The 56802-nt window shown below is 70.2% G+C and carries 50 protein-coding genes and 2 pseudogenes; 38 read left to right on the forward strand and 14 right to left on the reverse strand.

Going from position 1 to position 56802, the window contains the following annotated elements; genetic code table 11:
- Positions 1–187: 187 nt before the first annotated feature.
- Positions 188–424 (reverse strand): ricin-type beta-trefoil lectin domain protein, encoded by a 237-nt coding sequence (locus tag ACIA8E_RS30170; protein ID WP_399302678.1) that lies wholly within the window; start codon positions 422–424, stop codon positions 188–190.
- A complete protein-coding gene (locus tag ACIA8E_RS30175) occupies positions 424–639 on the reverse strand; it encodes a hypothetical protein (RefSeq protein WP_399302680.1) in 216 nt (71 codons plus the stop codon). Before ACIA8E_RS30175 ends, ACIA8E_RS30170 begins: the two co-directional genes overlap by 1 nt.
- A gap of 383 nt (positions 640–1022) precedes the next feature.
- Between ACIA8E_RS30175 and ACIA8E_RS30180 the strand changes: the two genes are divergently transcribed.
- The 5 genes from ACIA8E_RS30180 to ACIA8E_RS30200 all read left to right on the forward strand — a co-directional run bounded on the left by ACIA8E_RS30180 (position 1023) and on the right by ACIA8E_RS30200 (position 7223).
- Positions 1023–2033, forward strand: a complete 1011-nt coding sequence (locus ACIA8E_RS30180; RefSeq protein WP_399302682.1) for an ABC transporter permease — start codon at positions 1023–1025, stop codon at positions 2031–2033.
- Positions 2030–2989, forward strand: a complete 960-nt coding sequence (locus ACIA8E_RS30185; RefSeq protein ID WP_399302684.1) for a carbohydrate ABC transporter permease — start codon at positions 2030–2032, stop codon at positions 2987–2989. The genes ACIA8E_RS30180 and ACIA8E_RS30185 overlap by 4 nt, the downstream gene beginning before the upstream one ends.
- A gap of 52 nt (positions 2990–3041) precedes the next feature.
- On the forward strand, positions 3042–4682 hold the full coding sequence (locus ACIA8E_RS30190) for a hypothetical protein (protein WP_399302686.1): 1641 nt from the start codon (positions 3042–3044) through the stop codon (positions 4680–4682).
- A gap of 39 nt (positions 4683–4721) precedes the next feature.
- A complete protein-coding gene (locus ACIA8E_RS30195) occupies positions 4722–5894 on the forward strand; it encodes a Gfo/Idh/MocA family protein (protein WP_399302688.1) in 1173 nt (390 codons plus the stop codon).
- A gap of 153 nt (positions 5895–6047) precedes the next feature.
- Positions 6048–7223: a ricin-type beta-trefoil lectin domain protein gene (locus ACIA8E_RS30200; protein ID WP_399302690.1), complete on the forward strand. Its 1176-nt coding sequence runs from the start codon at positions 6048–6050 to the stop codon at positions 7221–7223.
- Between the two features lie 82 nt (positions 7224–7305).
- Here ACIA8E_RS30200 and ACIA8E_RS30205 read toward each other — a convergent pair whose 3' ends face one another.
- Entirely contained in the window at positions 7306–7572 is a 267-nt protein-coding gene (locus tag ACIA8E_RS30205; RefSeq protein WP_399302692.1) for a hypothetical protein, read from the reverse strand.
- Here ACIA8E_RS30205 and ACIA8E_RS30210 point away from each other — a divergent pair.
- From ACIA8E_RS30210 to ACIA8E_RS30290, 17 genes are all read left to right on the forward strand, one after another.
- Entirely contained in the window at positions 7562–8560 is a 999-nt protein-coding gene (locus ACIA8E_RS30210) for an MBL fold metallo-hydrolase (RefSeq protein ID WP_030979248.1), read from the forward strand. The genes ACIA8E_RS30205 and ACIA8E_RS30210 overlap by 11 nt on opposite strands.
- A 92-nt stretch (positions 8561–8652) precedes the next feature.
- Positions 8653–10041: an ATP-binding protein gene (locus ACIA8E_RS30215; protein WP_399302694.1), complete on the forward strand. Its 1389-nt coding sequence runs from the start codon at positions 8653–8655 to the stop codon at positions 10039–10041.
- Positions 10038–10463 carry a roadblock/LC7 domain-containing protein gene (locus ACIA8E_RS30220; RefSeq protein WP_399302696.1) on the forward strand — a complete coding sequence of 142 codons (426 nt, stop codon included), beginning with the start codon at positions 10038–10040 and terminating at the stop codon, positions 10461–10463. The genes ACIA8E_RS30215 and ACIA8E_RS30220 overlap by 4 nt, the downstream gene beginning before the upstream one ends.
- The gene (locus tag ACIA8E_RS30225; protein WP_030979254.1) at positions 10460–10813 is read left to right on the forward strand and encodes a DUF742 domain-containing protein; all 354 of its coding nucleotides are present in this window, start codon (positions 10460–10462) and stop codon (positions 10811–10813) included. The genes ACIA8E_RS30220 and ACIA8E_RS30225 overlap by 4 nt, the downstream gene beginning before the upstream one ends.
- Entirely contained in the window at positions 10791–11405 is a 615-nt protein-coding gene (locus ACIA8E_RS30230) for a GTP-binding protein (protein ID WP_399302698.1), read from the forward strand. Before ACIA8E_RS30225 ends, ACIA8E_RS30230 begins: the two co-directional genes overlap by 23 nt.
- The gene (locus ACIA8E_RS30235; RefSeq protein ID WP_399302700.1) at positions 11402–12670 is read left to right on the forward strand and encodes a cytochrome P450; all 1269 of its coding nucleotides are present in this window, start codon (positions 11402–11404) and stop codon (positions 12668–12670) included. The genes ACIA8E_RS30230 and ACIA8E_RS30235 overlap by 4 nt, the downstream gene beginning before the upstream one ends.
- A 104-nt stretch (positions 12671–12774) precedes the next feature.
- Positions 12775–13173, forward strand: coding sequence for a cell division protein SepF (locus ACIA8E_RS30240; protein WP_399302702.1), 399 nt, complete (start codon positions 12775–12777; stop codon positions 13171–13173).
- 55 nt (positions 13174–13228) lie between these two features.
- Positions 13229–14437: an AAA family ATPase gene (locus tag ACIA8E_RS30245; protein WP_399302704.1), complete on the forward strand. Its 1209-nt coding sequence runs from the start codon at positions 13229–13231 to the stop codon at positions 14435–14437.
- Positions 14434–14793, forward strand: a complete 360-nt coding sequence (locus ACIA8E_RS30250) for a nucleotide pyrophosphohydrolase (protein ID WP_399302706.1) — start codon at positions 14434–14436, stop codon at positions 14791–14793. Before ACIA8E_RS30245 ends, ACIA8E_RS30250 begins: the two co-directional genes overlap by 4 nt.
- Positions 14794–14917: 124 nt before the next feature.
- Positions 14918–15454: a DUF6099 family protein gene (locus ACIA8E_RS30255; protein ID WP_399302708.1), complete on the forward strand. Its 537-nt coding sequence runs from the start codon at positions 14918–14920 to the stop codon at positions 15452–15454.
- Between the two features lie 114 nt (positions 15455–15568).
- Entirely contained in the window at positions 15569–16492 is a 924-nt protein-coding gene (locus ACIA8E_RS30260; RefSeq protein WP_399302710.1) for an LLM class F420-dependent oxidoreductase, read from the forward strand.
- Between the two features lie 114 nt (positions 16493–16606).
- The gene (gene mmuM, locus ACIA8E_RS30265; protein WP_399302712.1) at positions 16607–17572 is read left to right on the forward strand and encodes a homocysteine S-methyltransferase; all 966 of its coding nucleotides are present in this window, start codon (positions 16607–16609) and stop codon (positions 17570–17572) included.
- Positions 17573–17625: 53 nt separating this feature from the next.
- Positions 17626–19104 carry a 3' terminal RNA ribose 2'-O-methyltransferase Hen1 gene (locus ACIA8E_RS30270; protein WP_399302714.1) on the forward strand — a complete coding sequence of 493 codons (1479 nt, stop codon included), beginning with the start codon at positions 17626–17628 and terminating at the stop codon, positions 19102–19104.
- A complete protein-coding gene (locus ACIA8E_RS30275; protein ID WP_399302716.1) occupies positions 19101–21668 on the forward strand; it encodes a polynucleotide kinase-phosphatase in 2568 nt (855 codons plus the stop codon). Before ACIA8E_RS30270 ends, ACIA8E_RS30275 begins: the two co-directional genes overlap by 4 nt.
- Positions 21669–21736: 68 nt before the next feature.
- Complete coding sequence (locus ACIA8E_RS30280) at positions 21737–22969, forward strand: arginine deiminase (protein ID WP_399302718.1); 1233 nt, start codon at positions 21737–21739, stop codon at positions 22967–22969.
- Between the two features lie 155 nt (positions 22970–23124).
- Positions 23125–24129: an ornithine carbamoyltransferase gene (gene argF, locus ACIA8E_RS30285; protein ID WP_399302720.1), complete on the forward strand. Its 1005-nt coding sequence runs from the start codon at positions 23125–23127 to the stop codon at positions 24127–24129.
- Positions 24130–24322: 193 nt separating this feature from the next.
- The gene (locus ACIA8E_RS30290) at positions 24323–25789 is read left to right on the forward strand and encodes an amino acid permease (RefSeq protein WP_399302722.1); all 1467 of its coding nucleotides are present in this window, start codon (positions 24323–24325) and stop codon (positions 25787–25789) included.
- 140 nt (positions 25790–25929) lie between these two features.
- Here the strand turns inward: ACIA8E_RS30290 and ACIA8E_RS30295 are convergent, their stop codons facing one another.
- Positions 25930–26361 carry an ATP-binding protein gene (locus tag ACIA8E_RS30295; protein ID WP_399302724.1) on the reverse strand — a complete coding sequence of 144 codons (432 nt, stop codon included), beginning with the start codon at positions 26359–26361 and terminating at the stop codon, positions 25930–25932.
- Between the two features lie 237 nt (positions 26362–26598).
- On the opposite strand from ACIA8E_RS30295, the gene ACIA8E_RS30300 reads away from it, so the two are divergent.
- Complete coding sequence (locus ACIA8E_RS30300) at positions 26599–27426, forward strand: enoyl-CoA hydratase family protein (protein ID WP_399302726.1); 828 nt, start codon at positions 26599–26601, stop codon at positions 27424–27426.
- Positions 27427–27430: 4 nt separating this feature from the next.
- The gene (locus ACIA8E_RS30305; RefSeq protein WP_399302728.1) at positions 27431–29713 is read left to right on the forward strand and encodes a bifunctional salicylyl-CoA 5-hydroxylase/oxidoreductase; all 2283 of its coding nucleotides are present in this window, start codon (positions 27431–27433) and stop codon (positions 29711–29713) included.
- 122 nt (positions 29714–29835) lie between these two features.
- Here the strand turns inward: ACIA8E_RS30305 and ACIA8E_RS30310 are convergent, their stop codons facing one another.
- Genes ACIA8E_RS30310 through ACIA8E_RS30325 form a run of 4 tightly spaced genes read right to left on the reverse strand, consistent with a single transcriptional unit; the run spans position 29836 to position 33469 of the window.
- Positions 29836–30150 (reverse strand): hypothetical protein, encoded by a 315-nt coding sequence (locus ACIA8E_RS30310; RefSeq protein WP_399302730.1) that lies wholly within the window; start codon positions 30148–30150, stop codon positions 29836–29838.
- Entirely contained in the window at positions 30147–30971 is an 825-nt protein-coding gene (locus ACIA8E_RS30315; protein ID WP_399302732.1) for a GNAT family N-acetyltransferase, read from the reverse strand. Before ACIA8E_RS30315 ends, ACIA8E_RS30310 begins: the two co-directional genes overlap by 4 nt.
- A gap of 40 nt (positions 30972–31011) precedes the next feature.
- Entirely contained in the window at positions 31012–31839 is an 828-nt protein-coding gene (locus ACIA8E_RS30320; protein WP_399302734.1) for a PaaX family transcriptional regulator C-terminal domain-containing protein, read from the reverse strand.
- Between the two features lie 4 nt (positions 31840–31843).
- On the reverse strand, positions 31844–33469 hold the full coding sequence (locus ACIA8E_RS30325) for an AMP-binding protein (RefSeq protein WP_399302736.1): 1626 nt from the start codon (positions 33467–33469) through the stop codon (positions 31844–31846).
- Positions 33470–33557: 88 nt separating this feature from the next.
- Here ACIA8E_RS30325 and ACIA8E_RS30330 point away from each other — a divergent pair, with 88 nt between their 5' ends.
- From ACIA8E_RS30330 to ACIA8E_RS30370, 9 genes are all read left to right on the forward strand, one after another.
- A complete protein-coding gene (locus tag ACIA8E_RS30330; RefSeq protein ID WP_399302738.1) occupies positions 33558–34724 on the forward strand; it encodes an acyl-CoA dehydrogenase family protein in 1167 nt (388 codons plus the stop codon).
- Complete coding sequence (locus ACIA8E_RS30335) at positions 34721–35122, forward strand: RidA family protein (protein ID WP_399302740.1); 402 nt, start codon at positions 34721–34723, stop codon at positions 35120–35122. The genes ACIA8E_RS30330 and ACIA8E_RS30335 overlap by 4 nt, the downstream gene beginning before the upstream one ends.
- A 335-nt stretch (positions 35123–35457) precedes the next feature.
- Positions 35458–38427: a Na+/H+ antiporter subunit A gene (locus ACIA8E_RS30340; RefSeq protein ID WP_399302742.1), complete on the forward strand. Its 2970-nt coding sequence runs from the start codon at positions 35458–35460 to the stop codon at positions 38425–38427.
- Positions 38424–39035: a Na(+)/H(+) antiporter subunit C gene (locus tag ACIA8E_RS30345; protein WP_399302744.1), complete on the forward strand. Its 612-nt coding sequence runs from the start codon at positions 38424–38426 to the stop codon at positions 39033–39035. Before ACIA8E_RS30340 ends, ACIA8E_RS30345 begins: the two co-directional genes overlap by 4 nt.
- Positions 39032–40690 (forward strand): Na+/H+ antiporter subunit D, encoded by a 1659-nt coding sequence (locus tag ACIA8E_RS30350; RefSeq protein ID WP_399302746.1) that lies wholly within the window; start codon positions 39032–39034, stop codon positions 40688–40690. Before ACIA8E_RS30345 ends, ACIA8E_RS30350 begins: the two co-directional genes overlap by 4 nt.
- Entirely contained in the window at positions 40687–41316 is a 630-nt protein-coding gene (locus ACIA8E_RS30355; RefSeq protein WP_399302748.1) for a Na+/H+ antiporter subunit E, read from the forward strand. Before ACIA8E_RS30350 ends, ACIA8E_RS30355 begins: the two co-directional genes overlap by 4 nt.
- Positions 41313–41642, forward strand: coding sequence for a monovalent cation/H+ antiporter complex subunit F (locus ACIA8E_RS30360; RefSeq protein ID WP_399302750.1), 330 nt, complete (start codon positions 41313–41315; stop codon positions 41640–41642). The genes ACIA8E_RS30355 and ACIA8E_RS30360 overlap by 4 nt, the downstream gene beginning before the upstream one ends.
- Positions 41639–41992 (forward strand): monovalent cation/H(+) antiporter subunit G, encoded by a 354-nt coding sequence (gene mnhG / locus ACIA8E_RS30365; protein ID WP_399302752.1) that lies wholly within the window; start codon positions 41639–41641, stop codon positions 41990–41992. Before ACIA8E_RS30360 ends, mnhG begins: the two co-directional genes overlap by 4 nt.
- A 74-nt stretch (positions 41993–42066) precedes the next feature.
- Positions 42067–43203 (forward strand): PP2C family protein-serine/threonine phosphatase, encoded by a 1137-nt coding sequence (locus ACIA8E_RS30370; RefSeq protein WP_399302753.1) that lies wholly within the window; start codon positions 42067–42069, stop codon positions 43201–43203.
- Here ACIA8E_RS30370 and ACIA8E_RS30375 read toward each other — a convergent pair.
- Both ACIA8E_RS30375 and ACIA8E_RS30380 read right to left on the reverse strand, forming a co-directional pair.
- A complete protein-coding gene (locus tag ACIA8E_RS30375; protein WP_399302755.1) occupies positions 43178–44458 on the reverse strand; it encodes a DUF6056 family protein in 1281 nt (426 codons plus the stop codon). The genes ACIA8E_RS30370 and ACIA8E_RS30375 overlap by 26 nt on opposite strands.
- Before the next feature lie 374 nt (positions 44459–44832).
- A complete protein-coding gene (locus tag ACIA8E_RS30380; protein WP_399302757.1) occupies positions 44833–45351 on the reverse strand; it encodes a winged helix-turn-helix transcriptional regulator in 519 nt (172 codons plus the stop codon).
- A 166-nt stretch (positions 45352–45517) separates the two neighbouring features.
- Between ACIA8E_RS30380 and ACIA8E_RS30385 the strand changes: the two genes are divergently transcribed.
- Positions 45518–45877, forward strand: a complete 360-nt coding sequence (locus ACIA8E_RS30385; RefSeq protein WP_399302759.1) for a nuclear transport factor 2 family protein — start codon at positions 45518–45520, stop codon at positions 45875–45877.
- A gap of 151 nt (positions 45878–46028) precedes the next feature.
- On the opposite strand, the gene ACIA8E_RS30390 is transcribed toward ACIA8E_RS30385, so the two are convergent.
- Complete coding sequence (locus tag ACIA8E_RS30390) at positions 46029–46442, reverse strand: organic hydroperoxide resistance protein (RefSeq protein WP_399302761.1); 414 nt, start codon at positions 46440–46442, stop codon at positions 46029–46031.
- 117 nt (positions 46443–46559) lie between these two features.
- Here ACIA8E_RS30390 and ACIA8E_RS30395 point away from each other — a divergent pair, with 117 nt between their 5' ends.
- Positions 46560–47075, forward strand: a complete 516-nt coding sequence (locus ACIA8E_RS30395) for a MarR family winged helix-turn-helix transcriptional regulator (RefSeq protein WP_399302763.1) — start codon at positions 46560–46562, stop codon at positions 47073–47075.
- Positions 47076–47342: 267 nt separating this feature from the next.
- On the opposite strand, the pseudogene ACIA8E_RS30400 reads toward ACIA8E_RS30395, so the two are convergent.
- Positions 47343–48044: pseudogene (locus tag ACIA8E_RS30400) on the reverse strand (5-methyltetrahydropteroyltriglutamate--homocysteine S-methyltransferase); the annotation flags it as partial.
- On the opposite strand from ACIA8E_RS30400, the pseudogene ACIA8E_RS30405 reads away from it, so the two are divergent.
- Both ACIA8E_RS30405 and ACIA8E_RS30410 read left to right on the forward strand, forming a co-directional pair.
- A pseudogene (locus ACIA8E_RS30405) lies at positions 48045–48746 on the forward strand (short-chain fatty acyl-CoA regulator family protein); the annotation flags it as partial.
- Between the two features lie 154 nt (positions 48747–48900).
- On the forward strand, positions 48901–50898 hold the full coding sequence (locus ACIA8E_RS30410) for a SpoIIE family protein phosphatase (RefSeq protein WP_399302765.1): 1998 nt from the start codon (positions 48901–48903) through the stop codon (positions 50896–50898).
- Between the two features lie 202 nt (positions 50899–51100).
- Here the strand turns inward: ACIA8E_RS30410 and ACIA8E_RS30415 are convergent, their stop codons facing one another.
- Positions 51101–52630: a helix-turn-helix domain-containing protein gene (locus tag ACIA8E_RS30415; protein WP_399302767.1), complete on the reverse strand. Its 1530-nt coding sequence runs from the start codon at positions 52628–52630 to the stop codon at positions 51101–51103.
- Positions 52631–53417: 787 nt separating this feature from the next.
- On the opposite strand from ACIA8E_RS30415, the gene acnA reads away from it, so the two are divergent.
- Entirely contained in the window at positions 53418–56132 is a 2715-nt protein-coding gene (gene acnA, locus ACIA8E_RS30420) for an aconitate hydratase AcnA (RefSeq protein WP_399302769.1), read from the forward strand.
- 88 nt (positions 56133–56220) lie between these two features.
- On the opposite strand, the gene ACIA8E_RS30425 is transcribed toward acnA, so the two are convergent.
- Positions 56221–56532, reverse strand: a complete 312-nt coding sequence (locus ACIA8E_RS30425; RefSeq protein WP_399302771.1) for an ArsR/SmtB family transcription factor — start codon at positions 56530–56532, stop codon at positions 56221–56223.
- Positions 56533–56802: the final 270 nt, after the last annotated feature.

A 56802-nucleotide genomic window follows, 5' to 3' on the forward strand; every position in this document is an offset into this window, starting at 1 on the left:
GCCCGACGGGGATGCCGTCGCGCGGGATCAGCTCCGCGGCGCGATCCACCGCTCCCGAGGTGCTGGAAGGGATCATGCGGAACGTGGGCAGAGCCCCGACCGCTCATGGGGGCCGGGGCTCACACATCACACCTCGTCGTCAGGCGCGCGGGGCGCCTCGGCGCGCGCGGCCGGTACTCGACGACGGTCAGCGCCAGCGATCCGCCTTGCCCGTGCAGTCGCGCAGCTGCACGCGGTGTCCGGGCACGTGACCGCCCGGCGTGTACAGGCACTGGCCGGTCGCGTCGTTCAAGATCGAGCCGTGTGCGCCGTACATCCAGGTCGCCGGCGGACCCGGGGTGCCCGCACAGGTCGTTGTCGCCATCGGCGTCTTCCCGGTGTTTCCGGGGCTCTCCGGTGCGGCGGTCAGACAGACGTTGTTCATCAGGCGCAGGTCCGGTCGGCGCCGTGCACCCAGCGCTGGCCGGTGCGCCGATGGCAGGTCTCCACGGCGGCGGCCCGGTCCTCGTCGGCGGCCGGATCGGCGTCCTCGGCCCATGCGAGCTGGGTCGCGCGCGCCGTGGACATTCCTGGTCCGGCCGCGAGTTCCAGTGGCGCGAAAGCACTTCCGGCGATCCGGCCGAGGCTGGGCACAGTCACGGGCAAACCTTCTCTGTTTGAGAATGTCGGGATAGATGCCTGTCGACGCAAGATCGAGCACGGTGGAGCGTCCTGGCCCCGTGACGAACCCGCCGACAAGAGGCTCGGCCATCTCGTCGAGGTACTTTCGTGCTCCCACCACGCCTCTCTCGCGCCCGACTTCGGGCCTCAACGGGCTCAAAGCGGACGTTCGCAGACCTTTTTAGATGTCTGTAGATGTTCGTTACCTCTGTGAAATGAACAACTCTTGCCATCCAGGTGCACCGTCGTGAACTATGTGGCTGTCGCCGCGACGGAGCAGCGCCCGCACCTTCGGTGGTGCGTGCCGCCTCCGCAATTGCGGGACTCCCTCTGCTCCATCAGCCCTGGAGGTGCCTGTGACGATGGCAGATGCGCCGGTCTCGGCCGTGCGGTCGCCGGTGCCGCAGCCCCGCGACCCGGATGACGCGGACTCACCCGCCGGGAAAAAGCGCACCGAAGCCCGCATGCGGCAGCCGCTGCGTCACCGTCTGAGGCGGGACAGAGCCCTCCTGCTGTTCTGCCTGCCGGGCGTCCTGTACTTCGTACTCTTCTTCTATCTGCCGCTCGTGGGCAACGTCATCGCCTTCCAGGACTACCAGCCGTTCCTGGGCTTCAAGCAGAGCCCGTTCGTCGGCCTCGCCAACTTCACGGCGCTGCTCTCCGAGCCGGAGTTCTGGTCCGCGGTCTCCAACACCCTGCAGATCACGGCGATTCAGCTGCTGCTCTACTTCCCGGCCCCGATCGCCCTGGCGCTGCTGCTCAACTCGCTGATCAGCGAGAAGATCAAGCGGTTCATCCAGACCATCGTCTACCTCCCGCACTTCCTGTCGTGGGTGGTCGTGGTCGCGATGTTCAAGCAGGTCCTCGGCGGCGCGGGTTCGGTCACCACGCTCCTGATGGAGCACGGGGTCAACATCGGCAACGTGATGACGGACCCCGGCACCTTCAAGCTGCTGATCACCGCCCAGGCCATCTGGAAGGACTGCGGCTGGGGCACGATCATCTTCCTGGCAGCGATCGCGTCGATCGACATGGGCCAGTACGAGTCCGCCGCCATGGACGGCGCCGGCTGGCTCCGCAGGATCTGGCACATCACCCTGCCGGGCATCCGGCCGGTGATCCTCATGCTGCTGATCCTGCGGCTCGGCGACATCCTCTCGGTCGGCTTCGAGCAGATCATCCTGCAGCGCGACGCAGTCGGCCCTGATGCCTCCGAAGTGATGGACACCTACGTCTACTTCCACGGCGTCATCGACGGCGACTGGGGGATGAGCACGGCCGCCGGTCTGATGAAGGGCGTCATCGGATTCGCCCTGATCCTCGCCGCCAACAAGCTGGCCCACCGCTTCGGTGAGCAGGGAGTGTACCGATGAGTCAGCAGACCTTTGCGAGCCGGCTGCGCACCGCCGGGTCCGGCTCGCGCGTCACCGCCCGCGGCCGCGCCTCGTCCGGCCGTCCGCCGTGGATGGAGCGTCCGCACTGGTACGGGCAGGGAGCGAAGGCAGCGGCCCTCGGCGTCCTGACCGTGATCGTGCTCTACCCGTTCGTCCTGGCCATCGGCACCAGCCTGGCCGGCCGCGAGGAACTCAACGCCAACGGCGGCTACGTCCTGCTGCCGAAGCACCCGACGCTGGAGGCGTACCGGGTCATCCTCTCCGGCGGGGTCGTCACGCAGGCCGCGGTGGTCTCCATCTTCATCACGCTGATCGGTACCGCGCTCAGTCTGGCGTGCACGGTGCTCATCGCGTACGGCACCTCGCGCCCCGGCACGGTCCTCGGCAAGCCGATCCTGCTGCTGGTACTGGGCACCTTCCTCTTCGCCCCCGGCATCATCCCGACGTACCTGGCGGTCCAGCAGTTCCAACTGCTCGACACCTACGCCTCGCTGATCCTTCCGGTACTTCTCAACGCGTTCAACATCGTGGTCGTCCGCTCCTTCTTCCAGAGCATTCCCGAGGAGCTGTACGACGCCGCGCGGATCGACGGCGCGGGCGAGGTGACCGTGCTCTTCCGGATCGTCCTCCCGCTCTCCAAGGCCGTCCTCGCCGTGGTCGGCCTCTTCTACGCGGTCGGCTACTGGAACAGCTTCTTCAACGCGGTGCTGTACCTCAACGACTCGGGCAAGTTCCCCATCCAGGTGATCCTGCGCTCGTACGTCCTGAACGGACAGAGCATCAACGCACAGGCCATGGGCGTGCATGCGATTCCGCCCGCGACCTCGCTGCAGATGGCCGTACTGATCATCGCGATCGTGCCCATCTTCTGCGTCTATCCCTTCCTGCAGAAGTTCTTCGTCAAGGGCGTTCTCACCGGGGCGATCAAGGGCTGATCCGCCCGCCGCAGCCCCCTCCCCCCGCACTTCACATACTTCAAGGAGCACCATGTCCACCAACTTGTCCAGGCGCGGTTTCATGGGCGCGGCGGGGATCGCCGGTCTGACCGTGGCAGGCTTGTCGTCCCTGACCGCGTGCGGCAGCGGCGCCACCGTCAGCAAGGGTGGCGCCAAGGCGTCCGCCAGGCTGAAGCTCCCGACGTACGTCACCGCGCAGACCGCCCCCGCCGACCTCGCGGGCAATGCGGCCGGACTGGACGCCACGTACCTGCGCTACCCGAAGAAGCTCACCAAGTCGGTGGCCAAGGCCCCCGGCGACGGCAGCCGCATCACGGCGCTGACCGAGACCTTCACGACGCCCGCGCCGCCGCAGGCCAAGAACGCCTACTGGCAGGAGCTGAACAAGCGCCTCGGCGCGCAGTTCGACATGACGATAGTCGTCGACCAGGGCGTCGACGCCTACCTCACCAAGTTCAACGCCATGATGGCCAGCGGTGACATCCCCGACCTGGTCTGGTTCCCGCCGAACCAGGGCTTGCAGCGCGTGCCCGAGCTGCTGGACGCCAAGTTCCACGACCTCACCCCGTACCTGTCCGGTGACGCGGTCAAGAAGTATCCGAACCTGGCCAACCTGCCCACCACCGCGTGGAAGACCGCCGTCATCAACGGCAAGATCCGTGGCGTCACCGTCGCCTACGGCTCCATGGGACAGGTCTATGTGGTCAATCAGGACTTCTGGAAGCCGGTCGGCGGCGCCGAGTTCACCAGTGCCGAGGACTTCCTCGCCAAGGGCAAGGAGCTTCTCGACGCCAAGCGCAACAAGTACGTCCTGGAGCCGGCATACGTGAACCACGTCGGCATGTTCGGACAGTGGTTCGGCGCCCCCAGCGGCTGGCGGCTGGAGGGCGGCAAACTCACCCACATGTATGAGACGGAGGAGTACCAGGAGGCCCTGGCGTTCGGAGTCAAGGTGGCCAAGGCCGGTCTCTTCTGGCCCGATCCCAACCTCTCCACCACCATGGAGAAGATGGCTCAGGGCTCCCTCGGCGCCTACGTGCAGTCCTTCCCCAGCTTCCTGGTGGACACCAAGGCGTACGACTTCCCCTTCGGCATCATCGTGCCGTTCGCCGCCAAGGCCGGCGCGAAGCCGAAGTACAACATGGGCTACGGCTCGGTCGGCTACACCGCCATCTCCAAGAAGGCCGACGAGAAGCGGGTCGAAATGCTGCTCGGCGTCCTCGACTACCTCGCCGCCCCGTTCGGCACGGAGGAGCGTCTCTTCCTCGACAACGGCATCGAGGGCAAGCACTTCACCCGCACGTCCAGCGGTGACGTCAAGCTCACCGGCAAGGGCAACTCCGAGGCGGTCACCACCGCCATGCCGCTGGCCTTCCTGGCCAACGGACCCGAGTACGTGTACCTCCCGGGCAAGGCGGAGCTGGCCGGTCAGATCCATGCCTGGCAGCAGGAACTGCTCAAGAACAACCAGTCGAACCCGACGAGCGGCCACTTCTCCGACACGTACACCCGCAAATACGCGTCGCTCACCACGGCCATGGCCGACTGCCAGAAGGACATCATGGCGGGCCGCAAGCCGATCTCCGCCTACAAGGAGGAGCTGCGCAAGTGGCGTTCCGGCGGCGGCGACCAGATGCGTGCCGAGTACGAGGCCTCTATCGCCGGTAAGTAGTCTCCGCCCGCACCACCCGCACAGACAGAAGGGACCCCCGTGTCAGACCTGCGCCTCGGCGTCATCGGGCTCGGCCTCCGCCGCTCCATCGCGACCTCCGCCCACCACCCCGGAGAGGGTTCGGCGATCACGGCCGTCTGCGACCTCGACCCCGAGGTGCGCCGGCGGGAGGCAGAGCGTTTCGGCACCGATGTCGCGGTCGAGGACTACAAGCAGCTCCTCGACCGGGACGACCTCGACGCGATCATCATCGCCACCCCGGACGACACCCACGAGGCCATCGCCATCGATGCCCTCCGGGCCGGCAAGGCGGTCTTCGTCGAGAAGCCGCTCGGGATCACCGTCGAGAGCTGCGACAACGTCCTGCGCGCCGCGTACGAGACGGGGACCCGGCTGTACGTCGGCCACAACATGCGCCACATGGGCGTCGTCCGGCTGATGCGCGACATCATCGCCCGCGGTGACATCGGCGAGCCGAAGGCCGTCTGGGTGCGGCACTTCGTCGGCTACGGCGGTGACTACTACTTCAAGGACTGGCACGCCGACCGGACCCGCACCACCGGACTGCTGCTCCAGAAGGCCGCGCACGACATCGACGTCCTGCACTGGCTGGCCGGCGGCTACACCCGTCGGGTCAACGCCCTCGGCGACCTCCTCGTCTACGGCGACCTGCCGCGCCGCGAGGCGGACACCCCGCGGCCGGACAACTGGCTGCGGGAGTTCGACTGGCCGCCGACGGCCCGCAAGGACCTGCATCACATCGTGGACGTCGAGGACGTCTCAGTGATGAACATGCAGCTCGACAACGGCGTTGTGGCCGCGTACCAGCAGTGCCACTTCACCCCGGACTACTGGCGCAACTACACCGTCATCGGCACCGAGGGGCGGCTGGAGAACTTCGGCGACAGCCCGGGTGACGAGGTCAAGGTCTGGAACACCGGCCCCAGCGGGTACCGCGCCGAGGCCGACATCACTTACCGGGTGCCGGAGGCCAACGGCTCACACGGCGGCGGGGACAGCCGGATCATGGAGGAGTTCTGCCGGTTCGTCCGCGACGGCGGCGTCACCGACACCTCTCCGGTCGCCGCCCGGATGAGCGTCGCCGCCGGTGTGCTCGCGACCCGCTCGCTGCGTGAGGGCGGTGCACCGTACGACGTGCCGGCTCTCGACCCCGAGCTGATCGCGTACTTCGAACGCGGTCAGGTTCGCTAGGAAACTTCTGGCCGGATTCTGACCGGGAAGTGTCGGACAGGGCTTCGGCCCTGTCCGACGGATCTCACTCGCACATCGTGCACCTCCTCATCCCGGAGGTGCAGGCAAGAGAGCACGATCCCCATTCCCCCCCACCAGAAGCAGGTGCAACGCATGACTCTGCGCCACTTGTTCGGCACCACCCTCGCCACGACCGCCGCGGCCGCCCTGGCCCTGCTCGGCGTGGCCGGCCCCACCCACGCCGCGGACCTCGGCACGACTCCCGGCACGTACACCAACTACTCCTTCTCCGGCTCGCCGGTCCTGACCGAGGTCACCTGGTCCACGACCGTCCTGCACGACCCCGGATACACCGCCAACGTGTTCTGGAGCCATCAGTTCGGCTTCAACCAGGGCAACGGCGCCTACCTCGGCATGCAGTCCAACGGCGGGTCGAGCAGGGTGCTCCTCTTCTCCGTCTGGGACGTCTCGGAAGCCACGGCCGGCTCCACCGGCTCCTGGTGCCAGAGCTTCGGCGGCGAGGGCGAGGGCATGAGCTGCCGGATGAACCTCGACTGGACCGCCGGCCATACGTACACCTTCAAGGTGGCAGCCGAAGGCGGTGGCTGGTTCGGCGCCACCGTCGCGGACACCACGGCGGGAACGTCCTACAAGCTGGGCAGCATCAAGACGCCCGCCACCGCCATCTCGCCGTCCGGCATGGTCGACTGGACGGAGTACTTCGAGTGGAACGATCCCCGCGCCACCTGCTACGACCAGCCGTTCAGTGACGCCCGCTTCGGGCTGCCCAAGGGCAACGGCGGTACGGTCACCGCCGCCGTCTCCTCCACCTCGAACAGCGGAAACGCCTGCGCGTCCATGACCCGGACCGACACGGTCAGCGGCGGCACGGTGCAGAACCTCGCCATCGGCAACTCGGTGCGCGGACCGGTGACGGGTCTGGCCGGAAAGTGCGTGGACGCGTCGGGCGGCGTCTCGGACGGGACGGTGGCCGATCTCTACGGGTGCTCGGGCGGCGACAACCAGGCATGGGTGAAGGCGGCCGACGGAACCCTGAGGCTGTCCTCCGACTACTGCCTGACCGCGGCCGGCACGGGTAACGGAGCGGCCGTCCTGGTCCGCGACTGCGCCGGGACGGGCGCCGGGGGCGCCGTCACGGACACGGCCAAGCAGTGGACGTACAACACCTCCACGCGCGCGCTCGTCAACAAGGCCTCCGGCCGCTGTCTGGACGTCCCGGGCAGCGACAGCACCACTGGGACCGCACTCGATCTCTGGGACTGCCACGGCGGCGCCAACCAGCAGTGGACGGTGCCCGCCACGTACTAGCCACACCGGGCCACGATGTCGAGAAGACCTCCGGGGGCAGCGCCGTCGGGCGCTGTCACCGGGGGTCTTTCCGCATCTGTTTTCAGCCATGCTCGGTGGGTAATCGGCGCATTCCGGTGCGGCGGCCGCCCGAACGGCCCTCGCCGCGATGCGTGGCACTGTCGGGTGAATTGAAACGGATCATCCGGAAGATGTCGTACGGAGGCACCGGCGGCCGGTCTCGTACCGTCACCGCCGGACTGCCACCGCCGAGCATGACCGTCGATTTTGCGCCAACCAGGGCGCGCGGCGGCCAGGCTCGAACGCGTGGCCGGATCGGGGTCGGCATAATCGCGTCCATGTCGATCACGGGTGGAGACTTCGTCGAGCTGGGGCGGGACCTGTACGCGTGGCTCCCGCCGAAACGCGGCTGGGGTCTCGCCAACTGCGGCCTGCTCACCTCGCCGCGTGGCGCGATCTGGATCGACACCCCGTACGACCCCGTACTCGCCGGCCAGTTCCTGGCCGAGTCCACGAAGCGGCTGCCCGACGGTGCCTCCATCGACCGGGTGATCGTCACCCACGCCAACGGGGACCATTTCTGGGGCGCGGGCGTGCTCCCGGACGCCGAGATCATCGCGACCCGCGAGGCCCGGGAACACATCCACTACGAACCCACCCCGAAACAGCAGCACGCGCTGGTCCAGGGCGGCGATCCCGCCACCGCGCTCGGCGAATATCTCAAGCGCCACTTCGGCACCTTCGACTGGTCGCAGACCGAACCGGTGCAGCCGACCACGTACTTCACCGGGGAGCTCGAACTGACCCTGGGGGAGTACCCGGTCCAGGTGTCGGCCCTGCCCGCCGCCCACACCACGGGCGACCTGATCGTGCACCTGCCGGCGCAGCGCACCGTGTTCAGCGGCGACGTCATCTTCGCCTCCACACCGCAGCAGCCGGGTGACCACCCGGTGCACTGGGCGGGTCCCCTCTCCCATGTGATCGCGGCCTGCGAACAGGTGCTGGCCACCGGTGCCGAGACCATCGTCCCCGGCCACGGTCCGGTCCTCGACCCGGCCGGGGTGCGCGCACACATCGGCTACCTCGAGTACGTACGGGATCGAGCCCACGCCCTCCATGCGGCCGGGGTGCCTGCGCTGGAGGCGGCCCGCCGGGTGATCGGCGAGCGGCGCCACCCCGAACTCGGCCTGGCAGAACGGCTCGTGGTGACGATCGGCAGCGAGTACCGGCAGCTCGACGGGTCCGAACTGCCCGGTGTGCTGCAGGTGATGACCGATGTCGCCGTCGTCGCTCAAGAAGTCGCCGCTCAAGAACTCTCCGCGCAAGAAGGGGAGTAGTCCCGTGGGGCGGCAGGCCGCGCGGGGTGACAGCCGGATCTCCCGCCGCCCGGGCCGGGAGACGGACCCGACAACAGAAATGCGGTGACGGCATGGCATGGATCGTGGCGCTGATCGCCGTCGTCACTGCCGTGACGGCCGTGGTCCGCTCCCAGAACGCGGCCCGTGACGCCAATGTGGCGTGGGGCCGCGTCGAGCTGGCCGAACGTCAGGCGAAGGCGGCCGATGCCCGCACCACCGCCCTCACCGACGAGATCCGGCAGCTGGCCCAGAAGCGGATACCCGCCGCCGCGCTCGCCCTCTCCCACCCCAGCGCGCCGGTGCCCGGCCTGCGCGAGGCGGCCGAGGTCGACGGCGGCTCCGCGCGGCTGCTGACCGAGGCGGTCCAGGCAGCCCGAGTCGCGGTCATCGAGGAGCGGCAGCGCGTCGACGCGGCCGCCCGCGCGGCGATGCGCGGCACCTCCGCCAAGATCCAGTCCCTGCTCAACCAGTCCCAGCAACTGCTGCACGAGCTCCAGCACGAGTACGACGACCCGCGGATCCTGCAGCTGGACTTCCGTAACGAACTGGCGCTGCGCCGCACCCAGGCCACCGCGGTGCTCTGCGACGCATGGCCGGGCCTGGCCCGGCAGAGCTCGCCGCTCGTCGAGATCGTGCTCGGCGCCCAGTCCCGCGTCGCCGGCTACGAACGCATCAAGGTGGCCAACCATCTGCGCGACGAGTGGCTGGCCGTCGTCGCCCGCGCCGCCGAACCTCTCGCGATCGCCCTCGCCGAACTGCTGGCCAACGCCACCGCCTACTCGCACCCCGACACCGACGTACAGGTGACGGTCCAGCAGAGCGGCGGTCGCGGCGCCTTCCTGGTGGTCGACGACGCGGGCATCGGCATGGACGACGACGCGCTCGAACGGGCCCGCGCCCTGCTGGCGGGCCCGTCCGAAGTGCTCCTGACCGAGCTGGGCGATCCGCCGCAGACCGGCTTCGCCGTCGTCGGCCGGCTGGCCGTCCAGTACGGCCTCAGCTGCCATATCGAGCCCTCACCGTTCGGCGGGATGCGTACGATCCTGCGGGTCCCCGCCCACCTCCTGACGGTGCTGGAGGACGACCGCAGCCTCTCCGCCCTCGCCCCGAAGCCGGTGCACGCGCACACCGCCACCACCGCTGCTGCCGAGCCGGAGCCCGCCGCCGAGCCGGAACCCGCCGCCGAGGAGCGCAACGGACTCCCCAGCCGGCGCCGCCGCGCACCCCGTCCGGCACTCGCACGGTCCGCGCCCACCGCCGCCGTGACCCCGGCCGCCCCACCGCCGCCCCGTACCCCCGAACAGGCCGAGGCATCGTGGGCGGCTCTCCAGCAGGGCACCCTCAGCGGCCGCAGCGCCCCCGCCGCCCCACCGGAAGCGGAACACCACGACAACAAAGACGGCCAGGACGACCGGAACTGCCGGGACGACCGGAACGACCAAGGAGACGACGAGACGTGAGCACCCCTACCCCCACCACCGGTGACCTCGCATGGGTGCTGACCCCGCTGCTGGAACTGCCCGGCGTTCAGCACGCCGTGGTCGCCACCGGCGACGGCCTCGTCGAAGGGGCCTCACCCGGCCTGGACCGCGCCTCCGGCGAGCGGGTCGCCGCCATGACCGCCACCCTGCACGCCGCGGCCCGGGCCTTCACCACCGCGTTCACCGACGTCGAGGCGCCGCAGCTGGCCCAGACGGTCGTCGAGTCCGACCAGGGCTTCGCCATCGTCGTCCCGGCGGGGAAGAACACCACGCTCGCCCTGTTCGCGGAACCCGGGGCCAAACTCGGCGACATCGCGTACCAGATGCAGGTGCAGGTCACCGCGCTGACCCGGGCGATGAACGCACCCGCCCGCCGACCGGACACCACCGCCCGGCCATGACCCCGGGTCCAGGACGCCGTCTGATCCCCGCCTACCTGGTCACCGGTGGCCGGACCCGGCCCACCGGCCCCGCACTCGACCGGCTTGCCGTGCTCGTACGCACCGACTCGGCCCTGCCCGACGACACGGGCTCGGAACAGCGCAGGCTGTGCGAGCTGCTCGAACCGGGCGCCCTCAGCGTCGTCGAATGCGCGGCCCACCTGGACCTTCCGGTCAGCGCCACCGTCTTCCTGGCCACGGACCTCGCGGCCGCCGGACATCTGCACACCCGACCGCCGATCCCCAGCGCCGGGGAGACCGACCGGTCGCTCGTCGAGAGGCTGCTCGTTGGACTCCGCTCCCTCCACTGACCGGACCGGCATCGGCTATCTGCCGCATGCCGACCAGACCCTGATGAAGCTCGTCGTCACGGGTCCCTTCGGCGTGGGCAAGACGACCCTGATCCGTACGCTGTCGGAGATACCCACGCTCCACACCGAAGAGGCGATGACCCAGTCCAGCACCCGTCTCGACGACACCGCGGGACTGCCGGACAAGACCACCACCACGGTCGCCGTCGACTTCGGCCGGCTCACCGTCCTCGACGACCTGGTGCTCTACATGTTCGGCACCCCCGGTCAGGAACGGTTCTTCCCGCTCTGGGAGGACATCGCGCGCGGCGCCCTCGGCGCCCTCGTGCTGGTCGACACCCGCCGGCTCGGCGACTCCTTCGCCGTCATGGACATGGTCGAGGAGCAGGGACTGCCGTACGCCATCGCCGTCAACCGCTTCCCGGACGCCCCCGCCCACCCCGACGAGGTGCTGCGCAAGCACCTCGATCTCCACCCCGACACACCCCTGCTGCAGTGCGACGCCCGCGAACGCCGCGGCAGCATCGACGCCCTGATCGCCCTCGCCGAACATGTGCTGACCCGCCTGCCCCAGCCTCAGGACCCGTCATGACACCTCCCGCCGCCTCCGTGCGCTCCGTAGAGCCGCCGCAGCCGCTCGCGCTGTACGGCCCGGACTTCGCCGCCGATCCGCACGGCCACTACCGGCAACTGCGGGCGCACGGCCCGCTCGCCCCGGTCCGGATCGCCGCCGGCATCGACGCCCTGCTGGTCACCGACTACCAGGCGGCCGTCGATCTGCTGCGCGACACCCACACCTTCACCAAGGACCCCCGCGCCTGGCAGGCCACCGTCCCCGCCGATTCACCGGTCCTGCCGATGCTCGGCTACCGGCCGACCGCACTCTTCAGCGACGGCGACGTGCACGCCCGCTACCGCGACGCCATCAACGACGGCCTCGCCATGATCGAACCGCACATCCTGCGGGCCGAGGTGGCCCGTGTCGCCCGCCGGCTCATCCGGGAGTTCGCCGCCTCCGGCAGTGGCGACCTCGTCGCCCAGTACGCGCGACGGCTCCCGTTGCACGTCTTCACCACGTGGTTCGGCGTACCGCCCGAGGACCGGGAACGGATCGTCGAGGGCATCGGCGGCATGTTCAACTCGGCCGATGACGCCGCCGCCCCGTACGCCGATCTCGTCACCGTCGTCACCCGCCTCGTAGCCGACCGGCGCGCTCGGCCCCGCCGCGATCTCACCTCGTACTTCCTCGGCCACCCGGCCGGTCTCGACAACGACGAGACTGTGCGTCAGATCACGCTGGTGATGAGCGCGGGCCACGACCCGACGACCAATCTGATCGGCAACGCGCTGCTGCACATGCTCACCGACGCGCGCTACGCCGGCTCGCTGCAACGCGGCGCGATGACGGCCCACGAGGCCATCAACGAGGTCCTCTGGCAGGACCCGCCGCTGGCCAATCTGGCCGCCCACTACCCACGCCACGACACCGAGTTCCACGGCGTCCGGCTGCGCGCCGGACAGCTGCTCCTGATCTCCTACGCGGCGGCCAACACCCAGTCCGCGCACGCCACTTCGGACCCCGGCGTGCGCTCCGGCGGTAGTGCGCACCTGGCCTGGTCGGCGGGGCCGCACCGGTGTCCGGCGAAGCAGCCGGCGCTGCTCATAGCGATGACCGCGATCGAGCAGCTGACCAGCCAGCTGTGCGATGCGGAACTGGCCGTCCCGGCGAGCGAACTGATGTGGCGGCCCGGCCCGTTCCACCGCGCGCTGATGCATCTGCCGGTCCGTTTCACCCCGCTCGACGTGAACCCGGACGCGGAGCCCGCGGGTCCGTCGGAGGTGTCGATCAGCCACTGACCCGTGTCGCTGGTACGCCGAACGGGTGAGGGGCGAGAGAATTGCCCGATGAACAGCGAGCGCAGCCGGCGCAACGCCGACCGAAGCACAGACGGGGTGGTCCGGTGAGCAGATACGACAGGTACGACGTCACGGACGAGCAGTGGGAGGGGCTGGCCCAGGTCGTACCGCTGCGCAGCCGCAACGAGTGGCCGTCCCGGGTCGACCACCGCACGGTCCCCGACGACCACGAGACCGCCGAACAGCGCCGCATGGTCGTGCTGCGGGTGCAGGTCTTCGCGGACGCGCGGGAGGTGGCCGAGTACCTGGTCGCACAGATCCCCGTGCTGCTCGATCTGACCGGCGCCGAGACCGATGTGGCCAAGCGGATCCTGGACTTCGCCAGCGGTGTGGTCTTCGGGCTGGGCAGCGGAATGCACCGGGTCGACCGGAACGTCTTTCTGCTGTCGCCGGTCGGCATGGAGGTCGAAGGGGTTGCGACGGCGGCCGTACCCCGATCGTAGGAAGGTCCGCCTGGCGGAACGGTTCGCCGGTCGACGGCGTGAGTACGGTCCGCTCATGACTGCACTCTGCCCGGGGGCCACCCCGCTGCCGCCCGCTGCCCCCGATGCCCGTTCCGGATTACCGTCCGCCGGCCGGCCGGCCCGTTCCGCCGGCCCCGTCGTGACCGAACTGCGGCTCTCCGCCTTCGCCTCGCACCGGGGCACTGTCCTCCCGATCGGGCCGCTCACGCTCTTCGCCGGGGCTGCGGGCAGCGGCAAGTCCAGTGCGCTGCGGGCGTACGAGGCACTGGCACGGCTGGGGGCCGGTGACCCGCTCGGCGAGGTGTTCCCGGACCCGGAGGCGTACGTACCCGAACGGGCCGGGGCCGACGCGCAGGGCCGCCGCGGCTTCCGGATCGGCTGCACGACGGACGGCCCGGCCGGTCCGGTCCGGCTCGATCTCGCCGTCCAGGCCGAACCCACTCTCCGGATCGTCGGCGAACGGCTGACCGGCGGCGGCGAGACCCTCCTCACCACCGCCCTGCGAGATCCCGGGCGTTCGACGGTCCAGGCGGCCTGGCACACCGCGGGCGCGGTCCCGGTCACCCGCGCCCCACTGCCGGACGACATGCTCGGCACGGCGCTGTTGCCGCTGCGGGTCGCGGGAACGACCGAGGGGCAGGTACGGGTCCTGGCCGCCGCCGAACAGATGGTGGTGGCCCTGCGGTCGGTCTTCGCGTGCGAACCGCAGCCGCAGCGGATGCGGGCGCCGGTGCCGAGCGGCGAGGACCGGCTGCGTCGCGGCTGCGACAACCTTGCGGCGGTGCTGGAACGGACGCACACCCAGTGCGGTCAGCGGCATGCCCGCCTCGTCGCGGCGGCCGGTGCCGGATGCGCGGGGACGGTGACGGGGCTGGGCGTCGAGCGGCTCCCGGACGGGAAGGTGCGCGCCCTGGTCGAGCGCGACGGCGGCCATCGCACCCCTGTCGGGCGGCTCGGCGACGGCGAGTTGAGATATCTGGCGCTGGCCCTGGTGCTGCTCACCGGACCCGGGGTGCTGGCCATGGAGGCGGCGGGGGAGGTGCCGTCGGCCATGCAGACCCTCACCGTGCTGGCCGACGGACTCGACCGCGACCTGGACGGACGTCAGCTGCGCCGGCTGCTGACCCTGGCGGCGTCCATCGGCGCGGCCGGGCATCTCCGGCTGGTGGGCACGGTCGCGGAGGCGGCCGCCTCCGAGGCGCGCGGGACGGCCGGTCTGACGGTGGTAGACCTGGAACCGTGACAGGACTTGATGTGCAGACACTGCAGCGACGGCTCGCCGCGTTCGCGGCCGAACGGGACTGGGAGCAGTACCACACCCCGAAGAATCTGGCGGCGGCGCTGAGCGTCGAGGCGTCCGAACTGGTCGAGATCTTCCAATGGTTGACGCCCGAGCAGTCGGGACGGGTGATGGAGAAGCCTGACACGGCGCATCGGGTGGCGGACGAAGTCGCGGACGTGCTCGCGTATCTGCTGCAGTTCTGCGAGGTACTGGGCATCGATGCGCTGGCGGCGCTGGCGGAGAAAATCGATCGGAACGAGGCGCGCTTTCCGGTTCCGGAGCGGTCAGATCCCCAAGATCGTCACTCTTCGGAGTGATCGACTTATCCACAATCGACTTCCTGTCCACAGATTTCCGAAATCCCCTGGCCTTTCGGTGCCACTCCCCTCACTGTGGGTAATGGATGAGGTGAGCGGGTTTTCGTACGGACGGGGGCAATGCATGGAAGCGGAACGGCTCATAGGGGTAAGTCGGCGAGCTCTGGCGCAGAGCCGGGGCACACCGTCCATCATGGCGGAGGCCTGGCAGGCCCAGGCGCTGGCCCAGGCGATCGGCGACCGGCTGGCGGCGAGCGGGCCGAAGGAGCTGCGCGGCGAGGCGCGAGGGCTCAGTGAGATCGGAGGGAGGGGCAGCGGGGGGCCGGATCATCCGGTGGTGCGGACCGGTGTGGCACGGGCTGCCCAGCTCTCCGAGGTCGCCGATCCGCGCGCGACTTTGACCGGTCTCGGCGCGCTGCTCGGGGAAGTGGGGATGGCTCTCGTCGCGGTGGCCTGCGACACCGACGAGGAGAGTCTCTACTGGCAGTGCATAGAGGCGATCGACGCCGCGGACGAGTCGCTGGACCGGGTGCACGGGATGCTCCGGCGCCTTGCGGAGCAGGACCGGGAGCGGCAGCACGAGCTGGAGCGGGGGAGAGGGCGGGACGGCCCGCGCGGTGCGGTCCGCGGACCGGCAGGCTCGGCGGCGGGCCAGCCGTGACCGTCCTCACGGGCGCACCTGGCCGCACCTGACCGGCCGTGCTCGGATCCGCCGCCGGGCCGCACACGCAGTGGGAGGAGGGACGACCGGCGTTCGGAGGTGCAGGATGGATCCATGGATCTTCGAATCTTCACGGAGCCCCAGCAAGGGGCGAGCTACGACACTCTGCTCACTGTCGCCAAGGCTGCCGAGGACCTCGGCTTCAATGCCTTCTACCGTTCCGACCATTACCTCCACATGGGCGCGGGGAGCGGGCTGCCCGGCCCGACCGACGCCTGGATCACCTTGGCCGGGCTGGCGCGCGAGACCAAGCGGATCCGGCTCGGCACGCTGATGACCGCGGGGACCTTCCGGCTCCCCGGTGTCCTCGCGATCCAGGTCGCCCAGGTCGACCAGATGTCCGGCGGTCGGGTCGAACTCGGCCTGGGTGCAGGCTGGTTCGAGGAGGAGCACAAGGCGTACGGCATCCCGTTCCCCAAGGAGAAGTTCGGCCGGCTGGAGGAGCAGTTGGCGATCGTCACCGGACTCTGGGCGACCGGGGTCGGCGAGAAGTTCACCTACGACGGCACCTACTACCAGCTCACCGACTCGCCTGCGCTTCCCAAGCCGGCCCAGGCCAAGGTGCCGATTCTGATCGGCGGTCACGGTGCGACTCGTACACCGCGGCTCGCCGCTCTGTATGCGGACGAGTTCAACATCCCGTTCGCCTCGCTGGAGGACAGTGAGAAGCAGTTCGGACGGGTCAGGGAGGCTGCAACGGCGGCCGGGCGCGGCGCGGACGACCTGGTGTACTCCAACGCCCTGGTGGTCTGTGTCGGCAAGGACGACGCCGAGGTGGCCCGCCGTGCGTCGGTCATCGGCCGCGATGTGGAGGAGCTCAAGGCGAACGGACTTGCGGGCTCACCCGCCGAAGTGGTCGACAAGATCGGCCGGTACGGGGAGATCGGGTCGTCGCGGATCTACCTCCAGGTCCTCGACCTGGACGACCTGGATCACCTGGAGCTGATCTCCTCGCAGGTCCAGTCCCAGCTGAACTGAGCCGGCCCCGACCGAGGTGGGCACCGGCGGACACCGGACCGGCGGACACCGGACCGGCGGACACCGGACCGGTGGACAGGAGCAGGTGACCACGAGTCGCTGAGAGGAGCACCTGTGCAACCCGACCGCCCGCTGGCCGCCGCGCTCGCCGAGTCCACGGTCCTGCTCGACGGAGGTCTCTCCAACCAGTTGGAGGCGCAGGGCTGCGATCTGTCCGACGAGCTGTGGTCGGCCCGGCTGCTGCTCGACGAGGACCGGCAGATCGAGGCCGCGCACCGGGCCTATGTGCGGGCGGGTGCGCAGGTGCTCATCACCTCGGGCTATCAGGCGACGTTCGAGGGGTTCGCGCGGCGGGGGATCGGCCGGGACCGGGCGGCGGAGCTCCTCGCCCGCAGCGTGGAGCTGGCCCGGCGGGCCGGTGGCGCGACGGACCGGGAGATCTGGGTCGCCGCCTCGGTCGGTCCGTACGGGGCGATGCTCGCGGACGGCAGCGAGTACCGCGGCCGGTACGGCCTCTCGGTCCGGGAGCTGGAGCGTTTCCACCGGCCCCGGATCGAGGCGCTGGCCGCCGCCGGACCCGATGTGCTGGCACTGGAGACGGTGCCGGACGTCGACGAGGCGGAGGCGCTGCTGCGGGCGGTCGAGGTGTGCGGGCTGCCCGTCTGGCTCTCCTACAGCGTGGCGGGGGGCCGGACCCGGGCCGGGCAGCCGCTGGAGACGGCCTTCGGGCTCGTCGCCGGGCACGAGCGCGTGGTGGCTGTGGGGGTGAACTGCTGCGATCCGGCCGGTGCCGACCGTGCGGTGGAGACGGCGGCGGAGGTCACCGGGAAGCCGGTCGTCGTGTACCCGAACAGCGGTGAGCGGTGGGACTCCGAGGGCCGGGCGTGGACCGGGGGTGAAAGCTTCGACCCGGGCCGGGTGCGGGGCTGGCAGGCGGCCGGCGCACGGCTGGTCGGCGGCTGCTGCCGGGTCGGCCCCGGTTCGATCGCGAAACTGGCCGAGCTGCTGGAGGCGGAACGGACGGGACGGACAGGACAGTCTGGAGGGACAGCAGGGGCAGGAGGAACACCGGAACCGTAGACATCAACAAAATGCCTGGTGGGGGGCGAGTGAACCGGACCATACTCGGACGTGTGTTCCTGACAATCAGTACGACCGGCACGCCGGAGCGACCCGCCACCGACCTCGGCTTTCTGCTGCACAAGCACCCCGAGAAGGCGCAGCAGTTCTCCACGTCCCACGGCACCGCGCACGTCTTCTATCCCGAGGCATCGGCCGAGCGCTGCACGGCCGCGCTGTTGCTGGAGGTGGATCCGGTGGCGCTGGTGCGGCGCGGCAGGGGAAAGGGCCGGGGCGGCGCCCCCGACGCGGCGCTCGCGCAGTACGTGAACGACCGCCCGTACGCGGCGTCCTCGCTGCTCTCCGTCGCGATGAGCGCTGTCTTCAAGTCCGCTCTGAACGGTGTGTGCCGGGCCCGGCCCGAGCGTGCCGCGGACCCCATGCCACTCAGGATCGAGGTGCCCGCGCTCCCGGCGCGCGGCGGGCCTGAGCTCGTCTCGAAGCTCTTCGGTCCACTCGGCTGGGCGAGCGTGGACGCCGTGGCCGTACCGCTGGACGAGCAGTTCCCGGAGTGGGGCGACTCGCGGTATGTACGGCTCGTGCTGGAGGGCGAGTTGCGGCTCGCCGATGCGCTGCGGCAGCTGTACGTCCTGCTGCCGGTGCTCGACGACGCCAAGCACTACTGGGTCGCGCCCGACGAGGTGGACAAGCTGCTGCGGGCCGGTGACGGCTGGCTGGCCGACCACCCCGAGCAGAAGCTGATCACCAGCCGCTATCTGTCCCGGCGCTGGGGGCTGACCAGGCAGGCGATGGAACGGCTGGAGCTGGTGCGGCTCGCCGAGCTGGACGACCTCGCGGTGGAGAGTGTCGACAACGCCGTCGACGAGACGACGGACACCGAGGAGAAACCGGTGCCGCTCGCCGAGCAGCGGCGCACGGCGATCCTGGAGGCGCTGCGCGCCGCCGGGGCGAGCCGGGTGCTCGACCTGGGCTGCGGACAGGGTCAGTTGGTCCAGGCGCTGCTGAGGGACGTGCGCTTCACGGAGATCGTCGGCGTCGATGTCTCGATGCGCGCTCTCACCATCGCCTCGCGCCGCCTCAAGCTCGACCGGATGGGGGAGCGGCAGGCCGGCCGCGTCACGCTGCAGCAGGGCTCGCTCACGTACACCGACAAGCGGCTGGCCGGCTATGACGCGGCGGTGCTCAGCGAGGTCATCGAGCACCTCGACCTGCCGAGGCTGCCCGCGCTGGAGTACGCGGTGTTCGGTTCGGCCCGGCCGCAGACGGTGCTCGTGACGACACCGAACGTCGAGTACAACGTCCGCTGGGAGAGTCTCCCGGCCGGGCATGTGCGCCACGGCGACCACCGCTTCGAGTGGACCAGGGCGGAGTTCCGGGCCTGGGCGCAGGAGGTGGCGCAGCGGCACGGATACGGAGTCGACTTCGTGCCGGTGGGGCCCGACGACCCCGAGGTGGGGCCGCCCACGCAGCTGGCTGTCTTCACGAAGACCGCCGAGGACGACACCAAGAAGAAGGAGGCGAAGGCAGCATGACCGACAACGACACCGAGAAGAGCACCGGAGCGCACCGCACGCTGCCGGTGACCGACCTCTCCCTCGTCGTTCTCGTCGGGGCCAGTGGCTCCGGCAAGTCCACCTTCGGGCACAGGCACTTCAAGCCCACCGAGATCATCTCCTCGGACTTCTGCCGCGGCCTCGTCGCCGACGACGAGAACGACCAGAGCGCCAGCGGTGACGCCTTCGACGTGCTGCACTACATCGCGGGCAAGCGGCTCGCCGCCGGTCGGCTGACCGTCGTCGACGCCACCAACGTCCAGGCCGAGAGCCGTAAGCAGCTGGTGCAGCTGGCCCGCAGCCACGACGTGCTGCCGATCGCGATCGTGCTCGACCTGCCCGAAGAGGTCTGCCAGGCGCGCAACGCAGCCCGCCCCGACCGGGCCGGCATGCCCCGCCATGTCGTCCAGCGCCACCGTCGCGAGCTGCGCCGTTCGCTGCGCGGCCTGGAGCGCGAGGGCTTCCGCAAGGTGCACATCCTGCGCACCGAGGAGGAGGCCGAGCACGCCGAAGTGGTGCTCGAGCGCCGCTACAACGACCTCCGTCATCTCACCGGCCCGTTCGACATCATCGGTGACATCCACGGCTGCCGCTCCGAGCTGGAGTCCCTGCTCGGCAAGCTCGGCTACGTCGACGGCGCGCACCCCGAAGGGCGTACGGCGGTCTTCGTCGGCGACCTCGTCGACCGCGGCCCCGACAGCCCCGGTGTGCTGCGTCGCGTCATGTCCATGGTGTCCGCGGGCAACGCCCTGTGCGTGCCGGGGAACCACGAGAACAAGCTCGGGCGCTACCTCAAGGGACGTAAGGTCCAGCACACCCATGGACTCGCCGAGACCATCGAGCAGTTGGACCGGGAGGACGCGAAGGACCCGGCCTTCCGCGAGCAGGTGCGGGAGTTCATCGACAGCCTCGTCAGCCACTACGTGCTGGACGGCGGCAAGCTGGTCGTCTGCCACGCCGGGCTGCCCGAGAAGTACCACGGGCGCACCTCCGGACGGGTCCGCTCGCACGCGCTGTACGGGGACACCACCGGCGAGACCGACGAGTTCGGGCTGCCCGTGCGCTACCCGTGGGCGGAGGAGTACCGCGGCCGCGCGGCCGTGGTCTACGGCCACACCCCCGTGCCCAGCACCTCCTGGGTCAACAACACCCTCTGCCTGGACACCGGTGCGGTCTTCGGCGGGAAGATGACCGCGCTGCGCTGGCCCGAGCGTGAACTCGTCGACGTACCGGCCGAGAAGGTCTGGTACGAGCCTGCCAAGCCGCTGACCACCGAGGCCCCCGGGGGCCGGGAGGGCCGTCCGCTGGACCTCGCCGATGTGCAGGGCCGCCGGATCGTGGAGACCCGGTACCAGGGCCGGATCTCGGTGCGCGAGGAGAACGCCGCGGCGGCGCTCGAAGTCATGAGCCGGTTCGCCGTCGATCCACGGCTGCTCGGCTATCTGCCGCCGACCATGGCGCCGACCGCCACCTCCCGCGAGGAAGGCTTCCTGGAGCACCCGGCCGAGGCGTTCGCCCAGTACCGGGCGGACGGTGTCGCCACGGTCGTGTGCGAGGAGAAGCACATGGGCTCGCGCGCGGTGGCCCTGGTCTGCCGCGACGCGGAAGCGGCCCGGGAGCGGTTCGGGGTCGAGGGCCCGACCGGGGCGCTGCACACCCGTACCGGACGGCCGTTCCTGGACGACGGCGCCCTGACCGAGGTGATCCTCGGCAGGCTGCGCACGGCCGTCACCGCCGCCGGGCTCTGGGACGAGTGGGACACCGACTGGGTGCTGCTCGACGCCGAGTTGATGCCCTGGTCCCTCAAGGCTGGAGGCCTGCTCCGCTCGCAGTACGCGGCGGTCGGCGCCGCGTCCGGTGCTGTGCTCCCCGGGGCCAACGCGGCGCTGGCGGCAGCGGCGGACCGCGGTGTCGACGTCGCCGACCTGGCTGTGCGTCAGCGGGACCGGACGGTCGACGCGGCGGCGTTCACCGACGCCTACCGTCGCTACTGCTGGTCCACCGAGGGCCTCGACGGGGTGCGGATCGCCCCGTTCCAGATCCTCGCCGTGCGGGGCCGCTCGCTGGCCTCCGTACCGCATGACGAGCAGCTTGCCTGGCTCGACCGGCTGGTGGAGCACGACCCCACCGGCCTGCTCCAGGTCACCCGGCGGCTCGTCGTCGACACCGGCGACGAGGCATCGGTCCGCGCCGGCATCGACTGGTGGCTGGAGATGACCGGCAGCGGCGGCGAAGGCATGGTCGTGAAACCGCTCGGGGCGCTCGTCCGGGACGAAAAGGGCAGGCTGGTCCAGCCGGGCATCAAGGTGCGCGGCCGGGAGTACCTGCGGATCATCTACGGCCCCGAGTACACGCGTCCGGAGAATCTGGAGCGGCTGCGCTCCCGGTTCCTCGGTCACAAGCGGTCGTTGGCGCTCCGTGAGTACGCCCTGGGGCTGGAGGCGCTGGACCGGCTCGCCGACGGGGAGCCGCTGTGGCGGGTCCACGAGGCGGTGTTCGCGGTGCTCGCCCTGGAGTCGGAGCCCGTCGACCCGCGGCTCTGAGCCCGAAGACGAAGAAGCAGGTGGCGATTCGCCGGGTGAGCGGCGCTCCGCGCGGTGAGGATGGAGGCATGGGATTCCATGTCGACTCCGAGGCCGGGCGGCTGCGCCGCGTCATACTGCACCGCCCCGATCTCGAACTGAAGCGGCTCACCCCCAGCAACAAGGACGCACTCCTCTTCGACGACGTGCTGTGGGTGCGCCGCGCCCGGCAGGAGCACGACGGCTTCGCGGACGTCCTGCGCGATCGCGGAGTGGAGGTGCATCTCTTCGGCGATCTGCTCCGTGAGGCCCTGGACATTCCGGTGGCCAAGCGGCTGGTGCTGGACCGGGTCTTCGAGGAGAAGGAGTACGGTCCGCTCGCCACCGAACATCTGCGGGCCGCCTTCGAGGAGCTGTCCACCGACGAGCTGGCGGAGGCGCTGGTCGGCGGGATGACGAAGCGGGAGTTCCTGGAGCGGCACAGTGAGCCGACCTCCGTCCGCTTCCACGTCATGGAACTGGACGACTTCCTGCTCGGTCCGCTGCCCAACCACCTCTTCACCCGGGACACCTCGGCCTGGATCTACGACGGTGTGTCCATCAACGCGATGCGCTGGCCGGCCCGGCAGCGTGAGACGGTCCACTTCGAGGCGATCTACCGTCACCACCCCCTCTTCACCGGCGCCGAGGCCGGGGCCTTCCACCACTGGTCGGAGGGTCAGGACGACTATCCGTCCACCATCGAGGGCGGCGACGTCCTGGTCATCGGCCAGGGGGCCGTCCTCATCGGGATGAGCGAGCGCACCACCCCGCAGGCGGTCGAGATGCTGGCGCGCGGACTGTTCGACGCCGGTTCCGCGCGGACGATCGTGGCGCTCGACATGCCCAAACGCCGGGCGTTCATGCACCTCGACACGGTGATGACGATGATCGACGGCGATACGTTCACCCAGTACGCGGGGCTCGGCATGCTCCGCTCCTACACCATCGAGCCCGGCGGCGGACCGCGGGATCTGAAGGTCACCGACCATCCCCCGGAGCACATGCACCGGGCCATCGCGGCGTCGCTCGGCCTGGACTCGATCCGGGTGCTCACGGCCACCCAGGACGTGCACGCGGCGGAGCGCGAGCAGTGGGACGACGGCTGCAATGTGCTGGCCGTCGAGCCGGGTGTCGTCATCGCCTACGAGCGCAACGCCACCACCAACACGTACCTGCGCAAGGAAGGCATCGAGGTCATAGAGATCCGCGGCAGCGAACTGGGCCGGGGCCGGGGCGGGCCGCGCTGCATGAGCTGCCCGGTGGTACGTGACCCCGTGTGACCGGGGCACGGCGCCGTACGGAAAACGCGGGGGCCGTAGAGATACACGGTGGACCGCGCGGACACGCACCACGGGGACTGTATAGCGATGCGTTGATTCGTATAGACTTCCAGAAACTGTACGCGCGACCCTCGCCCGACCCAGGAGCAGCCACCATGGCGATAGACCTCGCAGGCCGCCACTTCCTCAAGGAGCTGGACTTCACGGCCGAGGAGTTCCGCGGCCTGATCGACCTGGCCGTCGAGCTCAAGGCGGCCAAGAAGTCGGGCACCGAGGTGCAGCGGCTGCGCGGTCGGAACATCGCGCTGATCTTCGAGAAGACCTCGACCCGCACTCGCTGTGCCTTCGAGGTCGCCGCCGCCGACCAGGGCGCCTCCACGACGTATCTCGACCCCACGGGCTCCCAGATGGGCCACAAGGAGTCGGTGAAGGACACCGCCCGTGTACTCGGCCGGATGTTCGACGGCATCGAGTACCGCGGTGACAGTCAGTCGGTCGTCGAGGAGCTGGCGGCGTACGGCGGGGTGCCCGTCTTCAACGGGCTCACCGACGACTGGCACCCGACCCAGATGCTCGCCGACGTCCTCACGATGACCGAGCACAGTGACAAGCCGCTGGAGCGGATCGCCTTCGCCTACCTCGGCGACGCCCGTTTCAACATGGGCAACTCGTACCTGGTCACGGGCGCGCTGCTGGGTATGGACGTCCGGATCGTCGCCCCGAAGGCCTACTGGCCGGCCGAGGAGGTCGTCGCGCAGGCCCGCCGGCTCGCCGAGTCCAGCGGTGCGACCGTCACTCTCACCGAGGCAATCGCCGAGGGCGTCCGGGGTGCCGACTTCGTCGCCACCGACGTCTGGGTCTCCATGGGTGAGCCCAAGGAGGTCTGGGACGAGCGCATCGCGGCCCTCGCGCCGTACGCCGTCACCATGGACGTCCTGAAGGCCACGGGCAACGCCGACGTGAAGTTCCTGCACTGCCTCCCGGCCTTCCACGACCTCGGCACCAAGGTCGGCCGCGAGATCCACGACAGCCACGGTCTGACCGAGCTGGAAGTCACCGACGAGGTCTTCGAGTCCGCGCACTCGGTCGTCTTCGACGAGGCCGAGAATAGGATGCACACGATCAAGGCCGTCCTGGTGGCGACCCTGGCCGGTGCCTGACCCGGCGCGGCCGGGGAGGGCGCCGAGTAACGCATGATCATGCGCCCGATTGGGTGAACATGCGAAGAAGTGGCTACCATGGTTCCACTTGGTGGGGTTCGAGCTCGCACGCTCGAGCCCCATTTTCGTGCCGTCCCCCCGCAGGACCGGAGGACCGGAGCCCCCCACCCGCTCCATCCGCACGAGCCCCCACATGCTCCACCAGAGAAGAGATCGCTCCGTGAGTCCGCTCCGCCCGCCGAGCCTGTCGCCCCGGCCCGGCCTGCGCATCAAGAGCCCCGACCAGCTGGTCGCCGAATCCGGCGCCGACCTGGAGGGGCACGGCCTCAAGCGCACCATGGGGCTGTTCCAGCTCGTGTGCTTCGGCGTAGGAGCCATCGTCGGCACCGGCATCTTCGTCGGCCTTTCCGACACCGTCGCCAAGGCCGGCCCGGCGGTCGTCCTCTCCTTCGTCCTCGCCGCGATCACCTGCATCTTCACCGCGTTCTCCTTCGCCGAGCTCGGCGGCGCGATCCCGGTCTCCGGCAGCTCGTACTCCTTCGCCTACGCCACCCTCGGCGAGCGCATCGCGTTCCTCGTCGGCTGGTGTCTGCTGCTGGAGTACGGCGTCTCGGTCTCGGCGGTCGCGGTCGGCTGGAGCCAGTACGTCAACGAGCTGCTGAACAGCCTCGTGGGCTGGCACCTGCCCGCCGCCCTGTCCGCCGGGCCCGGCGACGGCGGCGTGATCAATCTCCCCGCCATCGTGGTGATCATGATGGCCGCCACCCTGCTGGTGCGTGGTATCCGGGAGAGCGCGGGCGCCACGGCCGCGATGGCGGTCCTCAAGATCGGCATTCTGATCGCCTTCTGCGCCATCGCGTTCACCGCGTTCGAGGCCGGTAATCTCACGCCGTTCGCCACCCATGGCCCGGCCGGGGTCACCGCCGGTGCCTCGCTGGCGTTCTTCTCGTACATCGGCTTCGACGCGATCACCACCGCGGGCGAAGAGGTCAAGAACCCCCGGCGGAACATCCCGATCGCGGTCCTGATCTGCATCGGGGTCGCCACCCTGCTCTACTGCGTGGTCGCCCTCACGGCCATCGGCGCACTCGGCGCGGACGCCGTCTCCGACAAGCCGGCCGCGCTCTCGCTGATCGTCGACCAGGTCACCGGCTCGACCGTCGGTGGTGGCATCATCGCGTTCGGCGCGGTCGTGGCCATCGCGTCGGTCGTGCTCGCGGTGATGTACGGGCAGACCCGCATCCTGATGTCGATGTCCCGCGACGGTCTGGTCCCGCGGGTCTTCGAGCGTGTCTCGCCGCGGACGGCGACGCCTGTCGCCAACACCTGGATCGTCGCCGGCGTCTTCGCCGTGCCGGCGGCCTTCGCGTCCCTCGACGTGGTGGTGAATCTGACGACCATCGGCACGCTCGGCATCATGGTGGCGGTCAATGTCGCGGTGATCGCGTTGCGGCGCAGCAACCCGGGGCTGAAGCGCTCCTTCCGGGTGCCGCTCTACCCGTTCAGCCCGATCCTGGGCGTCCTCTTCTGCCTGTATCTGATGTACGGGACGGGCTGGGCGACCTGGGTGCAGTTCGCGGTGTTCCTGGTGGCCGGCGCGGCGGTGTACGCCGGCTACAGCCGGAGCCGGTCGCGGCTGGCCGGCGCGGATCAGGACTGAGCGGATCAGGACTGAGAGGCATCGAGGAAGCGCCAAGAGGCACCCGGGGGCGCCGAGGAAGCGCCAAGAGGCACCGGGGGCCGTGCGCAGGCGGCGCCGATCGGCGCTGAACGCCGGTGAGGAGCGGCGAGAAGCGCCCTTTACCGACGGTGCTGATGCGGCAGCGTGAACCACACGGCCTTGCCGTGCTCCGTCGTGCGATGACCGCAGGACGAGCTGAGCGTGCGGATCAGCAGCAGGCCGCGGCCGTGCTCGTGCCAGGGGTCCGGCTCGCTGCCGGGCTGGGGCCGGGAGAGGTCGCCCGGCGGGGCCGGGTCGCGGTCGTGGACCTCCACCTGGTAGCCGGTCTCCAGAAGCTCCACCACCAGCTCGACGGGCTCGTCCCCGTCGGTGTGTTTCACGGCGTTGGCGACCAGTTCCGCGGTGAGGAGCTCGGCCGTGTCGGTGGTGTCGGCCGGTGTGTCGATGTCCGCCAGCGCCGTACGGATCAGGGTGCGGGCGATCGGCACTGCGGCAGTGGAGTGCGGCAGCGCGATACGCCAGGAGGCGGGCATCGGTCCATCGGGCGGCAAGGCGGGGTTCCGTTCCAGAGGCACGGCTGTCCGGAACTCGAGTTTCTGGAGCTCCGGACTTCTTCCTTTCAACCTTACGAAGCGCAACGACACAGACAAGGGGTTGCGGTCCGGTCGGAAAGGGACGTTCGCCACATATCCCGGTCGCCGCCTATCGCGTACTCGTGACGGCAGTCACGCAAGAGTGATAACTTCGAGAGCAGGTAGCAGCCCGACGGCTGAAGGGGACCACCCTCCATGAGCCCGTTTCCCAGCTCCGCCCGCCGTACCGATGACTGGCGCCATCTGCGGCTGACGACGGACGACGGCGTCGCCACCGTCACACTGGCCCGCCCCGAGAAGCTCAACGCGCTCACCTTCGGCGCCTACGCCGACCTGCGCGACCTCCTGGCCGAGCTCTCCCGCGAACGCTCCGTGCGCGCTCTCGTGCTGGCCGGTGAGGGGCGCGGCTTCTGCTCCGGCGGCGATGTCGACGAGATCATCGGTGCCACGCTCGCGATGGACACCGCGCAGCTGCTCGACTTCAACCGGATGACCGGGCAGGTCGTGCGGGCGCTGCGCGAGTGTCCTTTCCCCGTCATTGCCGCGGTGCACGGCGTCGCCGCGGGCGCCGGCGCGGTGCTTGCGCTGGCAGCCGACTTCCGAGTCGCCGACCCGTCCGCCCGGTTCGCCTTCCTCTTCACCCGGGTCGGGCTCTCCGGCGGTGACATGGGGGCGGCCTATCTGCTGCCGCGCGTCGTCGGCCTGGGCCATGCCACCCGGCTGCTGATGCTCGGTGAGCCGGTCCGCGCCCCCGAGGCGGAACGGATCGGGCTGATCAGCGAGCTGGCCGAGGAGGGGCAGGCCGACGCCCGCGCAGCGGAGCTCGCCCGCAGCCTCGCCGAAGGCCCCGCCCTGGCCCTCGCCCAGACCAAGGCGTTGCTCACCGCCGAACTCGACATGCCGCTCGCCGCCGCCGTGGAGATGGACGCCGCCACCCAGGCCCTGCTGATGCACGGCGACGACTACGCGGAGTTCCACGCCGCGTTCACGGAGAAGCGCCGGCCGAAATGGCAAGGCAGGTAGCGCCATGGCCTCCGACACGAGCCGGATCGCGGTCATCGGTGGCGGCCCCGGCGGGCTGTACGCCGCAGCCCTCCTCAAGCGCCTGGACCCGGAGCGCTCCGTCACCGTCTGGGAGCGCAACGCCCCCGACGACACATTCGGTTTCGGTGTCGTCCTCTCCGACGAGACGCTCGGCGGCATCGAGCACGCCGACCCCGTGGTGTACCGGGCCCTCCAGGCCGAATTCGTACGGTGGGACGACATCGACATCGTCCACCGCGGCCGGATCCAGACGTCCGGCGGCCACGGCTTCGCGGCGCTGGGCCGCCGCCGGCTCCTGGAGATCCTGCATAAGCGCTGCGCGTCCCTCGGGGTACGGCTCCGCTTCCGCGCGGAGGCCCCGTCCGTCGCCGAGCTCGCCGCGACGCACGACCTGGTGATCGCGGCCGACGGGGTGCACAGCACCACCCGTGAGACGTACGCGGACACCTTCCGGCCCACCGTCACCACCCACCGCAACCGCTACATCTGGCTCGCCGCGGACTTCGCGTTCGACGCCTTCCGCTTCGAGATCGCCGAGACCGAGCACGGCGTGATGCAGCTGCACGCCTACCCCTTCTCGGCCGGTGCCTCCACCGCCATCGTCGAGATGCGCGAGGAGGTCTGGCGCGCGGCCGGTTTCGACGCCATGGACACCGCAGCATCGACGGAACGCTGCGGCAAGATCTTCGCCGACGCCCTCAGCGGCCGCCCGCTGCGCTCCAACAACTCCTCCTGGCTCACCTTCCGTACCGTCGTCAACGCCCACTGGTCGCACGGCAACACGGTTCTCATCGGCGACGCGGCCCACACCGCCCACTTCTCCATCGGCTCCGGCACCAAGCTCGCCGTCGAGGACGCCCTGGCGCTCGCCGCCTGCATCGAGGAGCAGCCGGACCTGCCCGCAGCCCTCGCCGCGTACGAGGCCGAGCGGCGGCCCGTCGTCGCCTCCACCCAGCGTGCCGCCGCAGCGAGCCTGCGCTGGTTCGAGGAGCTGGGTACGTACGTCGACCAGGCGCCCCGCCAGTTCGCCTTCAATCTGCTGACCCGCAGCCGCCGCGTCACCCACGACAACCTGCGGCTGCGCGACGCCGGCTTCACCGCCGCCGTCGAGGAGGAGTTCGGCTGCGCTCCCGGCACCCCGCCGATGTTCACCCCGCTGCGGCTGCGCGGCCTGGAACTCCGCAACCGCGTCGTCGTCTCCCCGATGGACATGTACTCGGCCGTCGACGGCGTCCCCGGCGACCTCCACCTCGTCCACCTGGGCGCCCGGGCCCTCGGCGGCGCCGGGCTCGTCATGACAGAGATGGTGTGTGTCAGCGCCGAGGGCCGGATCACCCCCGGGTGCACCGGCCTCTACACCCCCGAACAGGCCGCCGCCTGGACCCGGATCACCGACTTCGTCCATACCTCCGCCCCCGGCACGGCGATCGGCATCCAGCTCGGCCACTCCGGTCGCAAGGGCTCGACCAAGCTGATGTGGGAGGGCATCGACCAGCCCCTCGACGGGGGTAACTGGCCGCTGTCCGCCGCCTCCCCGATCCCGTACCGGGAAGGCGTCAACCAGGTCCCCCACGCGATGGACCGGGCCGGGCTCGACGTGATCCGCAACCAGTTCGCCGCAGCGGCCCGGCACGCGGCCACCTGCGACTTCGACCTGCTCGAACTCCACTGCGCCCACGGCTATCTGCTCTCCGGGTTCCTCTCCCCGCTCACCAACCACCGCACCGACATCTACGGCGGACCGCTGTCGAACCGACTCCGCTTCCCCCTCGAAGTCTTCGACGCGGTCCGCGCCCGGTGGCCCGACGACCGGCCCATGACCGTCCGTATCTCCGCCACGGACTGGGCCGACGGCGGCACGACGGCCGAGGAGGCCGTCGAGATCGCCCGCGCGTTCGTCGCGCACGGCGCCGACGCCATCGACGTCTCCACCGGGCAGGTCGTTCCGGACGAAGACCCCGAGTACGGCCGCTCGTACCAGACCCCGTTCGCCGACCGGATCCGCAACACCCTGGTCGTGCCCGTCATCGCGGTCGGTGCGATCTCCTCCTGGGACGACGTCAACTCACTGCTGCTGGCAGGCCGCGCCGACCTGTGCGCCCTGGCCCGCCCGCATCTGTACGACCCGCACTGGACCCTGCACGCGGCGGCCGACCAGGGCTACGGGGGACCGGGCGCGCCCTGGCCGCTGCCGTACCGCGCGGGCAGCCGCACACCGCCGACCGGCCGCACGGACGCACCGAAGCCACGGCTCACCCTGGGGTGAAGCGCTCCCCGGTCGTCGAGCAGTCGTGGCAGCGGCAGGGGGCGGGGTGGGGCACGCCGGCCCACCGGGCGCCTCGGCACTCGGCTGCCGGCGCCGACAGCCGGACGGCGACCTCCTCCGCCTCAGGCCCGCCCCACGAGGACCTTCGCGTCGCGCCGCAGCACCGCAGGACTGCGGACCAGCGTGGCCCGGAAGGTGTGCAGGTGGCGTGTCGCCATGTCGAGAGTGATGTAGTTGCACGTGTGCCGCCCGCGCCCCACGGTCGTCAGCACCTCGTGGTCGCCGGGGCGGGAGCCGATCACGTACACCTTGGCGCCTCCCCGGTAGGACTTGGTGCCCGGACGCAGCTCCTGCCCTCCCACGCCGTACCGGCGCCACCGCACCACGTTCGCGGCGATCAGCCACGACGGTTCGAGGGGTGTCCCGTCATCCGTCACCCGTGGGCCTCCGTGCTGATCAACAGCCGGTCCGAGACCGGCCGGTAGCCGATGCGCCGGTAGACCCCGTTGCTCGTCGGGTTCGCGAGATCCGTGAACAGCAGCACCTCCTGCGCGCCCGCCTCCCGCGCCGCCCGGCTGATCTCGGACGTCACCGCCGCCGCGTACCCGTGGCCCCGGTACTCCGGCGGTGTGTACACGGCCGTCACCCGCACCGCGCCGGCAACACGCTGGGAGACACCCGCCATCGACACCGGGACCCCGCCGGTCTCCCAGAGCGTCAGACCGCCGGATGCCGTCCGCTCGTCCACCATCCGCTCGGCGTGGGTGTCCGGCTGGCCGACGTCCGCGGCGAACGCGCGATGCCAGGCCGTCAACAGGGCCCGGTCGGCGGCCGTGGCGGACCTTGGCCGACCCGGCGGCGCGGGGGAGGGCGGGACCAACTCGTCCAGACGGTAAAGCCGTTGCACCTGTTCGACCCGGTGGCCGGGCCAGCCGGCAGCCAGCGCCTCGGCGGTGGCCCGGTCCGCATTGACGGCGGTCAGCGGAAACGCGGCGGCCAGCGGACCGATCGCCTCCGGGGCGACGACACCGAGCAGCGGCCGGTACGGCGGGGTCTGGACCAGGGTGCCCGCGACCTCGCCGTCCGGCCCGCGCCACCAGCCCAGCACCGGGGCGTCGCCGCCGTACGCATGCGGGCCGCTGCTGCGCAGGGTCGCGGTGACGGTCAGTACGAGGTTGTTCTCGGCGGGCCGGGTCGCCAGCCACGCACCGGCCGCACCAAGGAACACATCGACGTCGTCGGTGAAGGTCCAGGTCATGGTCCATGGTGACCAGTCGGGACCGGACTGTGCACACGTTTTACGAGCCGCCCGGCCCGCCTCGGACGAACTCCGCCCCCGCGTCCCGCAAACGGGCGTGCAGCAGCCCGAACACCTCCGCCGCCCGGCCCCCCGGCCAGTCCTTCGGCAGCAGCTCCTCCGGCAGCCCCGGATCGGCGTACGGCAGCCGCCGCCAGGAGTCCAGGGCGGTCAGATAGTCCCGGTAGGCGGCCTCCGCGTCCGGCTCGCCGGTGCGCGACTCCCAGGCCCGCAGCACCGGTTCGTGCCGGGCCAGGAAGTCCAGGTGGAGCCGGGCGACGGCCTCCAGGTCCCACCAGCGCGCCACCGACTCCCGCGTCGCGGCGAAGCCGAGGTGTTCCCCGCGGAACAGGTCCACGTACGGGGCGAGTTCCAGCCGCTCCAGGGTGTGCCGGGTCTCGTCGTACAGCGCGGCGGGTGCGATCCAGACCCCCGGCGCGGCTGTGCCGAAGGCCAGGCGGGAGAGCCGGGAGCGCAGCAGGTGCCGCTTGTGACGTTCCGCTTCCGGTACGGAGAAGACGGCGAGCACCCAGCCGTCCCGCAGCGGTGGTGACGGATGCGCGTAGATCCGCCGGTCGCCGTCGTCGAGCAACTGGCGGGCGTCCTGCGACAGCACGTATCCGGCCGCGCCGCTCGCGGTCCGTGCCGGTACGAGGAGCCCGCGCCGCTTCAGCCGGGAGACGGAGGAGCGCACCGACGGGGCGTCGACACCGACGGCGTTCAGCAACCGGATCAGCTCGGCCACCGGCAGCGGTGTGTTGCCGGGGGTGCGACCGTACGCACCGTAGAGGGTGACGATCAGGGATCGGGGGGTGTGCAGGTCGGCCACGTGATCACTCTAGGGCCTGGCTCCGGTCCGCCTCGGTACGCAGCCGGAACCGCTGCAGCTTGCCCGTGGCGGTCCGGGGGAGAGCGGGCAGGAACTCGATCACGCGTGGGCACTTGTGCGGCGCCAGTTCGTCCTTCATGTACGTGCGCAGGTCGTCGGCCGACGGTGCGGCGCCCTCGCGAGGCACTACGTACGCCACCACGACCTGGCCGCGCAGCTCGTCCGCCCGGCCGACCACCGCTGCTTCCGCGACCTCGGGATGGCGCAGCAGGGCGTCCTCGACCTCGGGGCCCGCGATGTTGTAGCCGGAGGAGATGATCATGTCGTCGGCGCGGGCGACGTAGTGGAAGTAGCCGTCGCTGTCGCGGGTGTACGTGTCGCCGGTGAGGTTCCAGCCGTGCTGTACGTACTCCGTCTGGCGTGCGTCGGCGAGATAGCGGCACCCCGTCGGGCCGCGTACGGCGAGCAGCCCCGGCTCCCCGTCGGGCACCACGCGGCCGTGCCGGTCCAGCACGCGCGCCTGCCAGCCGGGCACCGCAACCCCCGTGGTGCCCGGGCGGATCGCGTCGTCGGCGGCGGAGATGAAGATGTGCAGCAGTTCGGTGGCGCCTATGCCGTTGATGATGCGCAGACCGGTCCGCTCGTACCAGGAGTGCCAGGTCGCAGCGGGCAGGTTCTCGCCCGCCGAGACGCAGCGGCGCAGCGCGGACAGATCGTGCTCGCCGAGATGGTCGAGCATCACGCGATACGCGGTCGGGGCGGTGAACAGGACCGAGACGCGGTGGGCGGCCAGCGCGGGCAGCAGTTGTCGCGGACCGGCCTGTTCCAGCAGCAGCGCCGAACCGCCGGCCCGCAGCGGGAAGACCACCAGGCCGCCGAGCCCGAAGGTGAAGCCGAGCGGTGGACTGCCCGCGAACACATCCTCGGGGCCCGGCCGAAGGACGTGGCGCGAGAAGGTGTCGGCGATGGCCAGCAGATCGCGGTGGAAGTGCATACAGCCCTTGGGGCGCCCGGTGGTGCCCGAGGTGAACGCGATCAGCGCGACATCGTCCGCGGAGGTGTCCACGGCCCGGTACGGCCCCGGCCGGCGCTCGGCCAGCCGCAGCAGATCGTCCGCCCCGTCCCCTCCGTACGCAGTGATCCGCAGCCCCGGCACCTGAGCCTTCACCAGATCGTCGACCGACCGGACATCGCACAGCGCATGGCCGACCCGGGCGATCGAACAGATGGTGGCGAGTTCCTGGGATCGCTGCTGCGCCAGTACGGTCACGGCGATCGCGCCCGCCTTCAGCACGGCGAGCCAGCAGGCGGCCAAATGGGGGGTGGTGGGGCCGCGCAGCAGGACCCGGTTGCCGGGGACGACCCCCAGATCGGAGGTCAGGACATGGGCGATCCGGTCCACGCGGTCCTGGAGCTCCCCGTAGCTCCACGTCGGGCCGTCAGGGGTACGGAAGGCGGGACGGTCGGGTCCGAGACGGGCGACCGTGGTGTCGAGGAGTTCGGCGGCGCAGTTCAGCCGGTCCGGATAGGCCAGCTCGGGGAGACCGAAGACCAGTTCCGGCCACTGGTCCTGGGGTGGCAGATGCTCTCTGGCGAAGCTGTCGATGTGCGCTGAGGTCTTCGGGTCCATAACGGATCGCCCCCTTGTCGCCCTTGGAGCGTATCGTTTGAATGACGGTAGTCAATACTTCGCGATACGATCCAGGAGAGGCGCCGGTATGTCGGCATTCTCGCTCGATCCGTCACAGACCGCCTGGTGCGAGGAGCTGCGCGCCCTGGCCGAGCAGCAGTTGCGCCCCCTCGCGGAGAAGGGCGAACCGGGGCACATCAACCGCCCACTCGTCGCCGCCCTCGGCGAACTGGGCCTGCTCGACCGGCTGTTCTCCTCCGGGGCCCTCGACCTCTGTCTGCTGCGTGAGTCCCTGGCCCGCGGCTGTACGGAGGCCGAGACCGCGCTGGCCCTCCAAGGACTCGGCTCGTACCCATTGGTCCAGGCGGGTACCCCGGCCCACCGTGAGCGCTGGCTCCCCGAAATCCGCGCGGGCCGCGCGGTCGCCGCCTTCGCGCTCAGCGAGCCGGGCGCCGGCTCCGACGCGGCGGCCCTCGCCCTCAGCGCGGCGCGCGCCCCGGACGGCTGGCGGCTGACCGGCGAGAAATGCTGGATCTCCAACGCCCCCGAGGCCGACTTCTACACCGTCTTCGCCCGTACGACGCCCGGCGCCGGAGCTCGCGGTGTCACCGCGTTCCTGGTCCCCGCCGACCGCCCGGGGCTGACCGGCACAGCGCTCGACATGCTCTCCCCGCACCCCATCGGGGCGCTCACCTTCGACGGGGTGCCGGTCACCCCCGATGACGTACTCGGCGAACCCGACCGCGGCTTCCGGGTCGCCATGAACACCCTCAACCTGTTCCGCCCCAGCGTCGGCGCCTTCGCCGTCGGCATGGCCCGTGCCGCCCTCGACGCGACCCTGGCCCACACCGCGCAGCGCACCGCGTTCGGCGGCCCGCTCAAGGATCTGCAGGCCGTCTCGCACCAGGTCGCCGAGATGGCCACCCGCACCGAGGCCGCCCGGCTCCTGGTGTACGCGGCCGCGGCGGCGTACGACGCCGGGGAGCCGGGGGTACCGCGCAGAGCGGCGATGGCGAAGCTGTACGCCACGGAGGCGGCGCAGTACGTCGTCGACGCCGCCGTCCAGCTGCACGGCGCCCGTGCACTGCGCCGCGGCCATCTGCTCGAACACCTCTACCGGGAGGTGCGCGCCCCGCGGATCTACGAGGGTGCCAGCGAGGTCCAGCGCACGATCATCGCCAAGGAGCTGTACGCGACGGCGGCGCAGCCGACCGCACAGCAGGAGCCGTCCGGGAACCAGGAGCTGTCCGCATGAGTCCGATCCACCGAATCAATCCCGCCGAGCTGTCCCCGCCCACAGGCTTCTCGCACGCCGTCACGGCCACCGGCAGTCAGCTGGTCTTCCTGGCCGGGCAGACCGCCCTCGACCCGAACGGCAAGGTCATCGGCGAGACACTGCCCGAACAGTTCACGACGGCCCTCACCAATCTGCTCGTCGCACTGCGTGCGGCCGGTGGCTCCCCGGCCGACCTGGCCCGGGTCACCGTCTATGCCACCGATGTCGCCGACTACCGCGCCCACGCCCCCGAACTCGGTCTGATCTGGCGGCGGTTGGCGGGCCGCGACTACCCGGCGATGGCGGTCGTCGGGGCGGCCCGGCTCTGGGACGAACAGGCTCTCGTCGAGCTCGACGGGATGGCCGTACTGCCGTGAGGTGACCGGACGGGCGTGATCCCGCCGGATGCACCGGTTCATCGGTGACCGAGGTGAGCCGCGCCTCGGCGTTTTTGCCGGTGGCGCCGCTCACCATCCCCCTGCACCTCGGGCTGACGCGGCACCGTCACCCGCCAGTTGGTGAAGCCCGTGCACTCGGGACGTGACGGCCGCTGTGCAGCCGCGTCCGCAGGGGTGTCCTGCATCTGTGCGGCGCGCCGTACGGGTGACAGGAGGTGGGGGATATATCTCTATTCAGTGCCCTATGCCTGTGATGCTTCGCCTAAGCCCCGGACCCCCCCCGTGGGCAGGCGCGGGACGCCCACCGGGGCCGTATGACAGCGCTCATCGTCTGCCACTTCGTCCTCGCCGCGTGCGCGGCCCCGCTGGTACGGCGCCTCGGCAGCCGCGCGTTCGTCGTGCTCGCGCTGCCGCCCACGGCCGCCACGGTGTGGGCGGCCACGCAGTGGAACACCGCGGCGTCCGGCGGATCCGTGACCTGGTCGTGGCGGTGGATGCCGGCGTACGACGTCTTCGTCGAACTGCGCCTGGACGCGCTCGCCGAACTCATGGTGCTGCTCGCCGCCGGAATCGGCGCGCTCGTCCTGCTGTACTGCGCCTCGTACTTCTCCGACGACGCCCCCCGGCTGGCCGGCTTCGCCGGGAACCTGCTGGCCTTCGCGGGCGCCATGCTCGGCCTCGTCCTCGCCGACGACCTGATCACGCTCTACCTCTTCTGGGAGCTGACCACGGTCTTCTCCTACCTGCTGATCGGGTACAGCAGCGAGCAGAAGCACAGCCGCCGCTCCGCGCTCCAGGCGCTCACCGTGACCACGCTCGGCGGCCTCGCGATGCTCGTCGGCTTCCTGATCCTCGGTCAGGCGGCTGGTACGTACCGGATCTCCGCGATCGTCGCCGACCCACCGGCAACGAGCCTCGCCATCTCGGTGGCCGTGGTGCTGATCCTGTGCGGAGCGCTGTCGAAGTCGGCGATCTGGCCGTTCAGCCTCTGGCTGCCGAACGCCATGGCCGCCCCGACCCCCGTCAGCGCCTATCTGCACGCCGCGGCCATGGTCAAGGCAGGTGTCTACCTGGTGGCCCGCCTCGCGCCCGGCTTCGCCGACGTCCCCGTCTGGCGGCCCGTCGTCCTGGTCCTCGGCGGAGTGACCATGCTGCTCGGCGGCTGGCGGGCGCTGCGGCTGAACGACCTCAAGCTCGTCCTCGCCTACGGCACCGTCAGCCAGCTCGGCTTCCTCACCCTGCTCGCCGGTGTCGGCAACCGCGACGCCGCTCTCGCCGCCGCGGTCATGATCCTGAGTCACGCCCTGTTCAAGGCGCCGCTGTTCCTCGTCACCGGCATCGTCGACCATGCGGCGGGCACCCGCGATCTGCGCAGACTCTCCGGCGTCGGCCGGGCGCTGCCGTACGTCTGCGCGGTCGCCGTGCTCGCCGCCGCGTCCATGGCCGCACTGCCCCCGCTGCTCGGATTCGTCGCGAAGGAGGCCGCGTTCGACGCGCTGCTGCACGGCGACGCGGCGGACCGCTGGGCGCTCGCCGTCACCGTGGCGGGCTCGGCGCTGACCGTCGCGTACACCGTACGGTTCGTCTGGGGCGCGTTCGCCCGTAAGCCCGGGGTCGAGGACACCCCGGTGCACCGGGTCGGCGGGGCCTTTCTCGCCCCGCCCGCCCTGCTGGCGCTCTGCGGCCTGGTGCTCGGACCGGGCGTCGGCTGGGTCGACCGGCTGCTCGGCGCGTACTCCGACGAGTTCCCCGCACCCGCCCACCCGTACCACCTCGCGCTCTGGCACGGGTTCGGCCCCGCCCTGCTGCTCTCGGCCGTCGCCCTGGCCGGTGGTGCGGTGCTCTTCGCGGGGCGCACCACCGTTACCCGGCTCTCCCGGCGGATCGCCTGGCCGACCGCCGACCGGGTTTTCGGCCGTCTGCTGCTCGGGCTGGAGCGGACCTCGCTGGAGGTCACCGGCTTCGTCCAGCGCGGCTCGCTCTCCGGCTACCTCGCCACCACTCTGCTCGTCATGCTCGCCGGACAGCTCGCCGTGCTGGAGGTGGACCGGCCGTGGCACGGGGCGTCGGCGCCGCGGCTCTGGGACGTTCCGCTGCAGGGCGCCGTGGCCGCCCTGACCTGCGCAGCCGCGCTTCTCTGTCTCACCGTCAGCCGCCGTATGAAGGCGGTGGTCCTGGCGGGACTGACGGGGTACGGGACCGGACTGCTCTTCGTCGTCCAGGGCGCCCCCGATCTGGCGCTCACCCAGTTCTGCGTCGAGACGGTGTCCATGGTCGTGTTCGTGCTGGTGCTGCGGCGGATGCCGGTGCACTTCCAGGAATCGGTCGGTACGTGGCGGCGCGCGGTACGCATTCCTGTGGCGCTGGCCGCGGCCGCCACCTTGAGCGTGGTGGTGTGGGTCGCGGCGGCCGCGCGTACCGCCGACCCCGCCGGGGCCGCCATGGTCGAGGAGACCGCGCACCACGGGCTCAAGGACGTCGTCGCCACCATCCTGGTCGACCTGCGGGCCTGGGACACGATGGGGGAGTCCGCCGTGCTCGCCGCCGCGGCGATCGGCGTGACCAGCCTGATCTATCTGCACCGCCGCGCGGACGGATCCGGGCTGCGCGAGGAGGTCCCCGGGCGTACGGCCTGGTCGCTCACGGAGCGCGGACTGACCGGGCTGCCGCACGGCGACGAGGGCGCGCCCGAGCGGAGCTGGCTCGCGGCCGGCGCCACGCTCGCCCCCGAACACCGGTCGGTCGTCTTCGAGGTCGTGGCCCGGCTGCTGTTCCACCCGATCCTGGTGCTCTCCGTCTATCTGCTGTTCTGTGCCGAGAACATGCCGGGCGGCGGGTTCGTCGCCGGACTCGTCGCCGGTGTCGGGCTGATCACCCGCTATCTGGCGGGCGGCCGCTTCGAACTCGCCGAAGCCGCGCCGCTGCAGCCGGGGCTCTTCACCGGCCTCGGGCTGTTCCTCTCCACCGGAGTGGCGCTGCTCGGCCTCGCTGACGGAACCGTGCTGCACGCCTGGACGTATCACGGCCGGCTGCCCGTGTTCGGCCCGTACCACCTGGGCACGCCGGTCCTCTTCGACTTCGGTGTGTACCTGCTGGTGCTGGGCGTGGTGCTGGACATCGTGCGCGCACTGGGAGCCAAGATCGACCGGCAGATCGAGCGGGCCGCGGCGGAGAGTGCAGCGGCGGAGAAGACGGCGCCCCGGGGGAAAGCGGGGCCGGGAGCCAAGCCCGAGGCGGAAGCAGGACCGGGCACGGCGCCCGAGGCCGGAGGTGCACCCGGATGACGGTCAGCGCCTCGCTTCTGGCCACGGCCGCCGTGCTGTGTGCCGTCGGCGGCATCCTCATGCTCACCCGCCCCCTCACCCGCATCCTGCTCGGCGCGGTGATCGCGGGCAACGGCATCAACCTGCTCGTCCTGTCCGCCACCGGATCGGCGGGCAGGGCGCCCCTCCTGTACGGCGTCCCGCTGTGGCAGGTCACCGATCCGCTGCCGCAGGCCATCGCCCTGACCGCGATCGTCATCACGCTCGCCACCACGGCGTTCCTCCTCGCGATGGCGTACCGCAGCCACCAGTTGACCGGCACCGACGAGGTCCACGACGACCTGGAGGACCGGCGTATCGCACTGCGCGCCGAGGTGCTGGGGGAGCGGGACGAACTGCGCGAGCAGTACCGGTCCGCGTCCGAGCGCACGGCGGAGGAACGCGCCCGGTACCGGGCGGAACGCAAACGCCTCCGGGCCCGGCTCCGCGCCGACCGCGCCCTCCAGGCCCGCGGCCGGGACGCCACCGGAGACCTCTGGCACGACGTGCTGGGCGCCGACCCGCAGGACTACGCCGAAGCCCGTACTGACGGCCCTGCCGCAGACGCGAACCGAGGAGACACCGGGTGAACGCACTCGTCCCGCTGCCGGTGCTGCTGCCGCTCTGCGCCACCGGCCTGAGCCTCGCCTTCGGCACCCGGCTCAAACAGTTCCAGCGCATCATCAGCGTCACCGTGCTCACCGCCGTGCTCGCGCTCTCCGTCGCCCTGATGATCGCCGCCGACTCCCGCGGCCCCCTCACCGTCCACCTCGGTGACTTCGCCCCTCCCCTCGGCATCACCCTGGTCGCCGACCGGCTGTCCGGGCTGATGCTGACCGTCTCCTCGGCCGTCACCCTGTGCGTGCTGGTCTACTCCCTCGGCCAGGGCATGGCCGACCGCGACGAAGAGACACCTGTGGCGGTCTTCCACCCCGCGTATCTGATCCTGGTCGCCGGAGTCTCCTGTACGTTCCTCGCCGGTGACCTCGTCAACCTCTACGTCGGCTTCGAGATCATGCTGGTGGCGAGCTTCGTGCTGCTCACCCTCGGCGGCACCGGCTCCCGGGTGCGGGCCGGCTCCACATACGTGATCATCTCGCTCTTCTCGTCGATGCTGTTCCTCACCGCGATCGCCATGACATACGCGGCCACCGGCACCGCCAACCTCGCCCAGCTGGCCCAGCGGCTGGGTGAACTCCCGCTCGGCGTACAGACCCTGATCCAGGCCATGCTGCTGACCGTGTTCGCCATCAAGGCCGCCGTGTTCCCGCTCGCCGCCTGGCTCCCCGACTCGTACCCCACCGCACCCGCCCCCGTCACCGCCGTCTTCGCGGGCCTGCTCACCAAGGTCGGCGTCTACTGCATGCTCCGTACGGAGACCCTGCTCTTCCCCGGAAACCGGCTCGGCGACCTGCTGATGGCGGCCGCGCTCGCCTCGATGATGATCGGCATCCTCGGAGCCGTTGCCCAGACCGACCTGAAACGGCTGCTCTCCTTCATCCTCATCAGCCACATCGGCTACATGGTCTTCGGTATCGGCCTCGCGTCCCGCGAGGCGTACGGCGGTGCGATCGTCTACGTCGCCCACCACATCACCGTCCAGACGACGCTGTTCCTCGTGGCCGGACTGATCGAACGCCGCACCGGCACCACCGAACTCACCCGGATCGGTGGACTGGCCAGAGCCGCTCCGGTGCTCGCTGCCCTCTTCTTCGTGCCTGCCATGAACCTCGCCGGGATCCCGCCGCTGTCCGGCTTCATCGGCAAGCTCGGCCTCATGCGGGCCGGCGTCGCCGACGGCGGCGTCTGGGCCTGGATGCTCGTCTTCGGCTCGGTGGCGACCAGCCTGCTGACGCTCTACGTGATGGCCAAGGTCTGGAACCTGGCGTTCTGGCGGGCCGCACCACCCGGCCAGGCCGCGGACGGCACCATCCTGGAGTCCGACGACGAGAACGGCGGCGACGAGGATGCCGACGAGGGCCCGGACCGCATTCCCGGCACCGGCGACGAACCGATCCTCCACCGGCACCAGCCCGCCGGGCTCGCGGTCGCGGCCACCCTCCACGGCCATGCCGTCACCACCACGACGAAGCTGCCGACGCTCATGACCGCCGCCACCGCGGCAGCCGTCGTCCTCGGACTCTCCTTCACCGTGCTCGCCGGACCCCTGACCTCGTACACCGACCGCACGGCCGCCGAACTCCTCGCACGCTCCCCCTACATCGAGGCGGTGCTCGGCCGGTGAAACGCTGGATCACCCTGTCCTACCGGAACGCGGAACTGCCGCCCTTCAGCTGCGAATTCGCCGGCCGCCGACGGCGCGTCCTCGACCTTCCGCTGATCGCCTGGCTCACCGTCATCTGGGTACTGCTCTGGTCCAGTCTGAGCTGGGCCAATGTGGTGACCGGCGTGGTCGTCGCGGTGGCGGTCTGTCTGGCCTTCCCGCTGCCCCGCGTCGATCTCGGGCTCCGGCTCCACCCGTGGGGCATCGTGCGGCTCGCCGGCTATCTGCTCTACGACATGTACACCTCGGGCGTGAAGGTCACCCGGCAGATCTTCGTCGACCATCCGCACCGGGCCGCCGTCATCGCCGTACCGCTGCGCTGCCGCTCCGACCTGATGCTCGCGGCGACCGCCGTCGCCGTGTCGAACGTGCCCGGCGGATCCGTCGTCGAGGTACGCCGCGCCACGGCCACCGTCTTCGTCCACGTCCTCGACGCGGACCGGCCAGCCGTCCTCGACGCTGCCCGGCGTTCCGTCTGGCGGCTGGAGGAACTGACGGTACGGGCCTTCGGCACCCCTGACGAGATCGTCCGGGTGGCCGAACGACCGCCGCCGCCGTGGACGGACGGGCCGGGGGCGGGCTCATGAGTGCTGCGGAAACCGTCGACCGGGTCCTGCTCACCGCCGCCGTGGTGGTGCTCGTCATCGCCGGGACGGGGCTGCTCGGCCGGATCTGGCGGGGCCCCTCGATGCTGGACCGGGCGATCTCGCTGGATGTGTGCGCCGCCCTCATCATCGCGGGCCTCGGCGCCAAGTCCGCCGTCGCACGCGACCCGTTCTATTTCCCGATCATGCTGGTGCTGGCCTTTCTCGGCTTCACCGGCTCGGTGGGCATCGCCCGCTTCATCGCCGTACGCGACCGGCCGAGGAAAGCCGTACGCGACCGGCCGAGCACCGAGGAGGAACCGGAGTGAACGTCTGGCTCCAGATCGCCGACACCATCGGTGCGGTACTGGTCTTCATGGGCGCGGCCATCTGCCTGCTCGGGGTGATCGGCATGCTGCGGCTGCCGGACGTCCTGTCGCGCAGCCACGCCGCGACGAAGCCGCAGAGCCTCGGCCTGCTGCTGGTCCTCGCCGGAGTCGCGCTGCGGCTGCGCAGCGGCATGGACCTCGCCACGCTCGCGCTGATCGGGTTCTTCCAGCTGATGACCGGACCCGTCGCCGCGCACCTGGTCGCGCGATCGGCGTACCGGACCGGTCAGATCGACCACGGCGAGCTGCTTTTCGACGAACTGGACGCACAGCTGACCGAAGAGCGCTGAACCCCGGAGAGTCGACAGCAGCCGCCGGACCCACCGGCGAGGCGGGCCGGACATCACGGGTGTAAGCAGGAGATATGCGCGTCCGGCACAGCGCCACCCGTTTCACCACTCCGTGGCGCCCGACCCACGGACTGCTCATCGTGCCGCTCGCGATCATCGCGACGACCGCGCTGATCGACATCAACACCCCGGAGACCATCCACCTCGGTCCGTTCCTCATCGCGGCGCCTGCGCTCACCGCCGCGTTCGCCGGCCCCGGACTGACGGCGGCCGTCGGGGCACTGGCCGTCCTGGCACAGATCGTCATCGCCGCGCTGCACGGCGGCGTCTCCACGCCGAACCACGAGGCGCAGATCGCCGCCGTCCTCGTGATCTCCGTGTTCCTCGTGGTGTTCCGCCGGTTGCTCGACCGGTACGAGCGACAACTGGGCCGGGTTCGCTCGGTGGCCACCGTCGCGCAGCAGGGCCTGCTCCGGCCGCTGCCCCGCCGGATCGGACCGCTCACCATCGCGTCCGTGTGCATCGCGGCCGAGGCGGGGGCCCAGATCGGCGGGGACCTGTACGCGGTGGTACCCGCCCCGGGCGTGACCCGCATGGTGATCGGCGACGTCCGAGGCAGTGGCCTCCCCGCCTTCGGGGACGCCGCGGTGGTGCTGGGGGCGTTCCGCGGGTCGGCGTACCGGAACCTCTCGCTGCCCGGTGTCGTGTCACACATCGCCAACGCCTCGTACTGGAACATGGCGCAGCTCGCCGAGACGGAACCGTGCTACAACGAGTCGTTCGTGACCGCGCTGGTGCTCGACGTCCGCGACGACGATCACAGCGTTGAGCTGGTGAACTGCGGGCATCCCCCTCCGATGCTCCTGCGCGCCGGGCAGGTACGGACACTGGAGGTCAGTGAGCCCGCGCTCCCGCTGGGGCTCGGCGCCCCCTCGGAGAGCGAGTACCAGGTCGAGACGTTCGACTTCGGACCCGGCGACCTCCTGCTCCTCTACACCGACGGAGTCGTCGAGGCACGCGACCGCAGGGGCACCTTCTACCCGCTCGCCGACCGGCTCGGCGCCTGGACGGGGACCGGCCCCGAGTCCCTGGTACGCCACCTGCACGACGACCTGTTGCGCCACGTCGGCGGGCGCCTGGGCGACGACGCCGTCATGATCGCGGTCACGAAGACGTCCGGCGACGTCAGGGGAGCCGCAGCGAGTAGGTGATCCGCTCCAGGTGGTAGTAGTCGGCGACGCAGGGGGCCGGCCAGACCCTTCGCCCGTGCTTACGGAACGGTTCCACCATTCCGGCGACCGACAGGGGCGTGTACGGGAGAACCCGGTCACCGGCCGCCGCCCGGGCCCGCATCCACTGGTCCTGGTGGTCCCACTTCACAGCCCGGACGCGCATGTCCCCTTCGAGCCGCCACAGTGGGACGGCAAGTGAGAGGCACACGGCGACGCACACCGCCGCACCGGCCGCCTGCACCGCACCGGTGTGACGTGTCCGCTGCGCCAGGGCAAGCCCCAGCAGCGCACCGGCACCGACGAGTACCGCGACGTACAGCAGGAGGTAGTCGTTCCAGATCCGCGTAGAGGTCGTCACGCTCTTCCCGAAGACGGGGTACGCGACGAGCGTGCAGAGGTACCCGGAGAGGAGAAACGCAAGAACAGCCACGCAGGCCATCCGTCGCCGGCGCACCGGCAGGACCACGCGCCGCCCGCCCGGCCCCCTGATCAGGAGCCCCAGCAGGACCCCGGCCGCGACCGCGCCCAGATAGGCCCATGTCGTGAGGAGCGTCCCCAGAATGTGCCCGAAGCCGCGCAGGGACCCGAGGAGCGAGTCGGGCGCGAGGAAGGACACCCCGTCCGTGCCGAATCGCCCCCGCCGGATCCGGGCACCCGGCGACGTGTAGAGCACGAGCGTCCCGATCCCGGTCCCCGCCATTCCCGTCAGGCACCAGCCCCGTGCATGGCCACGGCGTTGCCCGGCGAGGACCAGCAGAACGGCCGACAGGACGACGAGCACGACGACGGACGTCTCCTCCGAGAGCGTCCCGATGCAGAGACCGGCCACGAATACCGAGACCAGCGCGATGCGCCGCCCCCGGCGGGACCGGGCCCGGAGCAGTGGCAAGGCTGCGGCACAGGCGAGCACCGGCGCCAGGGTGTGCGAGACGGACGCGGCGGGCCAGTAGAACGTCTTGTACGTATTGGGCGTCGCGAACAGAAAGACGGCCGTCACCATCGACGCCACGAGCAACGGGACTCCACGCGGCGCCGTGAGACCGGTCCTGCGCAGCGCCGCTACGGTCACCGCCCACAGGATCCCCAGCACGACGCCCCCGCTGACCAGCCCGAACCACTGGTGGCCCGCGACACCGAACCTCGCGTACGCCCAGACCAGTACGGCATTCGCGATCCGGCCGTTGTCCCCGAGGTAGAACTTGCCGACCATGCCGGAGAGGCCTTCGTCGCGCACGACGGGCAGGAAACACCACTCGTCGCCCCCGGGCCGGACCCACCTCCCGAACCACGCCGCCACACCGAGGAGCCCGAGTGGCAGAAGACAGAGCGCGGCCGGCCAGCGACCGGTCCGGGGCACGGCTTCCGCGATCTCCGCCCCACCGGCGACAGACCGTTCCCTTTCGCGCGACTGCAGCCCGGTCGGAGCCGGGCCGGCGGCCGTCATCGCGATTCCCCTGCCGTGATCATTACCGCCATCTGATACGGCGTGGCGGCCTGCCCGGGCTCGTACACGCCATTCGGGCCCAGCTCCATGCGAATGGCGGACGCCCGTGCACACCGGTCCCCGGCGCCGGCCGCGGACCTATGAAAGGTGCGACTTCGCGTGCCTCACTCCCCTTCCGTGGGGACCGCCGGTCGCTCCGCATAGCGGTTGCGCATGGCATCGCCGGCCGCGGGGCCCGCCGTGAAGACGTAGGCGTCGCTGTCGTCGAGCCGGCGGCCGGTCCTGGCGTCGACGACCACGGGCTCGACCTGCTCGCCGCTGTGGGCGTCGACGAGGACCATGCTGCGCTGCTCCGGCGCGAGGCGGGAGTTCCCCCATGCGGCCAGGGCGGCAATCACCGGGCGCAGGGAGCGCCCCAGCTCGGTCAGCACGTACTCGTGGCGGACGGGGTTGGTCCTGTACGGCCGACGCTCCAGCAGTCCGTCGGCGACAAGGCTCTTGAGGCGGGTGGTGAGCATGCTGGAGGAGATACCCAGGTTCTCCAGGAACTGGTCGAAGCGGGTGTAGCCGTCGAAGGCGTCGTGACGGATCAGCAGCGTCCACCATTCGCCGACGTGCTCCACGGTCGTGGACAGGGGGCACTCCCGGTCCTCCAGCCTGATCCGGCTCGCCAAGGCGACCATCCCCTCAGTTACTGCTAAAGTCGAAGTTAATAGCTTCTATTTTAGAAGTAACTGAAGGAGGTGTGCGTGTACTCGCACTTCGCCTTCCTCGTTTCCGGCCGCGCCTCGTCCATCGACGGCGGCACCACTCCTGCCGTCCGAAGCCCTCACCACTCGGAGAACTGCCATGCAGGACAACCAGCCCCGCACCGTCGCCCCGGAGGCGCTGCCCGGGGCGATCACTCGCTATCTGAACGCCCACCGCGCCCACGACGCCGCCACCGCAGTTACCGCGTTCACCGGCGACGCCACAGTGGTCGACGACGGCAACACCTATGAGGGCTTCGGTGAGATCGAGCGGTGGCTGAGCCGATCCGCCACGGAGTTCACGTACACCACCGAACTCACCGGCGCCCAGCAGACCGATGCGACCCGTTACGTCGCCACGCACCACCTGGAAGGCAACTTTCCCGGCGGCACCGTCGATCTGCACTATCGGTTCACACTCCGCGACGACCTCATCGAGCGCCTCGTCATCGAACCCTGACCCCGCTCCCGCGCTCCTGTCATCGCTTTAGAGGAAGCGGCAGGCGGCCACCCTGACCCCGCTCGCACAGTGAGCGGGATCAGGGTGGCGCAGGCCGGGGCCGACCGGGGCCGGTTTGGCTCCGTACCGGCCCGTCGCCGCCCGGAGTCCACTACTCGATGACGAGCTCGACCGAGATGTTGCCGCGGGTCGCGTTGGAATAGGGGCAGACCTGGTGGGCCTGCTCGACCAGCTTGCGGCCGGTGGCCTGGTCGACGGTCTCGGGCAGCTCCACGCGCAGCGTGACCGCGAGGCCGAAACCCTCACCCTGCTTGCCGATGCCGACCTCACCGGTCACGGCGGCGTCGCTGACGTCGATCTTGGCCTGACGGCCGACGAGTCCCAGGGCGCTGGCGAAGCAGGCGGCGTAACCGGCGGCGAACAGCTGCTCAGGGTTCGTGCCCTGGCCGCTGCCGCCCATCTCCACCGGGACGGCCAGCTGCAGATCCAGCTTGCCGTCGGTGCTGACGGCACGGCCCTCGCGACCGTGGGTGGCGGTGGCGACGGCGGTGTAGAGCGTTTCCATGGAAACCATTCCTCTCGAAACTCATGTTCCGGCGGCGCTGTCCGGCCGCTTCCATCCAAGCAAAGCACACAACTGAGTTGTGCACAATTCAATGCCATGCGGGGCTATGCTGAATGCATGACCTCCTCGCCCAGTCCGAGCCGCGAAGCCCCGTCCGAGGCCGACTACCTCCGCCTCGACCAGCAGATCTGCTTTTCCTTGAACGCCGCGTCGCGTGCCTTCGGCAGCGTGTACCGCGTGCTCCTCAAGGACCTCGGACTGACCTATCCCCAGTACTTGGTGATGCTGGTGCTCTGGGAGCACGGCGAGCTGCCGGTGAAGAAGCTGGGAGAGTACCTGCGGCTCGACTCCGGCACGCTGTCGCCACTGCTGAAGCGCTTGGAGGCGGCGGGCCTGGTACGACGCGAGCGCAGCACCCAGGACGAACGCTCGGTGCGCATCCACCTCACGGACGAGGGCACGGCGCTGCGCGAGCGGGCGCCGGCCGTGCCGCGCCGGATCGCTGCGGCGACCGGCTTCGACCTTGACGAGATCACCGATCTGCAGGCCCGCCTCAACCGACTCACGGCAGCGCTGAACGCGGCGGCACTGGAGGAGAACCTGATCCGCGCCGAGAGCGAGTTCGAGAAGTAGCGTCATTTGCTGCTGCGGGTCTCTTGCTGCCCAGCGGTGTGGGACGAGCCCCGCCACGGCCGGAGACCGGCGCCGCCGTCCTGGGCGTGCTGCGGGTTGTTCGGCCCGTGGACGGGACAGCCGGCGCCGGCCATGCCGTAGCCGATGAGCAGGTGGCCGTCATGGCGACCCGGTGGTTTTGCTCGCTGGGTGCGACAGCCCTCAGTGAAGGGGGAACGGGCCGAGAGGGACGGGCTTCCACCACACCCTCTCGGCCCTTGACTCGCGTCAGGAGGGCCGAAGTTCCGAGCGGACCGTGCGGGCGGCGGAGACCAGGTTCTCCAGCGAGGCACGGGTCTCGGGCCAGCCGCGGGTCTTCAGACCGCAGTCGGGGTTGACCCACAGGCGCCCGGCCGGGATGGCTTCAAGTCCCTTTCGGAGGAGGGCGGCCGCCTCCTCGGCGCTGGGCACGCGCGGGGAGTGGATGTCGTAGACGCCGGGCCCGGCCTCGCGCGGGTAGCCGTGTGCGGCCAGTTCACGTGCAACCTGCATGTGGGAGCGGGCGGCCTCCAGGCTGATGACGTCGGCGTCGAGGTCGTCGATGGCCTGGACGATGTCGCCGAACTCGGCGTAGCACATGTGGGTGTGGATCTGGGTGTCCGGACGTACGCCGCTGGTGGTGAGGCGGAAGGCTTCCGTGGCCCAGTCCAGGTAGGCGGGGCGGTCGGCGGCGCGCAGGGGAAGGGTCTCGCGCAGGGCGGGTTCGTCGACCTGGATGACCGAAGTGCCCGCTGACTCAAGGTCGTTCACCTCGTCACGCAGGGCGAGCGCGACCTGGCGCGCGGTATCGCCGAGCGGCTGGTCGTCGCGGACGAAGGACCAGGCGAGCATGGTGACCGGACCGGTCAGCATGCCCTTGACGGGGCGGTCGGTCAGGGAGTTGGCGTACGAGGTCCCGCGCACCGTCATCGGTTCCGGCCGGGAGATGTCGAAATCGACAGGCTGGCAACCGAGGACTTCCCGCCGGGGTCCCCGACACGCGCCTTGGCCCGCATCGGCGTCGCCGACTACTTCGCAGCCGCCCTGATCCTTCCGTACGGCGCCTTTCACACCGCTGCCGAGGAGGCCCGCTACGACATCGAGCGCCTCACCGACCGCTTCGGGCTCGGCTACGAGACCGTCTGCCACCGCCTGAGCACCCTCCAGCGCCCGAGGTTGCGGGGGGTGCCGTTCTCGTTCGTCCGCGTCGACCGGGCGGGGAACATGTCGAAACGTCAGTCGGCCACCGGCTTCCACTTCTCCAGGGCCGGCGGCACATGCCCCCTTTGGAACGTCTACGAGGCATTCGCGGCACCTGGCCGCATCCACGTTCAGATCGCGGCCATGCCCGACGGACAGCGGTATCTGTGGACCGCGCGAGCGATCACGCGACACCGCGGCGGCTGGGGCGAACCCGGCAAGACCTTCGCCATCGGCCTGGGCTGCGAGATCCGTCACGCCTCACGTCTGGTCTACTCCGACGGGCTCGATCTCGACAACGCCTCCGCCGCCACCCCGATCGGGATGGGCTGCCGCCTCTGCGAACGCCTCGACTGTCCCCAGCGTGCGGTACCCCCGCTGGGCCGCCCGCTCACGATCGACGAGAACAGCAGCACGTTCGTCCCTTACCCGGTGGCCGACAGCACGGGGTGAACCGCCCGGCGACCCCTCTTCACGGGCGGCCGTCTGCCGTTTCCAGCCGTCGCCACTCGACGCAGCCGCTCAGACACACCTTCACCAAGACATCGCGGCAGAATGCGCGAAAATGGCTGAAGAGGCTGTTTTGGTATATGTCAGGGAGCCACAGATGGACGCCCCGGACGAATTCCTTCGAGGGCCTGACCCGGCGGCTCTTCTTACGCTGGACGGTGCCATCCGCAGCCTCAACGCTGCGATGGCCGCAGCGCTGGGCAGGCCGGTGGAGCAGTGCCTGGGACGTGACTTCGGAGACCAGTGCCTCGGACGTGACTTCGGTGATCTGTGGCCCGCAAGCGAGCGGATGTCGGCCGAGAGCCTCGTGGCCCACGCCGCCAGGACGAAGACGGTCGCGATGCGGGTGCTGGACTTCCCAGGGCGAGGCGGAGCACCCGTTGCGTGCTTGATCGAGGCGCGGCAGGTGAAGGATCCGGCAAGTGACGAACAGTTGATCTGGGTGCACGCACTGGATGCGCGAAACGACCTGGCCAGCCTGCTGATTCCGTTCCGGATGGCCACCTCGGCCGCCAACCTCGGCCTGTGGATGTATTCACCCTGTGAGCACCAGATGGAGTGGCTCGGTGGCGCACCCGCTCTGGCGGCGCTCTTCCCGGGCCCCACTACGTCACTTTCCAGAGTGATATCGGCGGTGCACCCTGACGACCGGGAGGCCTTGCGGCAGCTGCTGCGCTCGGCCGCCACGCAGCAGTCCGCCTGGGTGAGGTTGCGGTACCTCCCCCAGCACGAGGGCTGGCACCAATTGGCCGCTCAGACCCGTCGGATCCAGTTGGGATATGGCGGCCCCGAGCGGATCTTCGGGGTGGTCCGCGACGACACCAAGAAGGAGAAGCGCAACGAGAAGGCGCAGGCCGCACTGGCTGCCGAGCGGCTGCGCGCCAAGGAGACCGCCGCATTCTCCTCCGCCTTGATCACTGCAGCCACGGAGCAGGAGCTGCAGCAGGTCGTCCTGACCCGGCTCGCCGCAACCTTCGGCGCCAGCGGCGCCTTGCTCGCACTCGTCGCCGAAGGCCGCCTGCGCGTCTCCACCGATGCCGGGATATCCATGTGGGAGGTCGACGTCCTGCACGGCATGTCGCTGGACGATCCGAGCCCCGTGCCCGAGTCGATCCGCACCGGCCGGCCGCAGTTCATCCGCGACCGGGAGGATTACATCCGCCGTTGGCCACGCGGGGCTGAATTTCCGCTGATCGGCCGACTCGGCTCCGACTACGCCACTTCGATCACCCCCCTGAGCGAGGCCGGAAATCAACCGCTCGGAGGATGGGTGGTGACCTACGGCAGCGGATACCGGCCGTCCCTGGAGGAGCGGACCCTCATGGGTACGCTGGCCGACCTGGCAGGGCAGGCACTGAGGCGCATCAGGTTGCAGCAGGCACGAGTCGAGCTGGCCACGGCGCTGCAGCAGACCATGCTGCCCACGCTGCCCGAGCACCTTGCGGGCCTGGAGGTCGCCGCCCGCTACCGACCGAGCCTCGACGGGCTGGACATCGGCGGAGACTGGTACGACGCCTTCGCCATGCCTGACGGCACGGTCGCAATGGAGATCGGCGACGCCCAAGGGCACGACGTGGACGCCGCCGCAGTCATGGGACAGGTACGCGCCTCCATACGTGCGATCGCCGCCCACGAACCGGATCCCGCAACCGTGCTGACGCGCACCAACGAGCTGCTCGTCACGATGGAGGCGGCACGATTCGCCAGCTGCACCATGCTGCATATCGACCCAGGCGACGGACAGGTCACCGGCGCCAGCGCCGGCCATGTGCCGGTGCTGTACGCGCGCGAGGACGGCAGCCACAGCATCCGCGAGCTGCCGGGCGGGCCGGTCCTGGGAGTCGTGCCCGGCACCGAGTACCGAGAGGAGACCTTCACCCTGGACGAGGGAAGTGCGCTGGTCATGGTCACCGACGGCGTGGTCGAAGGACCGGGCCTCACATTGGAAGCCGGACTGGAGCGAGCCGGAACACTGGCCGGAGCGGCCCTCCACGACGGACTGAACGCCGAGGAGACCGCCGACCGCATCCTCGACGCCGCGGTCGCGGTGGACCACCTCGACGACGTGGCCGTGCTGGTCATCCGACGCGCATGAGGGCGCCCGCTTCCTCATCCGGAAGCCGGCGCCGGTCGCCGCCGGAGTCGTCACCCTACCGACCTGCACCCACCTCATGCCGGACAGTCAGGCACGAGCGAGGCGGGCCGTGGACGGTGTCCTCCGCGAGGGCGGAGGACACCGGACAACGGCCCACAGACGGCCCAGGAGACAGAAAACGTGGTCCTGACCCGGGGCTGAATCAAATGTCGCGGAAGATCTCGATCTGTGCGCCCACCGAGTTGAGGCGCTCCGCCAGTTCCTCGTAACCGCGGTTGATCACGTACACGTTGCGCAGTACGGAGGTCCCCTCGGCCGCCATCATCGCGAGCAGCACCACCACGGCGGGTCGCAGCGCCGGCGGGCATATCATCTCGGCCGCGCGCCAGCGGGTCGGGCCCTCCACCAGGACCCGGTGCGGGTCGAGGAGCTGGAGTCGGCCGCCCAGCCGGTTGAGGTCCGTCAGATAGATGGCGCGGTTGTCGTAGACCCAGTCGTGTATGAGGGTCTTGCCGTGCGCCGAGGCGGCGATGGCCGCGAAGAACGGCACGTTGTCGATGTTGAGACCGGGGAACGGCATCGGGTGGATCTTGTCGATCGGGGCCTCCAGCTTCGAGGGCCGGACCGTCAGATCGACCAGCCGGGTACGGCCGTTGTCCGCCGCGTACTCCGTCGTGCGGTCGCAGTCGACACCCATCTCCTCCAGCACCGCGAGCTCGATCTCCAGGAACTCGATCGGCACCCGGCGGATGGTCAGCTCGGACTCCGTCACCACGGCGGCGGCGAGCAGACTCATCGCCTCGACCGGGTCCTCGGAGGGGGAGTAGTCGACATCCACGTCTATGTTCGCCACACCGTGCACGGTCAATGTCGTCGTACCGATGCCGTCGATGCGTATGCCCAGCGCCTCCAGGAAGAAGCACAGGTCCTGGACCATGTAGTTGGACGACGCGTTACGGATGACGGTCGTGCCGTCGTGACGGGCGGCCGCCAGCAGCGCGTTCTCCGTCACCGTGTCGCCGCGCTCGGTCAGCACGATGGGGCGGTCGGGGGTGACCGAGTGGTCGATCTGGGCGTGGTACAGGCCCTCGGTCGCGGCGATCTCCAGGCCGAACCGGCGCAGCGCGATCATGTGCGGCTCGATGGTCCGGGTGCCGAGGTCGCAGCCCCCCGCGTACGGCAGCTTGAACTGGTCCATACGGTGCAGCAGCGGGCCGAGGAACATGATGATGGACCGGGTGCGACGGGCCGCGTCCGCGTCGATGGCCTCCAGGTCGAGCTGGGCCGGCGGGACGATCTCCAGGTCGGTCCCTTCATTGATCCACCGGGTCCGCACACCTATGGAGTTCAGAACTTCGAGGAGACGGTAGACCTCCTCGATGCGGGCGACGCGGCGCAGGACCGTACGTCCCTTGTTGAGCAGCGAGCCGCAGAGCAGCGCCACGCACGCGTTCTTGCTGGTCTTGACGTCGATCGAGCCGGAGAGCCGGCGCCCGCCGACCACCCGCAGGTGCATCGGTCCGGCATAGCCGAGCGACACGATTTCACTGTCGAGTGCTTCACCGATACGGGCAATCATCTCAAGGCTGATGTTCTGATTGCCGCGCTCGATGCGGTTGACGGCGCTCTGGCTGGTGCCGAGCGCTTCGGCAAGTTGACTCTGCGTCCAGCCCCGGTGCTGACGGGCGTCACGTATGAGCTTGCCGATGCGTGCGAGGTAGTCGTCTGACATGGCGCCAGGTTATCTCAGATATGAGATGAGGACTCGGTGGGGCTGTGGTGTTCGGGTGACGGATGGGGCGACACGGCGACGGGCGTGGGGTCGATGCGGGGACGAAGTGATATGGGCTGCGGGGTGCGGTGACGTGACGGAGGCGTGCGCCACCCCTCCCATCCTCCGCGCGGTGCGGCAGTCAGGCACGCCGTGCGCCTCCATGCGGGTGTTCCGGTGTGCGGAGTCTCCGTCAAGGAGCGGAGCCTCCGCGCGTCGCGCTGCCGCGTACACACGCGGGTCGGGGCCTCGTGAGCTATGCCCAGGCGCGGGAGCGGAGGGGTTCCGTGCCGCGCCACGAGGTCCTGGCCGAGAACTCCTGAGTGCCGTCGGGGGTCGGCGTGGGCGGCTCGCCGGTCCGCCTGGGTCACCGCTGGTCGTCGCCGACGATCTCTATGTGCACACGGCTGGTGCTGGACGGTCGGTGGCCCTGGAAGGAGGTTCCGGCCCTCGGCCCGACACCGCCGTATGAAGGCCGAACGGGCGGGTCCGCGGGGGAGGGGCCTTGATCGCCTGAGATGGACGGTGCTGCACGGGCAGCCGGGCATGACCCTTCAGCGGCGATGTACTAGGGTTATCTCGACATCGAGATATCTGCCGAAGGCGCACTGCAGCCGCCGAACGGTAAGGGTTACCTAACTAAGCCTTACCTTAGCGGATGGTCGAGAAGCCGTAGGCGGCACCACGCGGCGCCCGCCGTAATGAGGCGCGGTGCGGTGGTACGCGCACATTGATGAAGGAGACTGTCGTGTCGGCGAACAGCTTCGACGCCCGCAGCACGCTGCGCGTGGGCGACGAGTCGTACGAGTTCTTCAGGCTGGACAAGGTCGAGGGCTCCGCGCGCCTCCCTTACAGCCTGAAGGTGCTGCTGGAGAACCTGCTCCGCACCGAGGACGGCGCGAACATCACCGCCGACCACATCCGGGCGCTGGGTGGCTGGGACTCCCAGGCCCAGCCCAGCCAGGAGATCCAGTTCACGCCGGCCCGCGTGATCATGCAGGACTTCACCGGCGTTCCGTGTGTCGTGGACCTCGCCACCATGCGTGAGGCGGTGAAGGAGCTCGGCGGCGACCCGGCGAAGATCAACCCCCTCGCGCCGGCCGAGCTGGTCATCGACCACTCCGTCATCGCGGACAAGTTCGGCACCAACGACGCGTTCGCGCAGAACGTCGAGCTGGAGTACGGCCGCAACAAGGAGCGCTACCAGTTCCTGCGCTGGGGCCAGACCGCCTTCGACGAGTTCAAGGTCGTCCCCCCGGGCACCGGCATCGTCCACCAGGTCAACATCGAGCACCTGGCCCGCACGGTCATGGTCCGTAACGGCCAGGCGTACCCTGACACCCTCGTCGGCACCGACTCGCACACCACCATGGTCAACGGCCTCGGCGTGCTGGGCTGGGGCGTCGGCGGCATCGAGGCCGAGGCCGCGATGCTCGGCCAGCCGGTCTCCATGCTCATCCCGCGCGTCGTCGGCTTCAAGCTGACCGGCGAGCTGAAGCCCGGCACCACCGCCACCGACCTCGTGCTGACCATCACGGAGATGCTCCGCAAGCACGGCGTCGTCGGCAAGTTCGTCGAGTTCTACGGGGAGGGTGTCTCTGCCACCTCGCTCGCGAACCGCGCCACCATCGGCAACATGTCGCCGGAGTTCGGCTCCACCGCCGCGATCTTCCCGATCGACGACGAGACGCTGAAGTACCTGCGTCTGACCGGCCGTGACGAGCAGCAGGTCGCGCTCGTCGAGGCGTACGCCAAGGAGCAGGGCCTCTGGCTGGACCCGGCCGCCGAGCCGGACTTCTCCGAGAAGCTGGAGCTCGACCTCTCCACGGTCGTCCCCTCCATCGCCGGCCCGAAGCGTCCGCAGGACCGCATCGTCCTGGCCAACGCCAAGGAGCAGTTCGCGCAGGACGTGCGCAACTACGTCTCCGAGGACGAGGAGTCGGGCAAGGAGTCCTTCCCGGCTTCCGACGCCCCGGCCTGCGCCAACGGTGTGCCGTCGCGTCCGACCACGGTCACGGCCCCCGACGGGACGACGTACGAGATCGACCACGGCGCCGTCACCGTCGCCGCGATCACCTCCTGCACCAACACCTCGAACCCGTACGTCATGGTCGCCGCGGCGCTCGTGGCCAAGAAGGCGGTCGAGAAGGGCCTGACCCGCAAGCCGTGGGTCAAGACCACCCTCGCCCCGGGCTCCAAGGTCGTCACCGACTACTTCGACAAGGCGGGCCTGACCCCGTACCTCGACAAGGTCGGCTTCAACCTCGTCGGCTACGGCTGCACCACCTGCATCGGCAACTCCGGCCCGCTGCCGGAGGAGGTCAGCAAGGCGGTCAACGAGCACGACCTGGCCGTGACCTCGGTGCTTTCCGGCAACCGTAACTTCGAGGGCCGGATCAACCCCGACGTCAAGATGAACTACCTGGCGTCCCCGCCGCTGGTCGTCGCGTACGCCATCGCCGGTTCGATGAAGGTCGACATCACCAAGGACGCCCTGGGCATCGACCAGGACGGCAAGCCGGTCTACCTCGCGGACATCTGGCCCTCCGAGGCCGAGGTCAACGACGTCGTCGCCAACTCCATCGGCGAGGACATGTTCAACAAGTCCTACAAGGACGTCTTCGCGGGTGACGCCCAGTGGCAGGCGCTGTCGATCCCGACCGGCAACACCTTCGAGTGGGACCCGCAGTCCACCTACGTACGGAAGCCCCCGTACTTCGAGGGCATGACGATGGAGACGACCCCGGTCGCCGACATCGCCGGCGCGCGCGTGCTCGCCAAGCTGGGCGACTCGGTCACCACCGACCACATCTCCCCGGCCGGTGCGATCAAGGCCGACACCCCGGCCGGCAAGTACCTGACGGAGCACGGCGTCGAGCGCCGCGACTTCAACTCGTACGGCTCGCGCCGCGGCAACCACGAGGTCATGATTCGCGGCACCTTCGCGAACATCCGCCTGCGCAACCAGATCGCCCCGGGCACCGAGGGTGGTTTCACCCGCGACTTCACCCAGGCGGACGCGCCGGTGTCGTTCATCTACGACGCCTCGCAGAACTACCAGGCCGCCGGCACCCCGCTGGTCATCCTGGCGGGCAAGGAGTACGGCTCCGGCTCGTCCCGCGACTGGGCCGCCAAGGGCACCGCGCTCCTCGGCGTCAAGGCCGTCATCGCCGAGTCGTACGAGCGCATCCACCGCTCGAACCTCATCGGCATGGGCGTCCTCCCGCTCCAGTTCCCGGAGGGCGCGACCGCCGAGGCCCTCGGACTCACCGGCGAGGAGACCTTCTCCTTCACCGGCGTGACCGAGCTGAACAACGGCACGACGCCGCGCACGGTGAAGGTCTCCACCGACACCGGTGTGGAGTTCGACGCGGTCGTCCGCATCGACACCCCGGGTGAGGCGGACTACTACCGCAACGGCGGCATCATGCAGTACGTGCTCCGCAGCCTGATCCGTAAGTAGGCAGTCCGGTACGTCGCGAAGGGCCGCACCCCCGCCGGGGGTGCGGCCCTTCGGCGTGTCCGGGGTGACCGGCGGCTCGGGGCCGGTCTCAGGAGTTGGCGCGGATCAGGTCCAGCAGCCCCGGAAAGCGTTTGTCCAGGTCATCCTTGCGCAGGGTCGCCGCGCGGCTGTTGCCCCGGTTCACCTGCCGTACCGGACCTGCTTCGCGCATGGTCCTGAAATGGTGCGTGGTAGTCGATTTGGAGACCGGCAGGTTGAAGGACGCACAGGTGCGGGCCGTGCCCTCCGGTTCGTGGAGCAGGGCCACGACGACTCCCCATCGCAGGGGATCGGAGATCGCGTTCAGGACCGTGCGCAGGTCCATCTCCTCCGGTTCCGGATGACCTTCCTCGTCCGGCATCGCTGCTCTCCTTTCCTGAACTCGATCGGCACGAAGACCGTCCCGGCCTCCGGTGCGTCGAGTCCGCCTGCGCTGCGTCGGGACACAGCACACGCCCGGGTGCGGATCCGTCGGATCCGCACCCGGGCGTGGCAGGGCAGGGGGCCAGGGCTCGCCCGTGGACGGGCCCCGGCCTCCTGCGGGCTCAGCGGACGCCGAGCAGGTGTTCCATGGCGAGCTGGTCGAGGGCTTCGAAGGCCATGGAGCGTTCGGCGGCGGCCGTGACGTCGA

Origin of the sequence: Streptomyces sp. NPDC051664 (assembly GCF_044453545.1) — a bacterium.
Lineage (GTDB): Bacteria > Actinomycetota > Actinomycetes > Streptomycetales > Streptomycetaceae > Streptomyces.

Coding starts and splice junctions, on each gene's coding strand:
- ACIA8E_RS30380 (WP_399302757.1), bottom strand. CDS start 45,351: ATGGTCGCCTTGGCGAGCCGGATCAGGCTGGAGGACCGGGAGTGCCCC.
- ACIA8E_RS30325 (WP_399302736.1), bottom strand. CDS start 33,469: ATGGACCCGAAGACCTCAGCGCACATCGACAGCTTCGCCAGAGAGCAT.
- ACIA8E_RS30235 (WP_399302700.1), top strand. CDS start 11,402: ATGACACCTCCCGCCGCCTCCGTGCGCTCCGTAGAGCCGCCGCAGCCG.
- ACIA8E_RS30215 (WP_399302694.1), top strand. CDS start 8,653: ATGGCATGGATCGTGGCGCTGATCGCCGTCGTCACTGCCGTGACGGCC.
- ACIA8E_RS30330 (WP_399302738.1), top strand. CDS start 33,558: ATGTCGGCATTCTCGCTCGATCCGTCACAGACCGCCTGGTGCGAGGAG.
- ACIA8E_RS30170 (WP_399302678.1), bottom strand. CDS start 424: ATGAACAACGTCTGTCTGACCGCCGCACCGGAGAGCCCCGGAAACACC.
- ACIA8E_RS30290 (WP_399302722.1), top strand. CDS start 24,323: ATGCTCCACCAGAGAAGAGATCGCTCCGTGAGTCCGCTCCGCCCGCCG.
- ACIA8E_RS30225 (WP_030979254.1), top strand. CDS start 10,460: ATGACCCCGGGTCCAGGACGCCGTCTGATCCCCGCCTACCTGGTCACC.
- ACIA8E_RS30360 (WP_399302750.1), top strand. CDS start 41,313: ATGAGTGCTGCGGAAACCGTCGACCGGGTCCTGCTCACCGCCGCCGTG.
- ACIA8E_RS30280 (WP_399302718.1), top strand. CDS start 21,737: ATGGGATTCCATGTCGACTCCGAGGCCGGGCGGCTGCGCCGCGTCATA.
- ACIA8E_RS30315 (WP_399302732.1), bottom strand. CDS start 30,971: ATGACCTGGACCTTCACCGACGACGTCGATGTGTTCCTTGGTGCGGCC.
- ACIA8E_RS30180 (WP_399302682.1), top strand. CDS start 1,023: ATGGCAGATGCGCCGGTCTCGGCCGTGCGGTCGCCGGTGCCGCAGCCC.
- ACIA8E_RS30185 (WP_399302684.1), top strand. CDS start 2,030: ATGAGTCAGCAGACCTTTGCGAGCCGGCTGCGCACCGCCGGGTCCGGC.
- ACIA8E_RS30390 (WP_399302761.1), bottom strand. CDS start 46,442: ATGGAAACGCTCTACACCGCCGTCGCCACCGCCACCCACGGTCGCGAG.
- ACIA8E_RS30415 (WP_399302767.1), bottom strand. CDS start 52,630: ATGTCAGACGACTACCTCGCACGCATCGGCAAGCTCATACGTGACGCC.
- ACIA8E_RS30300 (WP_399302726.1), top strand. CDS start 26,599: ATGAGCCCGTTTCCCAGCTCCGCCCGCCGTACCGATGACTGGCGCCAT.
- ACIA8E_RS30370 (WP_399302753.1), top strand. CDS start 42,067: ATGCGCGTCCGGCACAGCGCCACCCGTTTCACCACTCCGTGGCGCCCG.
- ACIA8E_RS30335 (WP_399302740.1), top strand. CDS start 34,721: ATGAGTCCGATCCACCGAATCAATCCCGCCGAGCTGTCCCCGCCCACA.
- argF (WP_399302720.1), top strand. CDS start 23,125: ATGGCGATAGACCTCGCAGGCCGCCACTTCCTCAAGGAGCTGGACTTC.
- ACIA8E_RS30190 (WP_399302686.1), top strand. CDS start 3,042: ATGTCCACCAACTTGTCCAGGCGCGGTTTCATGGGCGCGGCGGGGATC.
- ACIA8E_RS30200 (WP_399302690.1), top strand. CDS start 6,048: ATGACTCTGCGCCACTTGTTCGGCACCACCCTCGCCACGACCGCCGCG.
- ACIA8E_RS30210 (WP_030979248.1), top strand. CDS start 7,562: ATGTCGATCACGGGTGGAGACTTCGTCGAGCTGGGGCGGGACCTGTAC.
- ACIA8E_RS30245 (WP_399302704.1), top strand. CDS start 13,229: ATGACTGCACTCTGCCCGGGGGCCACCCCGCTGCCGCCCGCTGCCCCC.
- ACIA8E_RS30340 (WP_399302742.1), top strand. CDS start 35,458: ATGACAGCGCTCATCGTCTGCCACTTCGTCCTCGCCGCGTGCGCGGCC.
- ACIA8E_RS30255 (WP_399302708.1), top strand. CDS start 14,918: ATGGAAGCGGAACGGCTCATAGGGGTAAGTCGGCGAGCTCTGGCGCAG.
- ACIA8E_RS30425 (WP_399302771.1), bottom strand. CDS start 56,532: ATGCCGGACGAGGAAGGTCATCCGGAACCGGAGGAGATGGACCTGCGC.
- ACIA8E_RS30260 (WP_399302710.1), top strand. CDS start 15,569: ATGGATCTTCGAATCTTCACGGAGCCCCAGCAAGGGGCGAGCTACGAC.
- ACIA8E_RS30305 (WP_399302728.1), top strand. CDS start 27,431: ATGGCCTCCGACACGAGCCGGATCGCGGTCATCGGTGGCGGCCCCGGC.
- ACIA8E_RS30395 (WP_399302763.1), top strand. CDS start 46,560: ATGACCTCCTCGCCCAGTCCGAGCCGCGAAGCCCCGTCCGAGGCCGAC.
- ACIA8E_RS30345 (WP_399302744.1), top strand. CDS start 38,424: ATGACGGTCAGCGCCTCGCTTCTGGCCACGGCCGCCGTGCTGTGTGCC.
- ACIA8E_RS30275 (WP_399302716.1), top strand. CDS start 19,101: ATGACCGACAACGACACCGAGAAGAGCACCGGAGCGCACCGCACGCTG.
- ACIA8E_RS30410 (WP_399302765.1), top strand. CDS start 48,901: ATGGACGCCCCGGACGAATTCCTTCGAGGGCCTGACCCGGCGGCTCTT.
- ACIA8E_RS30385 (WP_399302759.1), top strand. CDS start 45,518: ATGCAGGACAACCAGCCCCGCACCGTCGCCCCGGAGGCGCTGCCCGGG.